This is a genomic window from Enterovibrio norvegicus FF-33, assembly GCF_000286835.2.
GTDB classification, from domain to species: Bacteria; Pseudomonadota; Gammaproteobacteria; order Enterobacterales; family Vibrionaceae; genus Enterovibrio; species Enterovibrio norvegicus_A.
In genome coordinates, this window is record NZ_AJYD02000038.1 from 972,259 (window position 1) to 1,029,929 (window position 57,671).

The 57,671-nt window shown below is 48.7% G+C and carries 56 protein-coding genes and 1 other RNA gene (1 of these 57 running past the window's edge); 18 read left to right on the plus strand and 39 right to left on the minus strand.

The annotated features are described in order from the left end of the window. A partial coding sequence (locus A1OO_RS23685) for a hypothetical protein (protein WP_206744159.1) occupies window positions 1-194 on the plus strand: 194 nt, incomplete at its 5' end. 17 nt (window positions 195-211) lie between these two features. Here A1OO_RS23685 and csrA read toward each other — a convergent pair. The 5 genes from csrA to pncC all read right to left on the minus strand — a co-directional run bounded on the left by csrA (window position 212) and on the right by pncC (window position 5,732). Next, window positions 212-409 (minus strand): carbon storage regulator CsrA, encoded by a 198-nt coding sequence (gene csrA, locus A1OO_RS12565; RefSeq protein ID WP_016960259.1) that lies wholly within the window; start codon window positions 407-409, stop codon window positions 212-214. Window positions 410-889: 480 nt separating this feature from the next. Continuing rightward, window positions 890-3,472, minus strand: coding sequence for an alanine--tRNA ligase (gene alaS / locus A1OO_RS12570; RefSeq protein ID WP_016960260.1), 2,583 nt, complete (start codon window positions 3,470-3,472; stop codon window positions 890-892). Between the two features lie 155 nt (window positions 3,473-3,627). Next, window positions 3,628-4,083, minus strand: a complete 456-nt coding sequence (locus A1OO_RS12575) for a regulatory protein RecX (protein ID WP_026023842.1) — start codon at window positions 4,081-4,083, stop codon at window positions 3,628-3,630. Then, the gene (recA, locus tag A1OO_RS12580; RefSeq protein WP_016960262.1) at window positions 4,077-5,120 is read right to left on the minus strand and encodes a recombinase RecA; all 1,044 of its coding nucleotides are present in this window, start codon (window positions 5,118-5,120) and stop codon (window positions 4,077-4,079) included. Before recA ends, A1OO_RS12575 begins: the two co-directional genes overlap by 7 nt. Before the next feature lie 123 nt (window positions 5,121-5,243). After that, window positions 5,244-5,732, minus strand: a complete 489-nt coding sequence (gene pncC, locus A1OO_RS12585) for a nicotinamide-nucleotide amidase (RefSeq protein ID WP_016960263.1) — start codon at window positions 5,730-5,732, stop codon at window positions 5,244-5,246. A 159-nt stretch (window positions 5,733-5,891) separates the two neighbouring features. On the opposite strand from pncC, the gene mutS reads away from it, so the two are divergent. After that, the gene (gene mutS / locus A1OO_RS12590) at window positions 5,892-8,426 is read left to right on the plus strand and encodes a DNA mismatch repair protein MutS (protein ID WP_431354958.1); all 2,535 of its coding nucleotides are present in this window, start codon (window positions 5,892-5,894) and stop codon (window positions 8,424-8,426) included. A gap of 94 nt (window positions 8,427-8,520) precedes the next feature. Here mutS and rpoS read toward each other — a convergent pair whose 3' ends face one another. The 10 genes from rpoS to A1OO_RS12640 all read right to left on the minus strand — a co-directional run bounded on the left by rpoS (window position 8,521) and on the right by A1OO_RS12640 (window position 15,839). Next, entirely contained in the window at window positions 8,521-9,513 is a 993-nt protein-coding gene (gene rpoS, locus A1OO_RS12595) for an RNA polymerase sigma factor RpoS (RefSeq protein WP_016960265.1), read from the minus strand. 55 nt (window positions 9,514-9,568) lie between these two features. Continuing rightward, window positions 9,569-10,528, minus strand: coding sequence for a peptidoglycan DD-metalloendopeptidase family protein (locus tag A1OO_RS12600; RefSeq protein WP_016960266.1), 960 nt, complete (start codon window positions 10,526-10,528; stop codon window positions 9,569-9,571). A gap of 10 nt (window positions 10,529-10,538) precedes the next feature. Next, complete coding sequence (locus tag A1OO_RS12605) at window positions 10,539-11,159, minus strand: protein-L-isoaspartate(D-aspartate) O-methyltransferase (protein ID WP_035008538.1); 621 nt, start codon at window positions 11,157-11,159, stop codon at window positions 10,539-10,541. 11 nt (window positions 11,160-11,170) lie between these two features. Continuing rightward, window positions 11,171-11,920 carry a 5'/3'-nucleotidase SurE gene (surE, locus tag A1OO_RS12610; protein ID WP_016960268.1) on the minus strand — a complete coding sequence of 250 codons (750 nt, stop codon included), beginning with the start codon at window positions 11,918-11,920 and terminating at the stop codon, window positions 11,171-11,173. Continuing rightward, window positions 11,901-12,959 carry a tRNA pseudouridine(13) synthase TruD gene (gene truD, locus A1OO_RS12615; protein WP_017003235.1) on the minus strand — a complete coding sequence of 353 codons (1,059 nt, stop codon included), beginning with the start codon at window positions 12,957-12,959 and terminating at the stop codon, window positions 11,901-11,903. Before truD ends, surE begins: the two co-directional genes overlap by 20 nt. Next, the gene (gene ispF, locus A1OO_RS12620) at window positions 12,952-13,434 is read right to left on the minus strand and encodes a 2-C-methyl-D-erythritol 2,4-cyclodiphosphate synthase (RefSeq protein ID WP_026023845.1); all 483 of its coding nucleotides are present in this window, start codon (window positions 13,432-13,434) and stop codon (window positions 12,952-12,954) included. Before ispF ends, truD begins: the two co-directional genes overlap by 8 nt. 30 nt (window positions 13,435-13,464) lie before the next feature. After that, window positions 13,465-14,190, minus strand: coding sequence for a 2-C-methyl-D-erythritol 4-phosphate cytidylyltransferase (gene ispD / locus A1OO_RS12625; RefSeq protein ID WP_017003237.1), 726 nt, complete (start codon window positions 14,188-14,190; stop codon window positions 13,465-13,467). A gap of 29 nt (window positions 14,191-14,219) precedes the next feature. Next, window positions 14,220-14,492: a cell division protein FtsB gene (ftsB, locus tag A1OO_RS12630; RefSeq protein ID WP_016960273.1), complete on the minus strand. Its 273-nt coding sequence runs from the start codon at window positions 14,490-14,492 to the stop codon at window positions 14,220-14,222. A 196-nt stretch (window positions 14,493-14,688) separates the two neighbouring features. Further along, entirely contained in the window at window positions 14,689-15,192 is a 504-nt protein-coding gene (locus tag A1OO_RS12635; RefSeq protein WP_017003238.1) for a YbaK/EbsC family protein, read from the minus strand. Further along, entirely contained in the window at window positions 15,192-15,839 is a 648-nt protein-coding gene (locus A1OO_RS12640) for a LysE/ArgO family amino acid transporter (RefSeq protein WP_017003239.1), read from the minus strand. Before A1OO_RS12640 ends, A1OO_RS12635 begins: the two co-directional genes overlap by 1 nt. Before the next feature lie 109 nt (window positions 15,840-15,948). On the opposite strand from A1OO_RS12640, the gene A1OO_RS12645 reads away from it, so the two are divergent. Next, window positions 15,949-16,851, plus strand: a complete 903-nt coding sequence (locus A1OO_RS12645) for a LysR family transcriptional regulator ArgP (RefSeq protein WP_017003240.1) — start codon at window positions 15,949-15,951, stop codon at window positions 16,849-16,851. An 88-nt stretch (window positions 16,852-16,939) separates the two neighbouring features. After that, a complete protein-coding gene (locus tag A1OO_RS12650; RefSeq protein ID WP_017003241.1) occupies window positions 16,940-17,638 on the plus strand; it encodes an oxidative stress defense protein in 699 nt (232 codons plus the stop codon). A gap of 107 nt (window positions 17,639-17,745) precedes the next feature. On the opposite strand, the gene serA is transcribed toward A1OO_RS12650, so the two are convergent. The 5 genes from serA to zapA all read right to left on the minus strand — a co-directional run bounded on the left by serA (window position 17,746) and on the right by zapA (window position 21,197). Further along, window positions 17,746-18,975 carry a phosphoglycerate dehydrogenase gene (gene serA, locus A1OO_RS12655; RefSeq protein ID WP_016960278.1) on the minus strand — a complete coding sequence of 410 codons (1,230 nt, stop codon included), beginning with the start codon at window positions 18,973-18,975 and terminating at the stop codon, window positions 17,746-17,748. 304 nt (window positions 18,976-19,279) lie between these two features. Continuing rightward, window positions 19,280-19,933: a ribose-5-phosphate isomerase RpiA gene (rpiA, locus tag A1OO_RS12660; protein WP_016960279.1), complete on the minus strand. Its 654-nt coding sequence runs from the start codon at window positions 19,931-19,933 to the stop codon at window positions 19,280-19,282. Between the two features lie 117 nt (window positions 19,934-20,050). Next, window positions 20,051-20,653 (minus strand): 5-formyltetrahydrofolate cyclo-ligase, encoded by a 603-nt coding sequence (locus A1OO_RS12665; protein ID WP_017003242.1) that lies wholly within the window; start codon window positions 20,651-20,653, stop codon window positions 20,051-20,053. Between the two features lie 38 nt (window positions 20,654-20,691). Continuing rightward, window positions 20,692-20,875, minus strand: a non-coding RNA gene (gene ssrS / locus A1OO_RS12670) — 6S RNA. Window positions 20,876-20,888: 13 nt separating this feature from the next. Then, window positions 20,889-21,197, minus strand: a complete 309-nt coding sequence (zapA, locus tag A1OO_RS12675; RefSeq protein ID WP_016960281.1) for a cell division protein ZapA — start codon at window positions 21,195-21,197, stop codon at window positions 20,889-20,891. A 281-nt stretch (window positions 21,198-21,478) separates the two neighbouring features. On the opposite strand from zapA, the gene A1OO_RS12680 reads away from it, so the two are divergent. The 3 genes from A1OO_RS12680 (at window position 21,479) to A1OO_RS12690 (ending at window position 24,558) form a co-directional block, all read left to right on the plus strand. After that, entirely contained in the window at window positions 21,479-22,054 is a 576-nt protein-coding gene (locus tag A1OO_RS12680; protein WP_017007447.1) for a YecA family protein, read from the plus strand. A 72-nt stretch (window positions 22,055-22,126) separates the two neighbouring features. Beyond that, on the plus strand, window positions 22,127-23,332 hold the full coding sequence (ubiH, locus tag A1OO_RS12685; RefSeq protein WP_017003243.1) for a 2-octaprenyl-6-methoxyphenyl hydroxylase: 1,206 nt from the start codon (window positions 22,127-22,129) through the stop codon (window positions 23,330-23,332). Further along, a complete protein-coding gene (locus tag A1OO_RS12690; protein ID WP_017003244.1) occupies window positions 23,332-24,558 on the plus strand; it encodes an FAD-dependent 2-octaprenylphenol hydroxylase in 1,227 nt (408 codons plus the stop codon). Before ubiH ends, A1OO_RS12690 begins: the two co-directional genes overlap by 1 nt. 100 nt (window positions 24,559-24,658) lie before the next feature. On the opposite strand, the gene eno is transcribed toward A1OO_RS12690, so the two are convergent. From eno to rlmD, 5 genes are all read right to left on the minus strand, one after another. Then, window positions 24,659-25,960 (minus strand): phosphopyruvate hydratase, encoded by a 1,302-nt coding sequence (eno, locus tag A1OO_RS12695; RefSeq protein ID WP_017003245.1) that lies wholly within the window; start codon window positions 25,958-25,960, stop codon window positions 24,659-24,661. Window positions 25,961-26,040: 80 nt separating this feature from the next. Beyond that, window positions 26,041-27,675, minus strand: a complete 1,635-nt coding sequence (locus A1OO_RS12700) for a CTP synthase (protein WP_016960286.1) — start codon at window positions 27,673-27,675, stop codon at window positions 26,041-26,043. Between the two features lie 139 nt (window positions 27,676-27,814). Then, window positions 27,815-28,633, minus strand: coding sequence for a nucleoside triphosphate pyrophosphohydrolase (mazG, locus tag A1OO_RS12705; RefSeq protein WP_016960287.1), 819 nt, complete (start codon window positions 28,631-28,633; stop codon window positions 27,815-27,817). A 133-nt stretch (window positions 28,634-28,766) separates the two neighbouring features. Beyond that, entirely contained in the window at window positions 28,767-30,977 is a 2,211-nt protein-coding gene (gene relA, locus A1OO_RS12710) for a GTP diphosphokinase (RefSeq protein ID WP_017003246.1), read from the minus strand. Between the two features lie 61 nt (window positions 30,978-31,038). After that, entirely contained in the window at window positions 31,039-32,355 is a 1,317-nt protein-coding gene (gene rlmD, locus A1OO_RS12715; RefSeq protein WP_017003247.1) for a 23S rRNA (uracil(1939)-C(5))-methyltransferase RlmD, read from the minus strand. A 300-nt stretch (window positions 32,356-32,655) separates the two neighbouring features. Here rlmD and barA point away from each other — a divergent pair, with 300 nt between their 5' ends. The 8 genes from barA to A1OO_RS12755 all read left to right on the plus strand — a co-directional run bounded on the left by barA (window position 32,656) and on the right by A1OO_RS12755 (window position 42,432). Then, window positions 32,656-35,388 (plus strand): two-component sensor histidine kinase BarA, encoded by a 2,733-nt coding sequence (barA, locus tag A1OO_RS12720; RefSeq protein ID WP_016960290.1) that lies wholly within the window; start codon window positions 32,656-32,658, stop codon window positions 35,386-35,388. A 398-nt stretch (window positions 35,389-35,786) separates the two neighbouring features. Next, window positions 35,787-36,041 carry an acyl carrier protein gene (locus A1OO_RS12725; RefSeq protein WP_016960291.1) on the plus strand — a complete coding sequence of 85 codons (255 nt, stop codon included), beginning with the start codon at window positions 35,787-35,789 and terminating at the stop codon, window positions 36,039-36,041. A gap of 162 nt (window positions 36,042-36,203) precedes the next feature. Next, entirely contained in the window at window positions 36,204-37,922 is a 1,719-nt protein-coding gene (locus A1OO_RS12730; protein WP_017003248.1) for an AMP-binding protein, read from the plus strand. A gap of 87 nt (window positions 37,923-38,009) precedes the next feature. Beyond that, window positions 38,010-39,554, plus strand: a complete 1,545-nt coding sequence (locus A1OO_RS12735) for an HAL/PAL/TAL family ammonia-lyase (protein WP_017003249.1) — start codon at window positions 38,010-38,012, stop codon at window positions 39,552-39,554. Next, window positions 39,554-40,009 carry an acyl-CoA thioesterase gene (locus A1OO_RS12740; RefSeq protein WP_017003250.1) on the plus strand — a complete coding sequence of 152 codons (456 nt, stop codon included), beginning with the start codon at window positions 39,554-39,556 and terminating at the stop codon, window positions 40,007-40,009. Before A1OO_RS12735 ends, A1OO_RS12740 begins: the two co-directional genes overlap by 1 nt. Continuing rightward, window positions 40,002-40,478 (plus strand): hotdog family protein, encoded by a 477-nt coding sequence (locus tag A1OO_RS12745; protein ID WP_017003251.1) that lies wholly within the window; start codon window positions 40,002-40,004, stop codon window positions 40,476-40,478. Before A1OO_RS12740 ends, A1OO_RS12745 begins: the two co-directional genes overlap by 8 nt. Next, window positions 40,475-41,200 carry a 3-ketoacyl-ACP reductase FabG2 gene (locus tag A1OO_RS12750; RefSeq protein WP_016960296.1) on the plus strand — a complete coding sequence of 242 codons (726 nt, stop codon included), beginning with the start codon at window positions 40,475-40,477 and terminating at the stop codon, window positions 41,198-41,200. The genes A1OO_RS12745 and A1OO_RS12750 overlap by 4 nt, the downstream gene beginning before the upstream one ends. Next, entirely contained in the window at window positions 41,197-42,432 is a 1,236-nt protein-coding gene (locus A1OO_RS12755) for a beta-ketoacyl-ACP synthase (protein ID WP_017003252.1), read from the plus strand. The genes A1OO_RS12750 and A1OO_RS12755 overlap by 4 nt, the downstream gene beginning before the upstream one ends. A gap of 75 nt (window positions 42,433-42,507) precedes the next feature. On the opposite strand, the gene acpS is transcribed toward A1OO_RS12755, so the two are convergent. The 11 genes from acpS to rpoE form a co-directional block, all read right to left on the minus strand. After that, entirely contained in the window at window positions 42,508-42,888 is a 381-nt protein-coding gene (gene acpS, locus A1OO_RS12760) for a holo-ACP synthase (RefSeq protein ID WP_016960298.1), read from the minus strand. Beyond that, a complete protein-coding gene (gene pdxJ, locus A1OO_RS12765) occupies window positions 42,888-43,619 on the minus strand; it encodes a pyridoxine 5'-phosphate synthase (protein ID WP_016960299.1) in 732 nt (243 codons plus the stop codon). The genes acpS and pdxJ overlap by 1 nt, the downstream gene beginning before the upstream one ends. After that, entirely contained in the window at window positions 43,616-44,329 is a 714-nt protein-coding gene (recO, locus tag A1OO_RS12770) for a DNA repair protein RecO (protein WP_016960300.1), read from the minus strand. Before recO ends, pdxJ begins: the two co-directional genes overlap by 4 nt. 27 nt (window positions 44,330-44,356) lie before the next feature. Beyond that, complete coding sequence (era, locus tag A1OO_RS12775; protein ID WP_016960301.1) at window positions 44,357-45,271, minus strand: GTPase Era; 915 nt, start codon at window positions 45,269-45,271, stop codon at window positions 44,357-44,359. Beyond that, window positions 45,268-45,942, minus strand: coding sequence for a ribonuclease III (gene rnc, locus A1OO_RS12780; RefSeq protein WP_016960302.1), 675 nt, complete (start codon window positions 45,940-45,942; stop codon window positions 45,268-45,270). The genes era and rnc overlap by 4 nt, the downstream gene beginning before the upstream one ends. 11 nt (window positions 45,943-45,953) lie before the next feature. After that, window positions 45,954-46,853 (minus strand): signal peptidase I, encoded by a 900-nt coding sequence (lepB, locus tag A1OO_RS12785; RefSeq protein ID WP_017003253.1) that lies wholly within the window; start codon window positions 46,851-46,853, stop codon window positions 45,954-45,956. Between the two features lie 23 nt (window positions 46,854-46,876). Beyond that, window positions 46,877-48,673 carry a translation elongation factor 4 gene (gene lepA, locus A1OO_RS12790; protein WP_016960304.1) on the minus strand — a complete coding sequence of 599 codons (1,797 nt, stop codon included), beginning with the start codon at window positions 48,671-48,673 and terminating at the stop codon, window positions 46,877-46,879. Between the two features lie 76 nt (window positions 48,674-48,749). After that, entirely contained in the window at window positions 48,750-49,244 is a 495-nt protein-coding gene (locus tag A1OO_RS12795; protein ID WP_016960305.1) for a SoxR reducing system RseC family protein, read from the minus strand. After that, entirely contained in the window at window positions 49,241-50,233 is a 993-nt protein-coding gene (gene rseB / locus A1OO_RS12800; RefSeq protein ID WP_017003254.1) for a sigma-E factor regulatory protein RseB, read from the minus strand. The genes A1OO_RS12795 and rseB overlap by 4 nt, the downstream gene beginning before the upstream one ends. A gap of 4 nt (window positions 50,234-50,237) precedes the next feature. Beyond that, a complete protein-coding gene (locus A1OO_RS12805) occupies window positions 50,238-50,888 on the minus strand; it encodes an RseA family anti-sigma factor (protein WP_017003255.1) in 651 nt (216 codons plus the stop codon). A 30-nt stretch (window positions 50,889-50,918) separates the two neighbouring features. After that, entirely contained in the window at window positions 50,919-51,497 is a 579-nt protein-coding gene (gene rpoE, locus A1OO_RS12810) for an RNA polymerase sigma factor RpoE (protein ID WP_016960308.1), read from the minus strand. A gap of 470 nt (window positions 51,498-51,967) precedes the next feature. Here rpoE and nadB point away from each other — a divergent pair, with 470 nt between their 5' ends. After that, the gene (nadB, locus tag A1OO_RS12815; protein WP_016960309.1) at window positions 51,968-53,584 is read left to right on the plus strand and encodes an L-aspartate oxidase; all 1,617 of its coding nucleotides are present in this window, start codon (window positions 51,968-51,970) and stop codon (window positions 53,582-53,584) included. Window positions 53,585-53,690: 106 nt separating this feature from the next. On the opposite strand, the gene A1OO_RS12820 is transcribed toward nadB, so the two are convergent. The 3 genes from A1OO_RS12820 to A1OO_RS12830 all read right to left on the minus strand — a co-directional run bounded on the left by A1OO_RS12820 (window position 53,691) and on the right by A1OO_RS12830 (window position 56,274). Continuing rightward, window positions 53,691-55,499, minus strand: coding sequence for a methyl-accepting chemotaxis protein (locus A1OO_RS12820; protein WP_017003256.1), 1,809 nt, complete (start codon window positions 55,497-55,499; stop codon window positions 53,691-53,693). Window positions 55,500-55,634: 135 nt separating this feature from the next. Next, window positions 55,635-56,042 (minus strand): protein YgfX, encoded by a 408-nt coding sequence (locus A1OO_RS12825; RefSeq protein WP_347230841.1) that lies wholly within the window; start codon window positions 56,040-56,042, stop codon window positions 55,635-55,637. Next, the gene (locus A1OO_RS12830; protein ID WP_016960312.1) at window positions 56,014-56,274 is read right to left on the minus strand and encodes a succinate dehydrogenase assembly factor 2; all 261 of its coding nucleotides are present in this window, start codon (window positions 56,272-56,274) and stop codon (window positions 56,014-56,016) included. Before A1OO_RS12830 ends, A1OO_RS12825 begins: the two co-directional genes overlap by 29 nt. 189 nt (window positions 56,275-56,463) lie before the next feature. Between A1OO_RS12830 and ygfZ the strand changes: the two genes are divergently transcribed. Both ygfZ and A1OO_RS12840 read left to right on the plus strand, forming a co-directional pair. After that, window positions 56,464-57,444: a tRNA-modifying protein YgfZ gene (gene ygfZ, locus A1OO_RS12835; RefSeq protein WP_017003258.1), complete on the plus strand. Its 981-nt coding sequence runs from the start codon at window positions 56,464-56,466 to the stop codon at window positions 57,442-57,444. Further along, a protein-coding gene (locus tag A1OO_RS12840) for an aminoacyl-tRNA deacylase (RefSeq protein ID WP_017003259.1) crosses the window boundary here: on the plus strand, window positions 57,434-57,671 show its 5' portion. Its footprint extends 254 nt past the window's final position; only the first 238 of its 492 coding nucleotides appear in the window; its start codon is at window positions 57,434-57,436; its stop codon lies beyond the right edge, outside the window. Before ygfZ ends, A1OO_RS12840 begins: the two co-directional genes overlap by 11 nt.

Below are 57,671 nucleotides of genomic sequence, written 5' to 3' on the forward strand. Positions count from 1 at the left end.
GTCTTGCGGAGGCACATATTACTTTGAGACGAAAATATGTCAAACACTTTATCTGGAAAAAGCTGCAAACACGGTGCGTTTGCACACTTCTCCGCCAGTCGCGCTGTTCGGTGAACACAAAAGCATCCATTTGCGTTTTAAATGAACAACCTGCCTTTAGCAAAAAGGCCGATGAAATAATCGGCCTTTTGTAAATACGACTGCGTTAAGCTTAGAAATTACCAGTGGTCGGCGTTGGATTGCCTTTTTCAGCCTGAATACGCATGTAGATCTCTTCACGGTGAACAGATACTTCTTTAGGCGCGTTCACACCGATACGTACTTGGTTACCTTTAACACCCAGTACAGTTACTGTAACTTCATCACCAATCATCAGCGTTTCACCAACGCGACGAGTCAAAATCAGCATTCTTCTACTCCTTGAGTAATTACAACTTTCTTCTTAGTTGAGTGTTTGGTCTTCTTACTGCACGAAGCAAACTCACGCGGCAGCTCAAGCTCCGAGATGGACAATCAACATCTTCCTTCCTTGCGAGCATCCTTTACAGGCAACCGAAACAGCTATACAGCGCCTTTACGGTTTTTCAATATGGCTTATTTCTCTGACCAACTCCAGTTTGCCAATGAGAATTTAGCGATCGAATCCAGACATTGTGACTCCTGTGCACAGAAGTTCACCTTGTAAGATACTGCACAGCAAAGAAAGTTCGCCCTCTCGGAACAAAATTCCGATGTATAAGACTTTACTTAAAAGCCTCACCTACTTTAAGGCGATGCACTATACAGAGTTCAAATAAAAGTGCAAAGAATAAACTGTACAAATAATAGGGACAAAAAAGGCTTCCAAGGGAAGCCTTTCTTTACACAGATTTTACAGTGCTTATATGCCTTACAGACGCTCTGTCAGCCACGGCGTAACCGTGTCTAGCGCATCAGGCAACGCCGCAACATCCGTACCGCCGGCTTGTGCCATATCTGGGCGACCACCGCCTTTGCCACCGACTTGCTGAGCAACCATATTGACCAACTCACCCGCTTTGACTTTGCCTACCAAGTCTTTGGTAACACCGGCAATCAGACCGACTTTGTCATCAGCGACATTGCCAAGGAACACAACACCACTGCCCATTTGGTTTTTCAGATCATCAACCATGGTGCGTAGTGCTTTGTTATCCGCGCCATCCAACTTACAGATCAACACTTTGATACCATTGATATCTTTTACATTGTTGATCAAGCTTGCGCTTTCTTGCGCGGCCAGTTTTTCTTTCAGTTGTTGGATCTCTTTTTCCAGTGCTTTCGCACGGGTTTGAGAGTCGCTCACTTTCTGAGTGAACTCCTGCTGCTGGCGATAAAAGGCGTCTTCTGCTCCTTTACCCGTTACCGCTTCAATACGGCGCACGCCTGCTGCAATGCCACCTTCAGAGGTAATTTTCAGCATACCGATATCACCGGTACGATTGGCGTGTGTGCCACCGCAAAGTTCGATAGAAAAATCGCCCATGCTCAGGACACGAACCTGCTCATCATATTTCTCGCCGAACAGTGCCATTGCGCCTTTTGCTTTCGCAGACTCAATATCCATCAACTCAGTGCTAACGTCATGGTTACGACGGATTTGCTCGTTAACCAGCGCTTCTACCGTTCGTAGTTCTTCTGGCTTCACTGCTTCTAGGTGAGAGAAATCAAAACGCAGACCTTCAGCGCGAACCAGAGAGCCTTTCTGCTGCACATGGTCACCAAGTACGATACGTAGTGCTTCGTGAAGGAGGTGCGTTGCTGAGTGATTGAGTGCAATCGCCTGACGGCGTTCTGCGTTTACTTTTGCTTCAACGCTATCACCAACCGTCAGCACGCCATCAACAAGCTTACCGCGATGGCCAATTGCTGCGCCGAACTTCTGCGTATCAAGCACTTCAAACTTGCCAGCATCTGTCATCAGGAAGCCTGCATCACCACTTTGACCGCCCGATTCTGCATAGAATGGTGTTTGGTCAAGAACGATCACAGCTTCATCGGCATTTGCCAGCGTGTCCGTTGCCAAGCCATCAACAAAGATGTCAGTGATCAAGCCACGGCCTTCTGTTTCACCATAACCGGTGAACGCAGAATCGCTTTCAATTTTAATAACCGCGTTATAGTCGGTTCCAAACTGGCCAGCTTCACGTGCACGTTGACGTTGCGCTTCCATCGCAGCTTCAAAGCCTTCTTCATCGATGGTTAGACCGCGCTCACGCGCAACATCGTTGGTTAAGTCAGCAGGGAAGCCATAGGTATCGTAAAGCTTGAATACCGTTTCGCCATCAAGAACATCGCCTTTCAAGCCTTCTAGTGCATCGTCCAAAATCGCCATACCGCGATCCAGTGTGCGACCGAAGTTTTCTTCTTCAATCTTCAGGACTTTCTCAACCAAAGCTTGTTGCTTCTTCAACTCTTCGCCTGCGGTGCCCATGATCTCAGCCAAAGGACCCACTAGCTTGAAGAAGAATGCGTCTTTCGCGCCTAGCTTGTTACCGTGACGAACAGCGCGACGGATGATTCGACGCAACACATAGCCGCGGCCTTCGTTTGATGGCATCACACCATCAACAATCAAAAACGCACATGAACGAATGTGGTCCGCCACAACGCGTAGAGACTGGTTAGACAAATCTTCATAACCAATCACATCTGCCGCTGATTTGATCAACGTTTGGAAGATGTCGATTTCATAGTTTGAGTGAACGCCCTGCATGATCGCAGCGATACGCTCAATACCCATACCTGTATCTACAGATGGTTTTGGCAGTGGCTCCATCGTGCCATCAGCATGACGGTTAAACTGCATGAATACGTTGTTCCAAATCTCGATAAAACGGTCACCATCTTCTTCCGGTGAGCCCGGAGGACCGCCCCAGATATGATCGCCGTGATCGTAGAAAATTTCAGTACATGGGCCGCAAGGACCGGTATCGCCCATTTGCCAGAAGTTATCTGACTCAAACGCTTTACCGCCTTCCTTGTCACCAATACGTACGATGCGATCCGCTGGGATACCGATATTCTCGTTCCAGAGTGCGAATGCTTCGTCATCTGTTTCGTATATCGTTACCATCAAGCGATCTTTAGGTAGCTTCAGAACATCAGTCAGAAACTCCCAGGCGTAACCAATCGCGTCTTCTTTGAAATAGTCACCAAAGCTGAAGTTACCCAGCATTTCAAAAAACGTGTGGTGACGGGCAGTGAAGCCGACATTTTCCAGGTCATTATGCTTACCACCTGCACGTACACAGCGTTGTGATGACGTGGCACGCGTATAGGCGCGCTTTTCTGCGCCAAGGAAGCAATCTTTAAACTGGTTCATACCTGCGTTTGTAAACAACAGCGTTGGGTCGTTTGCAGGTACAAGCGATGAGCTAGGCACGATGGTGTGCCCTTTGCTTTCAAAGAATTGGAGAAACGCTGTGCGAACCTCGTCGGTGCTCATGTACATTGGCTAATCCTGAAATTGGAGTTGTGGTAGTAACTAAATCGCCGTTAACAGCGAAATTACCAGAGTCAATTGCTGCTTATTGTAAACAACCTAACCTGTGGCGAAAAGAGGCAGAAACAAGATAGCTCGCAGTGCGAGTGAAGAATGAGGGGGTTTTAACTTTCTTTTGAGAATGCGTAGTTGATTTGATCGAAGCTAAAACCGCGACTTTGTAGATATCGGGTCCACTTTGCACGCTGTTTAAAATCAACATCGGGGAAAAAACCGTCTAGGTCAGCAAAGCGACGAATCGCGAGTTCTTTCGCTAACTCATACCAGTCATGTTGTTGATTTTCTTGCGCTGCTTCTAGCATAGGCGTGGTGATACCTTTACGTTTGGCATCAAAGCAAATGCGTTGCCAGCCATGTCCTTTTGCCACACCATGGCGTAGCGTCGCTTCGGCAAAACGCTTGTCATCTAGCCAACCATGGTAATGGCAATGCTCGATGGCAATATCTATGTCTTCTGGTGGGCACTGTTTCTTCGCCAATTTTTGGCGAAGCTCCAGTTCAGAATGATCACGGCGGGCAAGCATGCCCACCGCTAATTCTCTGGCGCTTAGACTCAGAATGCTTCGCCTTCTGGTTGCTTAGCATCTTCTTTTGCGCTTTCTTCTTTACCATTGCTCAGCAACATTGCACGCAGCTTTTTATCTAGCTCTTCAGCAAGGTGTGAGTTCTCTTTTAGGTATTTACAAGAATTCGACTTACCTTGACCAATCTTGTCGCCGTTGTAGCTATACCATGCACCTGCTTTCTCAACCAGCTTGTGCTTAACGCCCAAGTCGATCAGTTCGCCATAAAGGTTGATACCTTCGCCGTACATAATTTGGAATTCAGCTTGTTTAAACGGTGCTGCAATCTTGTTCTTCACGACTTTTACGCGGGTGTCATTACCAACAATCTCGTCGCCTTCTTTGATAGAGCCAATACGGCGGATATCAAGACGAACAGATGCATAAAATTTCAGTGCGTTACCACCTGTCGTGGTTTCTGGGTTGCCAAACATCACACCAATCTTCATACGAATCTGGTTGATGAAAATCATCAAGGTGTTGCTGTTTTTGATGTTAGCAGTCAGCTTACGCATGGCTTGAGAAAGCATACGCGCTTGCAGACCCATGTGAGAGTCACCCATTTCGCCTTCGATTTCAGCTTTAGGCGTCAATGCAGCAACGGAGTCAATGATGATAACGTCAACAGCGCCTGAGCGAGTCAATGCATCAGCAATTTCCAGCGCCTGCTCACCGGTATCTGGTTGTGAAACCAAAAGGTTATCGATATCTACACCTAACTTGCCCGCATAGACAGGGTCAAGCGCATGCTCTGCATCGATAAATGCACAAGTCTTACCAATTTTCTGCGCTTCCGCCACGACTTGCAGCGTCAACGTTGTTTTACCTGAAGACTCAGGACCGTAGATTTCAACAATACGACCGAACGGCAAGCCACCCGCTCCCAGCGCGATATCCAGTGACAATGAACCGGTTGATACGGTATCAATATCCATGGTGCGATCGTCGCCTAGGCGCATGATCGATCCTTTACCAAATTGTTTCTCGATCTGGCCTAGGGCCGCGGCTAATGCCTTCTGTTTGTTGTCGTCCATTTGATTCTCCAACGGAAGCAATATTCGTTCAGATAACTGTTCGCTAATGAGGCTAAGTATACTGTCCATTTATACAGTGTCTAGCCCTGTGTAAACTTTTTCTTTGCTTTCGTGTCGCGTCTCTTATTTTTCTGCTTCTAGGTAACTGAGCAAACGGCACAAACTGTGGGCGATAGTGTTTCTACGAATGTCATAGCGTGTTCCGTCAAACAAACAAGTCTCCGTTACCACCCCTTTCTTGGTTGCCCAACCAAAACACACCATGCCAACAGGCTTCTCGTCACTGCCACCTGTTGGCCCGGCTATCCCCGTAACCGCGAGTGCGAAATCAGCACTTGCGGCCTTTAGCGCTCCTTCTGCCATTTGAGCGGCAACCTCTTCACTCACTGCACCATGGGCGACCAGCGTCTCTTGCGACACGCCTACCATGTCATGTTTCGCGTCATTGCTATAAGTGACAAACGCGCGCTCAAACCACGCAGAACTACCCGCAATCTCTGTCAGCATGTAAGCAATACCACCGCCTGTGCATGACTCTGCAGTGGTCACCGTCTGTTGGTTATCATTAAGCCGTTCACCAATTTGTGTCGCCAATTTCACTAACTGTTCCATGCTTCCCTCTGACGGTCATATTTTTCATCATCTTCCAGTCATCGCGATATCGATACTTTACCCTTTCACCGCGATTCACGTATCCTTGTTCCCTTCTCTTACCTTTGTAATTTTGCAGGCCAGAACGTGACAGTACAAGCACTCGCTACTCACACGCCAATGATGCAGCAATACCTTAGAATTAAGGCGCAGCATCCTGAAGAACTTCTTTTCTATCGTATGGGTGATTTCTACGAATTGTTCTTTGACGATGCCAAGCGAGCTTCTCAATTGCTCGATATATCACTGACCAAGCGTGGTGCCTCTGCTGGCGAACCTATTCCTATGGCTGGTGTTCCTTATCATTCTGTCGAAGGCTACCTCGCACGTCTGGTTCAGCTCGGAGAATCTGCAGCGATTTGTGAGCAAATCGGTGACCCAGCCACCAGCAAAGGGCCAGTTGATCGCCAAGTAGTGCGAATTATCACACCAGGCACCGTTTCTGATGAAGCCTTACTCAGCGAACGTGTTGATAATTTAGTTGCGTCTATCTTTGCCCACGGTGAGCGTTTTGGTTATGCCACGCTCGATATTACGTCAGGGCGTTTTCTATTAAGTGAGCCTGCGACAGAAGAAGAAATGCAGGCTGAACTTCAGCGTACCCGCCCCGCCGAATTACTCTATCCTGAAGATTTTTCGTTCCCCGCGCTGACCGCCATGTGCAAAGGCAGTCGTCGACGCCCAATTTGGGAGTTTGATGTCGAAACAGCTAAGCAGCAGCTTAATCAACAGTTTGGCACGCGAGATTTAATTGGCTTTGGCGTTGAAGACTGCTCACTGGGTCTCGCTGCTGCCGGTTGCTTAATGCAATACGTGAAAGACACGCAGCGCACCGCATTGCCGCATATTCGTGCTTTGGTCAAAGAGAACAAAGACCATACCGTTATTTTAGATGCTGCAACGCGCCGTAATCTCGAACTGACACAAAATTTATCAGGCGGCTTTGAAAATACCGTCGCATCCATACTAGACAAAACCACCACCCCGATGGGAAGTCGCTTGCTCAAACGCTGGCTGCACCAACCCATGCGTGACTTTGTCACCGTCAATGCTCGCCTTGATGCCATCACTGTTTTAAAAGATACCGGGATTTATTCTGATTTGGCAACGACGCTGCATCCTGTTGGAGATATGGAACGTATCCTGGCGCGCTTGGCGCTTCGGTCTGCTCGTCCACGTGATATGGCAAGACTACGCGGCGCATTGCAGCAATTGCCTGAAATTGAAACCTTGCTCACTGAAGTAGATGACTGTGCGATTGCACCGCTCAAAGCAGCAAGCGAGCCAATGCCCGATCTGGTTCAGTTATTGGTAGAAGCCGTTGTGGAAGCACCACCTGTTGTGATCCGTGATGGTGGTGTTATTGCCCCAGGATACAACGCAGAGCTTGATGAATGGCGCGAACTGGCGGACGGCGCAACTCGCTTTTTGGAAGAACTTGAACGCCGTGAACGTGAACAGCACAACATTGATACCCTCAAAGTCGGCTTCAATCAGGTTCATGGTTTCTTTATTCAGGTCAGCCGAGGTCAAAGCCATTTAGTGCCTCCGCACTATGTGCGCCGCCAAACGCTGAAAAATGCGGAGCGCTACATTATCCCTGAGTTAAAAGCGCATGAAGACAAAGTCCTCAATTCCAAGTCTAAAGCGTTAGCACTAGAGAAAAAGTTGTGGGAAGAGTTGTTCGACAAGCTGTTGCCGCATCTCGAAACGCTACAGCGCGTGTCTGATGCACTATCTACACTCGACGTGATGGCGAACCTTGCAGAGCGCGCAGAAACGCTAAATTATTGTCGCCCGACACTTACCGAAAAGCGTGGTATCGACATTGTTGGTGGTCGCCACCCTGTGGTTGAGCAGGTTTTAGATGCGCCGTTTATTGCAAACCCAACATCATTACGTCCCGATCGCCGCATGTTGATCATTACTGGCCCTAACATGGGCGGTAAATCAACGTACATGCGCCAAACAGCACTGATCACTCTCTTGGCACATATCGGCTCTTACGTGCCTGCAGAGGGCGTGACTCTTGGTCCTGTGGATCGTATTTTCACGCGTATTGGCGCATCGGACGATCTGGCCTCTGGTCGCTCAACGTTCATGGTTGAGATGACCGAAACCGCAAACATCCTTCACAACGCCACCGAGAACAGCTTGGTATTGATGGATGAGATCGGTCGCGGCACCAGCACCTATGATGGCTTATCGCTCGCGTGGGCAAGTGCAGAATGGTTAGCTGAAAGGCTCAAAGCCATGACGTTATTCGCCACCCACTACTTCGAACTGACTGAGCTCTCAGGTCAAGTTGAAGGCTTGGTCAATGTTCACCTTGATGCGGTTGAACATGGTGATGAGATTGCCTTCATGCACGCCGTTCAAGAAGGCGCGGCAAGCAAGTCATATGGATTGGCGGTTGCTGGTCTTGCTGGCGTACCTAAAACCGTCATTCAGCGCGCGAAAAACAAACTTCGTCAATTAGAAGCAAGTGGGCATGAGGTAGTGACAGGTGAATCCGTTAAGCCAACATCTGCCGCTCAACTTTCGCTTCTTCCTGAGCTGAGCGAGACCGAAAAGGCGTTGGCGGATATCGAGCCCGATAACCTAACACCACGACAAGCACTCGACGCGCTTTATCGACTGAAAGCCCTTCTATAACCTGACGGGTAGGTATGGCGCCACCAGACACAAAAAAGCCCCAAACGGGGCTTTTAACTAAACACTTAGAAACGAGAAATAAGAAGAGAAGTGTTTAGTGCTCAGTATTGAACAAGGATTCAATGTTCAAACCTTGGTGAGTCAACATATCGCGCAGGCGACGTAAACCTTCCACTTGGATTTGACGCACACGTTCACGTGTCAATCCGATCTCACGACCAACATCTTCCAATGTTGATGCTTCATGACCCAGCAATCCAAAGCGGCGTGCTAACACTTCGCGTTGTTTCGGGTTCAATTCTTGCAGCCAATGAACGATAGACTTTTTCATGTCATCGTCTTGCGTGGTGGTTTCAGGACCGCCTTCTTTCTCATCAGGGATGATATCTAAAAGCGCTTTTTCTGAATCACCGCCGATAGGGTTATCGACTGAGCTGATACGCTCGTTAAGGCGCAACATACGGTTAACGTCTTCAACAGGCTTATCAAGTTGCAGTGCAATGTCTTCTGCTGTGGGCTCATGATCAAGTTTTTGTGCCAACTCACGTGCAGTACGTAGGTAGACATTTAGCTCTTTCACGACATGAATAGGCAGGCGAATAGTACGAGTCTGGTTCATTATCGCGCGTTCTATCGTCTGACGGATCCACCACGTTGCGTAAGTAGAGAAACGAAAACCACGTTCTGGATCGAACTTCTCAACCGCACGAATCAGTCCCAAGTTACCTTCTTCCACCAGATCCAGCAGAGCCAAACCGCGGTTAGAGTAACGACGAGAGATCTTAACCACCAAACGGAGGTTACTTTCGATCATACGTTTTCGAGCGGCTTCATCACCACGAAGTGCACGACGTGCGTACAGCACTTCCTCGTCTGCCGTTAGCAGAGGAGAGTAACCAATTTCGCTTAGATAAAGTTGAGTAGCATCCAATGCTTTAGAGGATGCAGAGAAGGATACCGACTCTTCAACGCTTTCAGCTTTTTCAGACTTTTCAGCTTCAGCGTCAGCATCAAGCTCTATTTGCTCGATTTCAGCTTCTTCAACGACCAAGTCATCGACTTTCTTTGCAGTATTATTCTGACCCATAGCGCCTCCCAATTTTGGCGTAGCAGCAAGACAGTACAGCAAAATCTGTCTCGGTTTACCGCTTCGGCAGATACCTTAACGGATTCACCGATTTTCCTTTGTAACGAATCTCGAAATGCAACCGGACACTGTTTGTACCAGAGCTGCCCATTGACGCTATTTTTTGCCCCTTCTTGACGCTCTGGCGTTCTGACACAAATATGCGGTCGTTGTGTGCATAAGCGCTTAAATAATCATCGTTATGTTTTATGATGATCAAATTCCCATAACCGCGTAGCGCATTGCCCGCATAAACCACCTTGCCGTCAGCAGAAGCACTGATGCTCTGCCCACGTTTACCTGCTATATCGACGCCTTTATTTCCAAGCTCTGAGCTGGAAAATCCCGAAACTACCCGTCCGCTCACTGGCCATTGCCAACTTATTGCTTTCGGTGCTCCTGACGACTTATTTGCAGATTTATCAACAGATGGTTTGTTTTTTGTTACAGGTCGACTGTACTCCTTCACTTTTTGCTGTTCAACATTTTTCTTATTTTGTGAACTAGACTCAGACTTTTTTTGCGAAGCGTATTTTTGTTTATCTTTGTCCGATTTAGCAGATGATCCTGTAGGTACAACTGGCGCCTTAGAAGCAACAACTGGCGCTGTCGCGACTACTGCTGGGGCGACAACTATCGGTGCAATAGGAATGTCGCTTTTCTTGCCATACGTAGGCGGGACGTACTTCTCCTGCCAGAGATTTAGTTTCTGACCAGGGAAAATAGTATAGGGGGACGTGAGCTTATTGGCGCTGATAATTTCTTTAACATCTCGGTCCGTGACATAAGCAATGTAGTACAAGGTATCGCCCTTCTGCACCTTGTAATAGCTGCCGCGGTAGCTTCCCCGCTCTACATCGCCATAGTCAGGACCCACACTCGAAACAGGTGCGGGGCTTGATATTGAGCACGCGGACAAAAATCCCAACACAGAAAGAAAAACCAGTATTTTCAACTGAATTGAAACCCCTTCCACAAATACTTACCTAAGCCAAATCACCAGCAACTAATGGGACAAAACGTACCGCTTCAATTGCTGTTGTTTCAAATTCATCACCAATACGGGTGACTTTGTAAAGCGTCTGATCGGTCTCGCCGACAGGCACGATAAGGGTTCCACCCTCTGCGAGCTGCTCGCAAAGCGCCCTAGGCATACTGGCTGCAGCCGCGGTAACAAGGATGGCATCAAACGGACCTTTACTTGCCCAACCTTCCCATCCATCACCATGTTTTGTTGATATATTGTAGAGCTCAAGCTGTTTAAAACGGCGCTTCGCGACCATTTGAAGCTGCTTAATTCGCTCCACGGAATAAACATGCTCAACCAGTTGCGCTAGCACACATGTCTGAAAGCCCGACCCCGTTCCTACTTCTAATACACGACTGTCATAATCCAGCGTTAAGAGCTCTGTCATCTTTGCCACAATATATGGCTGTGAAATCGTTTGACCAAAGCCTATCGGCAACGCGTTGTTGTCATAGGCTTGATGAGCCATTGCTTCAGAAACAAAGAGATGACGAGGCAAACGCTCAATAGCATTGAGCACACGTTGGTCTGCAATCCCTTGTTGTCGAAGTAGTTGAATAAGTGAATGCGAGTAATTCACCAATGTCACCTTTATTGTTCCGTTGCGTATGTTGCCCACTGAGACAGCGTATCCAGCGTATCATGCGCTGTTAGATCGACCTGTAAAGGCGTCAAAGAGACACATTTGTTTTCAATGGCATGGAAATCTGTACCCGGACCTGCATCTTGTTTAGCGCCAGGAGGACCAATCCAAAATATAGGTTGCCCACGCGGATCGGTTTCTTCGATCATGTCTTCTGCACGATGTCGCGCACCAAGACGCGTCACCTGCCAGCCATTCAATTCGTCTAGCGGGCAATCAGGCACGTTAATATTTAAAATGCGGTTACGCGGCAATGGGTTGTGTTGATCCAACAGCACTGCTTTTTTTACCACTTGTGCGGCTGTATGAAAATGTGTGGAACCACAAAGGGAGACCGCTATCGCAGGCACGCCAAGGAAAAAGCCTTCTGTTGCCGCAGCAACAGTGCCCGAATAAAGTACGTCATCGCCCAAATTTGCACCGTGATTGATGCCCGCGACGACAAAATCGACTTTTTCTTTGATCAGCGCATTTAATGCCATGTGCACGCTATCTGTCGGCGTGCCTTGCACTGCATAACGACGCTCAGCGATTTCCCGAATGCGCAGCGGGCTTTCCAATGTCAGCGAGTTCGATGCACCTGAACGATTACGATCCGGTGCGACAACGGTGACCGTCGCTATTTCAGATAAGGTTTCCGCCAGCACATTAATGCCTTCAGCAAACACACCATCGTCATTACTGATCAATATGTGCATCAGACTCTCCATCCGTTGTGTCTTGAATAAGCTCTCGCATCACAGCCGTGGCAAAGCTTCCTGCAGGTAGCGAGAAAGACACTGTCAGTGTTCCTTCATCGTGAGTCCATGCCATATCTTGCGGGAAGAGCATCAATGCTCGGCGATCGTGTCGCATACGGTTGCTGCGAATAACAGCTAACAAGTCCGGCTCTTGGTTGATAATGGCCTGCTCAAATTTACGTGCGTCAGCTTCAGTCGGCAGCGCATTATCGCCAGTCATCGGGCCCGAGATTTGCCAAATGCCTTTTTCGAGAAGCTCATTAGCTTTATTGATTTCCAGCGCCATTTTCAAGTGATCGGTGTCATCGATCAGCATGTCGCCACGCATTGGTGTATGCGCCATGTCCTGCTTAATTCGTGCTGACAACACCAAGTTAAACAAGTACGAGCGAGCTGCTGACAAATAGAAACTGCGTTGGCTTTTATCACGCACGCGGATTTTGTCTTGGCCCCATTCACGCGCCGCGACGACATTGTTCCCATTACGGCCAAAACGTTGGCTGCCAAAGTAGTTTGGTACACCTTTGTCGCGGATGCTGACAAGACGCGCTTCGATCGCATCATCACCATCAAAATCTGTGATCACTAACGAGAAGCGATTGCCAATCAAATCACCGGGACGCAGTTTTTTGTCGTGGCGAGTGGTCTCTAGAATTGCATCGATCCCTTCATGGGTTTCGAGAAATTCAGTCAAATCGGGGTCAGGTTGACCTGGAAGATGCACACTAAACCATTGTTCAGTGACGGCATGACGGTCTTTTAATCCCGCCCAGCTCACATCACGAGATTTCACCCCACACGCTTTTGCCAATTCATTGACAACATACTTGGTGTTTTCGCCAATTTTACGGATACGAACAAGGAAATGCTCGCCATGTCCTGCGGGGGTAAAATCAAGCGTTTCGCTGACGAAAAAGTGCTCAGGTTTTGCTTTCAAGCGACCTGTCGCGGTTGGTTTACCGTTCAGGTAGGCCAACGATGTCATTACATCAGTCATGAGATTCCTTACGGATAATAACGACAGCTTCACAGGCGATGCCTTCTTTGCGCCCTGTAAAACCTAGTCGTTCAGTGGTGGTCGCTTTCACATTAACGTTACTGATATCCGTTTCGAGATCGTCGGCAATCGCTGCACACATGGCATCAATGTGCGGTGCCATTTTAGGTGCTTGCGCCATGATGGTCACATCAAGATTACCGATAACATATCCTTTTGCCTTCACTTTTGCGTAAACGTCGCGCAGCAGAAAACGGCTATCCGCGCCTTCCCACTCCGCATCTGTGTCCGGAAAGTGACGACCAATGTCGCCTGATGCAATCGCACCAAGCAAGGCGTCACAAAGGGCATGAAGTGCCACATCGCCGTCGGAGTGCGCAATCAAGCCTTGCTCATAAGGGATCTTAACGCCACCAATGACAATTGGGCCTTCTCCGCCAAATTTGTGTACGTCAAAACCGTGTCCAATACGCATCATTGTTTGTCCTCTTGAGGTCTATCCCAGCTAGGATCGTTGCGTTAAGAAAAATGCGGCGAGTGCCAAATCTTCTGGCTGGGTGACTTTAATATTGTCTGCGTGGCCGACGACTAACTTAGGTGTGCCACCCGCAAACTCGATGGCTGATGCTTCATCGGTCACGGCCAATGATTGCTCAAGCGCACGCTGTAATGCCGTTAGTAATAGATCTCGTCGAAACATTTGTGGTGTAAGTGCATGCCAAAGCTGCTCACGGCACACTGTATGATCAACGCAACCCTCGGTATTTGCTCGTTTCATCGTGTCTCGCACTGGCGAGGCGAGCAATGCGCCATCTGCATGAGATGTTGCCGCTTCAATAAGCGCATCAATGTCTTCATGACGAACGCATGGCCTTGCTGCATCGTGCACCATCACCCATTCGGCATGAGTGGCGTTAAGCCCTGCTAAGACCGAATCTGCACGCTCTGCACCACCAATTGTCACCACTACCCGATCATCATCAGCCAGCGACGTTGAATGAAAACATTCATCTTCCGCACCAATTGCTATCACCACTTTTGACACCTTGGGGTGATCAAGTAAGTAATGCACTGTGTGTTCTAATAAGGTTTTATTGCCAATGGTGAGATATTGTTTGGGACAGGCTGCGCCCATGCGCTTACCCACGCCTGCTGCTGGCACAATGGCAACAACATCAGAAACGACGGAGCGAGGCGAGCATTGATTTTCATTACTTGCCGGGGTTGTCATGATTCTCTTCGTTTTATAAGGGGAGTACGTTAGTCACTCACAATGCGGAAGAACGTTTCTCCCGGTTTTATCATGCCGAGTTCATTACGGGCACGCTCTTCAATCGCTTCTTGCCCGCGTTTGAGGTCTGCAATTTCTGCGAACATCTGTTGGTTGCGTTGGTTTAGCTTGTCGTTAGCTTGAGCTGTCAACTCAGTCACTGCGCTAACGTCGAGATATTCTTCCATCCCGTTTTTGCCCCACCAAAGGTGATATTGAAGCCATCCGAACAATACGATCAGCATGACTGTCAGCATTCGCATCGCGTTTTCCTCACCATGACGCAACCCAGATATGGCGCCGCTTACCTGCGCCGCCCAGAAATATTATGTATAGAGGATAGCAATATTCCCACATTCGTCATTGCCACACCAGCAATGGCAACGACAAACGTGTGAATATCAACATATTGGACAGTATCGAGCGATTTATTAACGGCTTACCTCAGTAACGAGGCCATCACGCATCCGCTGGCTGTCCAAGAAGGTGAATAGGATTAGGTAATGCAGAGAGGAGAACGGGGAGATCTTTCGCGGCAAACGCAAACGTAAATTCTGGGGGACCTGGCGTATACATTAAAGTATCAAAACCAAACAGCGTATCATCAACCAACAATGGGATATGCTCGGGTAATCCAAAGGGACACACTGCACCTGGGACACACCCCAAAGTGGCGATCATTTCTTCATTCGATGCAATCGAGGGGCGTTTCCCCATCAAGGCCTTCACGCTTTTGCTGTCGAGGCGTGCGTCTTTATGGGTGAGCAATAAGGCATGTCCGCCCGACTTAAACGACAGAAACAAGCTTTTTGTGGGCGTCGCCGTCCAACCTAGTCGTTCTCCTACACGTTCGTCCGTATCGAAATCTAAAATAGGTTCATGCTCCCATTGCTGATAAACAACATCACATGCGGTCATCAGTGCGATGTTCTTCTTCATTATCTCGTCGAGTGTTTGCGACATTATCCCTCCCAATTCATCATCCATTTTTGCATGAGCAGATACGCCACATAGATCATCATCGCAGCAACAAGCACGTCTATCACCTGACGCACACGCGGTTTCGATAATACGGGTGATAATTTGGCAGCGCCAAGCGCAATTCCATAAAACCAAACGAGCGAAGCAAGCACGGTGCCAATCGCAAATGCATTGCGTTGCGAGGGTTCAAACTGGCCGCCAATTGAGCCAAGTACCACCACGGTGTCGAGATACACATGTGGATTGAGTAGTGTCACGGCTAACGCGCCTAAGATAACAGAGAGTAGGGTTTTATTGGCTGTTGCTGATGTTGATGTTGATGCACTAGAAGCATCGTCATTTTGAGCCCGCCATGCTTGTCTCAGCGATTGAAACGCGTAAGTGAGAAGAAACGCAACGCCGCCTAAGGTCACGACATTCAGCAAAATCTCATTGTTCGCTAACATCGCGCCGCCACCAAACACACCAAGAAGGATCAATAGCGCATCGCAAATAAAACAGATGGTTGCCACAGCCACATGGTGGTGTTTGCGGATCCCTTGGTTCAGTACAAATGCATTCTGCGCCCCAATTGGCACAATCATGCTCAATCCTAACCCGAACCCTTGAAGCACTATGCCACTGCTCATTTTGATACATCCTATGTTTTATTTATCGCTAGTACGAGAGAGGTAAAATTAGAGGGATGACAAAAGTAAGTAAATCTAATAATTTTAATGATAAATAAGACTAACTAATATGGTTATCATGAAAGGATTGGATTATCGCTGGGTAGAAGCCTTGGATGCCGTTATTGCCCATGGTGGTTTTGATAAAGCGGCGGAAGCGTTGTTTGTGACGCAATCCGCCGTCTCACAGCGCATTAAGCAATTAGAAAAGTTTGTCGCACAGCCAGTTTTAGTGCGGGAATCTCCGCCTCAACCCACCGCTATTGGGAAAAAACTGCTGGGGCTCTATCGCCGACTTCAACTGCTGGAAAAAGAATTACTCCCTGAACTCACGCCCGACGGCTCATCCGTTGCTATCACGGTCCCTATCGCTACCAATGCTGACAGCCTTGCCACATGGTTGCTACCCGCATTGGCACCGCTGATGAAAGCGCAGTCTTTAGAAATCAATTTGATTGTGGATGACGAAAGCCGAACGCTGAATCGCCTTCGCGCAGGTGAAGCCGTGATTGCCATCAGCACGGAGCCCTCACCACTTCAAGGCTGTGTTGCGCCAAAACTGGGAACCATGGAGTACGTCTGTGTTTGTACACCCGCGTTCAAGGCACAGTATTTCCCTCATGGACTCAATGCCCAAGCAGTGAGTAAAGCACCTGCTGTGGTATTTGATCGCTTCGACGATATGCACACGCAGTTTGTTTCTGAACGATTCAATCTGCCGACTGTAGGCTGGCGTAGCCACATGGTTCGTTCATCCGACGCTTTCGTCAATATGGCAAAACTCGGCGTGGCGTATTGCTTGATCCCTAAACTTCAAATTGAACAGGAATTGGCAAACGGCGAGCTTATCGACTTATGCCCCGGAGATGGGGTGACACGCCACCTCTATTGGCATCACTTTGCCACCGAAAGCGGCATACTGGCGAAAATGACAAAAGCATGCTTAAGTTACGCTCGAGCCGTTTTTCCTTAACCCACGCTACATTCTTTCTTCCGTTAGGGATAATCCAGAGACTCTTGCGGTCAAATCGTGTTGAAATAGACAAAATGGAAGCATTCGTATGAAAAAGCATCTAATAGCCACAGTGTTCGGGGCAACTATCGCCCTTTCTCCTTTCACCTCTGCCGCATCACCTGACTTTCCGCATTTAGAAACCGTGGGTATTGGCGAAGTGGTTGCTATGCCAGACATGGCAAATATTGATGTGGCTGTATCCCTTAATCGCACATCAGCACAAGCCGCAAAAAAAGCGTCTGACGATGCGATTGCCGCCTTGCTTGAACGCCTTAAAAAAATGGGCATAGACAAGAAAGATATCGAAAGTGCCAACCTCTCGCTGCAACCTCAATACAGCTACCCCAAAAACAGCGAGCCTAAACTCACAGGTTATCGTGCAAGTCGCTCCGTGACAGTAACAGTTCGAGACCTCGCTAACCTAAATCGCTTATTGGACGGGGCATTGGCTGATGGCCTGAATCGCGTCAATGGCATCTCTTTTTCTTCGAGCAAGGAATCGGAGTTGAAAGAAAAAGCTCGCATGGCTGCCATTGCTGATGCGCAAGCGAAAGCAAAGTCACTCGCAAATGGATTTGGTGAAACCTTGGCAGGCGTATGGGAAATTCGCTACGTCGATCAAACGCCAATTCGCCCTGTTATGATGCGAATGGCTGAAGCCACTGCTGATGTCAACGCCACTTATCAAGATGCAGAAATCACCATCACAGATCGCGTGAATGTGGTGTACGCGCTCGGCGAATAACGCCCATCTAAGCCATCTAAGGGTTTAAAAAGACAAAAAATAAGGCCGCAATGACTGCGGCCTTATTTCATGGGAGAAAGACGGTTTGAGGGGGGCAAACGCGTCAATCAGTGAAGGATACGTGCACGCAAGGTGCCATCGATCGCTTTCAGTTTCTTTAATGCCTTTTCAGAATGCTCAGTTTCGACGTCGATCACAACATAGCCAAACTCAGCATTAGTTTGCAGATACTGAGCAGCAATGTTGATGCCTTCTTCTGCAAAGATGGTATTTATCTTGGTCAAAATACCCGGTTTGTTCTGGTGAATGTGCAGCAGGCGTGATGTACCGCTGTGCTCAGGCAGTGATACTTCTGGGAAGTTAACACAAGACAGCGTTGAACCATTGTCTGAGTACTTCACCATTTTACCCGCGACTTCGATGCCGATATTTTCCTGCGCTTCTTGTGTAGAACCACCGATGTGCGGCGTCAAAATAACATTGTCGAATGCCTGCAACGGCGACGTAAACGGGTCGCTGTTGGTTTTTGGCTCCGTTGGGAATACGTCAATCGCTGCACCGCCGATGTGACCGCTTTCCAGTGCGCCGCAAAGTGCGTCGATATCAACCACCGTACCGCGAGCGGCATTAATGAACACAGCGCCTGGCTTCATGCGCGCGAACTCTTCGCTACCCATAAGATCTTGAGTGGATACTGTTTCAGGCACATGCAAAGTGATCACGTCGCTTTTGTTAAGCAGTTCTGACATGGAGCCGACTTGTTGAGCATTTCCCAATGAAAGTTTGCTCTCAATATCGTAGAAGAAAACACGCATACCGAGGTTTTCCGCCAAAATACCCAACTGAGTACCAATATGACCGTAACCGATGATGCCAAGATTTTTGCCGCGCGCCTCGAACGATTGATCCGCCGATTTCATCCACTCACCACGGTGTGCCTTAGCGTTCTTCGCTGGAATGCCGCGAAGCAACAATAGGATTTCACCAAGTACTAACTCAGCAACACTGCGGGTGTTAGAGAATGGGGCGTTAAATACAGGGATACCACGCTTTGCAGCCGCGTTGAGATTGACTTGGTTTGTACCAATGCAGAAACAGCCGACAGCGACCAGTTTCTTTGCCTTTTCAAACACTTTCTCAGTGAGCTGAGTACGAGAACGGATACCGACGAAGTGAGCATCAGCAATGGCGGCTTCAAGTTCCTCACCTGCCAATGACCCTTTATGATATTCAATATTGCTATAGCCAGCGCCTTGCAACACTTCTATTGCTGTGGGATGAACGCCTTCAAGAAGAAGGATTTTTATTTTGTCTTTTTCAAGCGACACTTTAGCCATGCGGTTCTCATCCTTAAAAACAAACCAGAATTACAAAAATTGGTTACGCCATCCAAGTGGCTGGGGGCTGCGATCAAAACTCTGGCCGGTTGAATGATTTTCAACCAAAAAAACGTATCAACCCCTCATAATTAGTGACTAAGGTAACAAAAAGTTATCCGAAAGGGTAAGAATATTACGTTATAAAAGCGAAAAAAAACGGCGTCTCAGAGACGCCGCTAACTTATTGAGTTTCTTGCACGCAAACGTTTGGCTTTCACATCAAAAAAAGTGAAATGCTAAGGGTTTGCTCGCCAAAGAAAATTTAGCTTTTTACGACACCGTTCGGTGTGCCTTCCAGCACGACGTCAGCGCCACGGTTTGCAAACAAACCAACGGTCACAACACCTGCAATCGCATTGATTTTATCTTCGAGTTCTTTGGCATTGGTGATTTGAAGGTTGTGCACATCCAGAATCATGTTGCCGTTATCCGTGGTGCAACCTTCACGGTAGCAAGGGTCACCGCCAAGTTTAACCAGCTCACGCGCCACATAAGAACGCGCCATTGGGATCACTTCAACAGGCAATGGGAATTGACCCAGTACATCAACCTTTTTGGTGTCATCAATAATGCAGATGAATTTATCAGAAAGAGCTGCGACGATCTTCTCGCGAGTTAATGCTGCACCACCGCCTTTGATCATGTCATTGCCAGGGTTGATTTCGTCCGCACCATCCACGTAGATATCCAAACTCGCCACTTCGTTGGCATCAAACACTTGGATTCCGATCTTCTCAAGACGCTCAGTCGATGCGACAGAGCTCGACACTGCACCTTTTATTTGCTCTTTCATGGTTTCAAGGGCATCGATGAAGTGATTAACGGTTGAGCCAGTGCCAACACCGACAATGCTGCCTTTGGTGACATATTCCAACGCAGCCCAGCCAGCCGCTTTCTTCATTTCATCCTGAGTCATGAGGATCTCCTGCTAAATAAGGGGGAAAAACGCGAGGCCGATTATACAGATCTGTCTCGTTAAGGTGGGGATTTTTGCGTACCCAGATCTCGTTCTTATCGATCAATGGTGATCGTGTCAGATCGACCATTGCCAGTGCCTAGATGGCGTCAAGATCTCAGGCAGTGGTACGTCCCACACCTCAATAGGTAAGGCATCCACTTGCTGACAATCATGCGCAACCCCTAAAGGTCGTGCGCCTTGTCGGGTCTCATACCACGGAGCCAGTGTGCGATCATAATAGCCGCCGCCCATGCCTAAGCGCTGTCCGCTTTGATCGAACGCGACCAGTGGCGTGCAAATCAGATCCAGTTTTTCAGCGGGCAACACATCACGCACATCGAGCTTGGGCTCAAGAATGCCGTAACGATTGGCAACAAGTGTCGATTGCGGATGATAGCGAAGAAAGAGCAAGTGCCCTTTGCTGAATGGGTGGATCACGGGAAGATAAACCGACTTGCCTTGCGCCCAGCAATACTCGATGAGTGGGGCGGTATCAAGCTCGCCATCAACAGCGAGATACAAAGCGATATGGGTGGCGCTTTTTACTGCGTCGGATTGCTGAAAGCGCAACAGAAGCGCAGCCGAAGCATCGGTTTGCGCTTGTGCCGTCAGTGCACGGCGTTGGCTTCGGATATGTTTGCGCAGCGAATTTCGCTGTTCGGAAGCTGTCGCTTGCATCGGCTGTCCTTGCCGTATCGCGGTGTGTATTTTGTGGGGAAGGCCCCAGAGTGCCGTTGGGAATCTTACGCCCTTGAACCCTGCGGTTCAAGGCGGATGGGCAGAACAGACCGTAGGCTTCTCGGTACGAGCCGAGCTTGCACAAAAGCCTGTAACAACTCACCCTTAGATTTGCTTATCGGCTCAGGGACTCAGATCCACTGACGAACACTCCAGGGTCAAACAGGTAAAGCCCTTAGGCTTTTGATGCGCTGTGTTTTAACAACGCCTCTTCAATCGTTTTTTGCAACAGCGTGATGCGCTGTTCCATTTCATTCTTTTCGTCGACGCCTTGCTGTCGCTCTGCTAACAGTTCGTAACAGACGTTAAGCGCCGCGATGGTGAGCAACTGCTCTGTATTCGTTACTTTAGTGCGCCCGGACAATTCATGCAACCGCTGATCAAAGTCGTTCGCCGCTTCAATCAATGCTTCTTCCTGACCCGCCGGACAGTTAACGCGCATTGTCTTGCCTAGGATTCGAATTTCAACAGCCTGCGTAGTCATAATCTTTTAGAGCTCCCTTCAAAGCGCGATGTCGCACCCTGACGTAACGGGCACAAACTATAGAAAATGGAAGATTAAACTGCAAGTTTATCCTAATGTCTTGCGTCTCTCGACGTACTGTTTAGACGAAAAGTCGTCAATGTGATGAAAATCAGAGCTATTTTTAATTTCTCACCCACGATTCCGTGGTCATGCATGGACTTTTTTGGTTGAGATGTTCAGTGCCATTGCGCTAAGTGGTAGCATACGGCTTGAAATTAATGGCATCCAAGGTGGCCCTCGTGACTCAAGTAACTTTACCCGAATACAGCAACATTGCTACCACACTTAAATCTGACAGTTTAGCCGTTACTCCGGCTGAAATGCAGGGTCTACTATGTGGCATGTTATGCGGCGGACTCGATCCAGAGCTGGGCAATTGGATGCCAATGCTTTATGACTACACCAACGAAGGTGAAGGCTGGCCTCATGAATCAAAAACATTGGCAGCGACTTCACTAGGTATCGCACACAAACAGCTTTCCGCGGGTCAAATGGACTTCGAACCACTGTTACCCGACGAGAACACTGTGCTACTCGACCGTGGTGATGCGCTGTCTGAGTGGGTTAATGCTTTCATCGCAGGTGTCGGCCTGGCGGGTGTCACGGCGGGAAAATTGTCAGAAGATGCCAAAGAAGTACTCGCCGACCTGGCTGAAATTGCACAACTGGGTATCGACGAAGACGATGACATGGAAGAACAAGCGGTATTGCTTGAGCAAGTGATTGAGCACGTCCGTGTCTGCGCCATGACACTGCATGCCGACCTTGGCATCAAGTCACAAGATGATGAAGACAAAACGCCAACACTGCACTGAGACTAGATACTCGCACTCAGCGCTCAACACGTCACGCATTAGCCCCCAATAATGGCTGGAGATTGGCAACGAATGGATGCAACAGCGCCGTCAACACACTCATATGATGTTGTTATCGCAGGTGGTGCGATGGCCGGTGCGACACTCGCTCTGGCCATTGAGCGCTTAACGCAAGCAAAGCTTTCTGTGGCAGTGGTCGAAGCGGCCATCCCCGATAATACTCACCCGGGGTATGACGCCCGAAGCATTGCCCTTTCCTACGGCAGTTGCCAATTGCTCGACCAAATCGGCGTATGGCATGGCGTGGCGCCATTTGCTACCGCCATCAATACCATTCACGTCTCCGACCGAGGCCATTTTGGATTCACTGAAATGCACGCCGACAAGGAAGGACTGCCGTTTTTAGGAAACGTTATTGAACTTGCTGATGCGGGACGCGTATTCCATAAATCGCTGAGTCAGGCGAAAAATATCTCACTGTTTTGCCCTGCGTTTGTCACTGACATTACCCGTGCGACCGACAAAGTCACTCTTACGCTCAACGACGGGCAAACGCTCACCACTAAGTTGATGGTCGCCGCCGACGGCGCACTCTCTTCATGCTGCGACATGGTTGGAATTTCCCGCCACGAGCATGATTTTGAACAAGTGGCACTGATTGCCAATATCACGACATCTTTACCGCATCAGGGCAAAGCGTTCGAGCGTTTCACTGAATCAGGTCCCGTGGCTTTATTGCCGATGTCTGAAGGGCGAAGCTCTTTAGTTTGGTGCGTCAAACCACAGGATGTCCCTGCACTTATCGAGCTGTCTGATCACGCGTTTGCAGACAAGCTCCAAGCCATCTTTGGTTGGCGTCTTGGTAAGCTATTGCATGTTGGACAGCGAAACAGCTATCCGCTGATTTTGCGCCAAGCCACGCAACTGATCAGCCACCGTTTCGCGGCTGTCGGCAATGCCGCGCAAACCTTGCACCCTATTGCGGGACAAGGCTTTAACCTTGGGCTTCGTGATGTCATCACCTTGGCAGAAGAAATTGCTCGCGCACACAACGAACAACAAGATTGCGGCGACATGGCATTGCTGCAGCGCTATCTACAACGTCGAGAACCCGATAGGGATGCGACTGTTGCCATGACCTCTGGCCTTGTGCACGGCTTTTCCAACACGTCTGCGCCGCTTATCCTTGGGCGCAATTTAGGGCTGGCGGCCATGTCCGTCTTTAGCGGATTAAAAGCGCCATTGCTGCAACGAGCGATGGGACTGGTAGAACGATAATGAAAATGACAAATGTAGATATCGCCATCATTGGCGGCGGCATGGTGGGGTTAACTTTAGCGGCAGCTTTGGCTGATAGCGACCTTCGAATTGCTATCATTGAAGGCAAAGAACCTGAGCCTGAATTAAATGCCCTGCCCGACCTTCGCGTTTCAGCTCTGAGCCGCGCGAGTGAAAATATCCTAAAAAATATTGGCGCTTGGGAAGGCATTCTTGCTCGTCGCAGTAGCCCTTATCAAAAAATGTCAGTGTGGGAACAAGACAGCTTTGGCGCCATCGATTTTGATGCCATGGACATGGGTCAGCCGAACCTAGGCTATATCGTCGAAAACCGCGTTATCCAACTGTCATTGTTTGAACGCATCAAGCAGCAACACAATGTGACTCTATTCTGCCCAGATAAATGCGCCTCCATGATGTTCGGTGAAACCGAAGCATGGCTAACCTTGGATTCCGGCAACGCCATTACCGCTAAATTGGTGGTGGGTGCAGACGGTGCGAATTCTTGGGTGAGAAATCAGCTCTCTATCCCACTCACACATTGGGACTATGGCCACAGCGCTCTGGTTGCCAACATACGCACCACAGAGCCTCACGATGGTGTGGCACGTCAGATCTTCACACCAGACGGCCCTCTGGCCTTTCTACCTCTTTCTGACCCACATCTTTGTTCCATTGTTTGGTCGCAATCACCAGAGCAAGCCGACCAACGATGCACCATGTCGGATGAAGACTTTAACAAATCACTCACTGCCGCCTTCGATACGCGACTTGGTCTTTGTTCAGTCGAAGGTGATCGCGCCGCATTCCCCTTGAAAATGCGTTATGCGCGCGACTTTGTCGTTGAACGCGTTGCCTTGGTGGGCGATGCAGCCCACACCATTCACCCGTTAGCGGGCCAAGGTGTCAATCTTGGTCTGTTAGATGCCACCACGCTGGCGCAAGAACTGGTGCGTTTGCACGATGAAGGCAAAGACATTGGCGAGAAAGCCAACCTGCGCGCCTTTGAACGCTGGCGTAAAGCGGAAGCTGCACAAATGATCACAGCGATGCAGGGCTTTCGCGATATTTTCTCAGGTGACAACCCAGCGAAGAAGCTGTTTCGTGGCATTGGTTTAATGGCTGCCGCAACCCTACCGGGGATCAAAACGCAGTTTATTAAGCGAGCTTTGGGGTTAAATGGGGATTTGCCCGAGTTAGCGAAGAAATTAGGACCGAGGTCCTAGGACGTTGTTTCCCTTATCCTACAAACAAAAAAACGGCTCCCAAGGGAGCCGTTTTCATCTCTAAATCAGCGTATCGCCGACTGAATGAAGTGCTAAGCGATTACGCTTGGCCTTTAACTTCTTTCAGACCGTTGAAAGGTGCGCGTTCGCCCAGAGCTTCTTCGATACGGATAAGTTGGTTGTACTTAGCAACACGGTCAGAACGGCTCATAGAACCCGTCTTGATTTGGCCAGCAGCAGTACCAACAGCAAGGTCAGCGATAGTTGCATCTTCAGTTTCACCTGAACGGTGAGAGATAACTGCAGTGAAACCAGCGTCTTTAGCCATCTTGATAGCAGCCAAAGTTTCGGTTAGTGAACCGATTTGGTTGAACTTGATCAAGATAGAGTTAGTGATGCCTTCTTCGATACCACGAGCCAGAATCTTAGTGTTAGTCACGAACAGATCGTCACCCACTAGTTGGATTTTGTCGCCCAGCAGTTCAGTTTGGTGCTTGAAGCCAGCCCAATCAGATTCGTCCAGACCGTCTTCGATAGAAACGATTGGGAATTGATCAACGAGACCAGCAAGGTAGTGGTTGAACTCTTCAGCAGTGAAGGTTTTGCCTTCGCCTTTCATGTTGTAGATGCCAGCTTCTTTGTCGAAGAACTCAGATGCTGCACAGTCCATAGCAAGAGTGATGTCTTTGCCTAGCTCGTAGCCAGCAGCTGCAACAGCTTCTGCGATAACTTCTAGCGCTTCAGCGTTAGACTTAAGGTTAGGAGCGAAACCGCCTTCGTCACCAACTGCAGTGTTGTAGCCTTTAGACTTCAATACTTTCGCTAGGTTGTGGAATACTTCCGCACCCATGCGAACAGCTTCTTTCAAAGTTGCAGCGCCAACTGGCTGAATCATGAACTCTTGGATATCAACGTTGTTGTCAGCATGCTCGCCACCGTTGATGATGTTCATCATTGGTAGAGGCATAGAGAACTGACCAGCAGTGCCGTTTAGTTCAGCAATGTGCTCGTACAGTGGCATGCCTTTAGCAGCAGCTGCTGCTTTTGCGTTCGCTAGAGATACCGCTAGGATTGCGTTAGCACCGAACTTAGATTTGTTCTCAGTACCGTCCAGGTCGATCATGATCTGGTCGATTTCTGCTTGGTTTGTCGCGTCTTTACCTTCTAGAGCGTTAGCGATTTCGCCGTTTACTGCGCCGATTGCTTTCAGTACGCCTTTACCTAGGAAACGAGCTTTGTCGCCGTCACGCAATTCAAGAGCTTCGCGAGAACCGGTAGATGCGCCAGATGGTGCAGCTGCCATACCTACGAAACCACCTTCTAGGTGAACTTCTGCTTCTACAGTTGGGTTACCGCGTGAATCGATAATTTCACGACCTAGAACTTTAACGATCTTAGACATTGTGTTTCCTCTCGTATGTCATATAGCTTAAAAATGCGAAAAGCGGCTGCACTACCTTCGCAACCGCCCTTTGTTCTCAGTTACAGCTCACCACGCTGATTTTTACCTGACGCAGCCACAAAACCTTCAAACAGAGGATGGCCATCGCGTGGGGTCGAGGTAAATTCAGGGTGGAACTGGCACGCCACAAACCATGGGTGCTCAGGATTTTCAATAATTTCAACCAGCTTCTTGTCCGCTGACAGACCCGATACCACAAGGCCGGCTTCTTCAAGTTGCGGACGTAGCACATTGTTGACTTCATAGCGGTGACGGTGACGCTCATGGATTGAAGCGTTGCCGTAAAGCTCACGCGCTTTGGTGCCGTCTTTCAGGTGACACAGCTGTGCGCCAAGACGCATGGTGCCGCCCAAATCGGATTTTTCAGTACGCTCTTCTACCTTACCTTCGCCGTCAACCCACTCGGTGATCAGGCCAACAACCGGGTACTTGGTCGCTTTGTTGAACTCAGTCGAGTTCGCGCCTTCCATGCCAACAACGTTGCGCGCATATTCGATCAGCGCCACTTGCATGCCAAGACAGATACCCAAGTAAGGGACTTTGTTTTCACGCGCGAATTTCGCTGCCAGAATTTTGCCTTCTACGCCGCGATCGCCGAAGCCACCCGGAACGAGAATAGCGTCCAAACCGTGAAGGACTTCTTCACCTTTGGTTTCTACATCTTGTGAGTCAACGTATTTGATCTTCACGGTCAGGCGATTTTTCAAGCCTGCGTGCTTCAACGCTTCGTTAACTGACTTGTAGGCATCGGGCAGTTCAATGTATTTGCCAACCATACCGATAGTGACTTCACCGGTTGGGTTCGCTTCTTCATAAATAACTTGTTCCCACTCTGTCAGATCAGCTTCTGGCGCTTCGATACCGAAACGCTTACAAACCAAATCATCCAAGCCTTGCGAACGGATCAGTGAAGGGATCTTGTAGATGGAATCTACATCCTTCATTGAGATAACGGCTTTTTCTTGCACGTTACAGAACAAGGCAATCTTAGAACGCTCATTCGCAGGAATAACGCGATCGCTACGGCACACCAGAATGTCTGGCTGAATACCGATAGATAGCAGTTCTTTCACAGAGTGTTGAGTAGGCTTGGTTTTCACTTCACCTGCCGCAGCAAGGTAAGGAACCAGAGTCAGGTGCATGAACATGGTGCGTTCACGACCTAGCTCAACCGCCAACTGACGGATAGCTTCAAGGAATGGCAATGACTCGATATCGCCCACCGTGCCGCCGATCTCAACGATAGTCACATCGTGACCTTCGCCGCCCGCAAGCACACGCTCTTTGATAGAGTTGGTGATATGAGGAATAACCTGGATGGTTGCACCCAAGTAGTCGCCTCGGCGCTCTTTACGCAATACGTCTGAATATACACGACCAGACGTAAAGTTATTGCGCTTAGTCATCTTGGTGCGGATGAAACGCTCGTAGTGACCCAAATCTAGGTCGGTTTCTGCACCGTCTTCCGTAACGAATACTTCACCGTGCTGGGTTGGGCTCATCGTGCCCGGATCCAAGTTGATATAAGGGTCAAGCTTCATCATGGTCACATTAAGACCACGTGCTTCTAAAATCGCTGCCAATGACGCTGCAGCAATACCCTTACCGAGGGAGGAAACCACCCCGCCAGTTACAAAAATGTAATTCGTTGTCATGCTAAACCTGAGAGTTGGATTTAGGGGAAATATTGGAAATCTGGACGGGACGACATGTTACCAGAGCCCGAAACTTCCCACAACGTGAAAACTATCACACGGCGTACCCTTTTTTTTTGTTGTAAATCAATTCAGCGATTCACACTGGTTTGTTGCCTTCGTCACATTTCACTTGCTGCCAGAGTTTTTCGAGTTCATCTTGCTGAGTTTCCTGCAAGTTTTTACCATTTTCGCGTAATTTCATTTCAATTTGACGAAAACGATTTTCAAATTTTAAATTGGCCTGTCGTAACGCCTTTTCTGGGTTGGTTCCCACATGCCGCGACAAATTCACCACGGAAAACAGTAAGTCGCCCATTTCTTCATCAACACGAGCCTGGTTCACGTTCACCATCAACGCTTCTTCCATGACTTCTTCAAGTTCTTCTTGCACCTTGTCGGCAACAGGCCCAATCGCATCCCAATCAAAACCAACACTGGCACAGCGTTTTTGTAGCTTAGCGGCTCGCCCCAATGCGGGCAGTGCCGTTGGTACATCATCGAGAATACTCAATTCGGCGTCTGGTTCGGCTTTAGCAGCTCGCTCTTGCGCTTTGATGCCTTCCCAATCTGCTGCTTGCAACGGATTGCCATCAGCGTCTTTCTCACCAAACACATGGGGATGACGGCGCACCAACTTGTCACAAATCGCACCAACCACGTCGTCGAATTCAAAGTCACCCTGCTCTTTGCCGAGTTGACTATAGAACACAATTTGGAACAAAAGATCACCCAACTCGTCACGCACATCGCCCCAATTTTGGCGCTCGATGGCATCGACTGTCTCGAAAGTTTCTTCGATGGTGTAAGGAATTATGGAGTTGAACGTCTGCTTTTTATCCCAAGGACACCCATTTTTCGGGTCTCGTAGGGTCGCCATAATTTCGAGCAATTCTTGCATTCGCGACATTTTATTCATGCCTATTTATCCATTGTCAGTTTGTTTTAACGCCGTCTTGAAATAAAAAAGGAAAGCCTCTGCTTCCCTTTCTGGGCTGATACCCGAGCAAGCTTCCCATCCTTGCACAACGAGAGTTTACGCAGGTATAAGACTAACGAAGCCGCTTCGCTTCATGCACGTCCTTCACCTGCTCAAGGCGGGTGATCACTCGACTCAGCACATCAAGATCACTTAGCTCAAGATCAAAATCCATGATGGATATGTTCTGCTTGTAATCAACTCGACTTTGCATGCCCGACACCCTGACTTTTTCATTGGTCAGCATGCTAGAAAGATCTTTAATCAAGCCGTTACGTTCTGACGCCAAAACACGCACCGTAATTTGGTAACTGCCGACAAATCCGCCCCCCCATACCGTATCAATAATACGCTCGGGTGCATGATGACGAAGATCTGCCAACTGTTCACAATCAGAACGGTGAACCGAAATACCGCGTCCCTGTGTGACGTAGCCTTCAATAGCATCACCAGGAATGGGCTGACAGCAACGTGCAAGGTGCGTCATCAGGTTATCAACCCCTTCTACCACCACCGCGTCTCTGCGCGGTTTTTTAGGGACAGGAGAGCTCTCCACCTGCTCCAGCTTCGCTCGTAACTGTTTGTCTTCTTCTTCCTTTGTCGGTTTATTGACAATGGAATTGATGAAATTCACCACCTGATTGATGCGTAAATCGCCACTACCGACACCGGCGTAAACTTCATCAAGGCTATTCATGTTGAAGCGCTTCATGGCTAAGGTGGCATCTTTACTGGCGGCACCAATTTTGGTCAGTTCGGCATCGAGGATCTCTTTGCCCGCAATCATGTTCTTTTCACGCGATTGCTTGCGGAACCATGCATTAATTTTGGCACGAGCACGACCTGAATTGACGAAGCCCAAACTTGGGTTTAGCCAGTCACGTGACGGGTTCGGCTCTTTTTGCGTGATGATTTCGACTTGATCGCCCATTTGCAGGTGGTAAGTGAACGGCACGATGCGGCCTTCCACTTTGGTACCAATACAACGGTGCCCCACTTCCGAGTGAATGTGGTAGGCGAAATCTAACGGTGTTGCACCAATGGGCAAGTCGACCACATCACCGCGCGGAGTAAAGGCGTAGACACGATCATCAAACACTTGGCTTCGCAACTCATCGAGCATTTCGCCCGAATCAGACATCTCTTCTTGCCACGCCAGCAGTTTACGTAGCCATGTGATTTTCTCGTCGTAACCACTGCGTCCCGTCGTTGCACCTTCCTTGTATTTCCAGTGCGCGGCGACGCCTAGCTCGGCATCATCATGCATTTGCTTGGTGCGAATTTGGATCTCGACCGTTTTCCCTTCCGGCCCCAACACCACGGTGTGGATAGACTGATAACCGTTAGGTTTAGGATTAGCGACGTAGTCGTCGAATTCTTTGGGAAGGTGGCGATATTTGGTGTGCACTGCCCCTAGTGCGGCATAGCAATCTTGAAGCTGGTCAGCAATGATACGCACAGCGCGAACATCAAACAGCTCATCAAAGGCAAGGCTCTTTTTCTGCATCTTACGCCAGATGCTGTAGATGTGCTTAGGGCGGCCGTAAACCTGCGCATTGATGTTGGAAACGCTCATTGACTGCTGTAAGTCCGTGACGAACGTATCGATGTATTCTTCGCGGTCAATACGTCGTTCAGCTAGCTGTTTAGCAATTTGCTTGTAGGTATCTGAATGCTGATAACGGAAGGTGTAATCTTCGATTTCCCACTTCAGCTGACCAATCCCTAATCGATTGGCCAATGGCGCATAAATATTGGCGCACTCTTTAGCGACGGCCTTTCGTACATTGTCCGGCTCATTTTTCACTTCACGCAGATAACTGATCCGCTCTGCCAGTTTGATCACCACACAACGAAAGTCATCCACCATCGACAGCAACATGCGGCGTACGTTATCCACTTGCGCTGACGTCGCTTCTTCGTCGTTGGCATTCAGATGACGAATAGACGCCATTTCCTGCACGCCATCCACCAGCTTGGCGATGGTGCTGCCATAGCGTTCTTTGAGCACGTCGTGAGCCAGCAAGCCATCTTCCACCACAGGGAAGAGTAACGCCGCGATCAAGGTTTCCTTGTCCATACTTAAGGTGACAAGGATTTCAATCATCTCTCGACCAAACCATAACGGCTGCGCCATGGCTTGCTCGTCGCCCAGCGTTTGGCAGTCATAATAAGCATCAATCAACGCCTGCGAAACATCCGCGTCTTGGGCGAGACCATCTACCCAGCGTTCAAGTAAAAAATCTTTGTTGTCATTTAGGTGCGCGCCACGAATTGCGACCATTTCACTATCCTGTTTTTCTAATCCTTACCGGCAACCATCATGGTTGCCGGTTTCGAGCGACTTAGGCTTTGATAAACAATGCCATCGACTCTAAGTGCCCGGTATGGGGGAACATGTCCAACATGCCCAACCTGGCTAACTTGTATCCTTTATCGAGCAGTACTTGGCTGTCTCTTGCCAGTGTTGCAGGGTTACAAGAGACATACACGATACGCTCGGCACGTGATTGTGCCACATAAGGCATAACCCCTAAAGCGCCAGCACGTGCAGGATCGAGCAAAATTTTGCTATAGCGCTGCTTGCCCCACTCGGTCTTACCTGCATCCAGTTCAAGGTTTGCGTGGTAGAACGCCACATTGTCTAAACCATTGTGCGTTGCGTTGTCGCTGGCACGCTGCACCATGTCCTCAACGCCTTCAACGCCCACAACCGACTCTGCTTTGCCTGCAATCGGTAAACTGAAGTTACCTAGACCACAGAACAAATCGAGCACCTTGTCGTCGTTATTAAGATCTAGCCAATCAAGTGCCTGGGCAATCATTTTTTGGTTAATGTCGGCGTTGACCTGAATAAAGTCCTGCGGTTCAAAAGAAAGCGACAGCGTACCCAACGAATAATGTGGCGCGTCACCACACATACGCTCGGCGTTGCCTTCACCTTGTTGGAGATACAAAATCAACGCCTTGTCATCGGCAAACTGTTTAAGACTCGCCATGTCTTCGTCATGCAGTGTCTTAATCGCCCGCACCAGCAGCACCCGCCCTGCATCTGACTCCACCAGCTCAACGTGCCCGATAACACGACGACCACGCAACGCATCCAGTAGCGAATAGACCTCGGGAAGCAGAGCATCAAGTTGTTTGTCTAAAACCGGACAATGGGTCACCGTCACGATTTCTTTTGAGCTTCGCTGACGAAAGCCCATTTCCAGCTCGCCCGTTTTACTGATTTTCACGCTCAATCGCGCACGGCGCCGATATCCCTGCCCTTCTGAACGCACAGGCGCATCTTGAGTTAAATCCGCAGAGGCAAATTTTTTCATCAGCTGAGAAAGTGAATTTTGCTTGGCTTTAATCTGTGCATCATGTCCAAGGTGTTGCAAGTTACACCCTCCGCACACACCGTAGTGGGCACAAAATGGCTCTATTCGTTCAGCACTTGGTGTTACCACCTTGATCAATTTGGCACGGGCAAACTGGCGCTTATCTTCTGTCAACTGCGCCACGACTTCTTCGCCCGCTAATGCCCCAGCAATAAACACCGGTCTTTTTCCGTCAAAAGCCACACCATCACCTTGATGGTCAAGACGCTCAACCGTGAAGGCCTTGTGTTTGGTATCGAGATTTTTCTTCTTCTGTGGCTGAAAAAAACGCGCCATGTTGGTTTTCCAATGTCGGCCATCACCCCCCTTTCCTGCGGTGGGCATGGCAGTGAATCGTATATTGGCGGACAGCGGGTTGTGATAACCTGCTGAATTCTCGCCGACAGCTTTGGTGTACAGCCGTACCTAGGATTAGAATGTAGTCATAGGTACTGGATATGTAGGTACTAAACAAACGGCTATTGAATAAATAGCTCGGTAAAAAACAGCGATACGATGAACAATGACGTCATGACATATATGTCATGACCAGGTACGTCATGAAAATGACGGCAATTCTCCCACAGAACAAACAGCATGACCAAATACGGACTTCGCGCCAGAGTAATTACCCTTACCATCGCACCGACTCTGATCATCGGCATCTTGCTCAGTGCTTACTTTATCAAAAACCGCTATCAAGAGCTGGAACAGCAACTGAGCGTGGCCGGTCAGGCGATCATTGAACCATTGGCTATCGCCAGTGAAATCGGTCTTTCTAATGAAAGCCGTGAGAACGTGCGCCGACTCATCGGCCACACTCATCGCCAACACAGCCAGTACATTCGGAGCATTGCGGTGTTCTCTGATCAGAATGATCTCTTCGTGACGTCAAACTATCATCGCAATCTCGATTTAATGGCTATCCCCGACGGCGACTCACTACCCGATCGACTTGAAATCAGTCGGTTACAAGATACCTTGCTATTGCGTGCGCCCATCCGCGCCATTGGCGGCTTCAATAACAACCTGACGCAAGATCAAACCATCGGTTACATCACGATGGAAATGGACTTATCCACGGTCAAGCTAAAGCAGTATCAAGAAATCATTTCCGCAGCGGTTGTGCTGATCCTTGGCGTCATTTTGTCAGGCTTTTTTGCTTATCGCTTGCTGCTTGATGTCGAAACACCGATCACCCAAATGATTAATATGATCGACCGAATCCGTCGAGGGCATCTCGATGTTCGGATTGAAGGCAAATTATTGGGCGAACTCGACACACTAAAAAATGGCATTAACGCCATGGCGATCTCGCTGTCTGAATACCATTTAGAAATGCAGCAAAGCATCGATCAGGCAACCTCAGATTTACGAGAAACCCTTGAACAGCTTGAGATTCAAAACGTTGAGCTAGATATTGCCAAGAAAAATGCCCAAGAAGCGGCGCGCGTAAAATCAGAATTTTTGGCTAATATGTCTCATGAACTGCGTACCCCGCTTAACGGTGTCATTGGCTTTACGCGTCAAATGCTGAAAACCCAATTGAGCAGCAGCCAGCAAGATTATCTGCAGACTATCGAAAAGTCCGCCAACAACTTGCTCACCATCATTAATGACATTCTCGATTTCTCCAAACTCGAAGCGGGCAAGTTGCTGCTGGAAAACATCCCGTTTGATTTTGAAGACTCGCTAGAAGAAGTCATGCGCCTGCTCGCGCCGATGGCGCACGAAAAAGGGCTAGAGCTAGATCTGCGCATTGACCCTCGCATTCCGGCTGGCGTGATTGGTGATCCGCTCCGTATTCAGCAAGTACTCACTAACCTTATCGGTAACGCTACCAAGTTTACCGAACGCGGTCATATCCGCATCAGCGTAGAGCTAAAACAACAACGCGATGAACAATTAGAGCTTCAGTTTGTTATCCGCGATTCTGGTATCGGTATTTCTGAGCGCCAACAAGCCCAGTTGTTCCAAGCGTTCCGACAAGCAGATGCCAGCATCAGTCGCCGTTATGGCGGCACAGGCCTTGGTTTGGTGATCACACAAAATCTGGTGAATCAGATGGGTGGTGACATTGGCTTTAGTAGTCGCTTACACCAAGGCTCAACATTCTGGTTTACTTTGTCACTGTTAAAAACTGATTTGCCGTTAGTGCAACCTGTAGACAGCGAAGCACTAGCAGGGCAATCACTGCTATTGGTGGAATCAGATATTGAAAGCCGCCAGTTGATGAGTGAGCGTTTATCACAATTTGGCCTCAGCATCCGAAGCGTTGACACCTTGCCTGAGCAATCTGAACCCGTTTCGTGCGTGCTAATTTGTGTCGATGCCAGTGATGTTCCTTCTCCTGACACCTTGATCGCCCAAGCAACTCATGCTGAATCTTTCAGTGACAAAGTCATTTTCTGCCTGCCTACCACCGAATTAGCGCTGTCAGAGCACCTGTTAAGTTCAGGCGTGAACTCATGCCTTGCGAAGCCATTATCTGTACGAAAATTGGTAGAACTTCTTCAAGGTGAGCAGCAAGCGCCAGACGTTTTGCCGCCTGCAGTGGAAACCCATACCAATAAACTTCCGATGACGGTCATGGCGGTCGATGACAACCCTGCCAACTTAAAGTTGATCACGGCGTTGTTGAAAGAAAGGGTGACCCATGTGGTGACGGCACACGATGGAAAACATGCAGTAGATCGTGCACGTTCACAACGTTTTGATCTCATTTTGATGGACATACAAATGCCCGAAATGGATGGCGTAACCGCATGTAAAGAAATACGAAAGTCGCCATTGAATCACCAAACACCGGTTATCGCTGTGACCGCTCATGCCATGACGGGAGAGCGCGAACGCCTGCTTGACGAAGGGATGGATGATTACCTGACCAAGCCCATTGAAGAGCATATCCTCGAACAGGTCCTTCACCACTGGACCCATCCGCACACAGGGGACATTCAGCCATCAAGTCCACTCATCAAAACGAATAATGTGGGTTCGTCACTGAGCATTGATTGGTCATTGGCCATGAAACAGGCATCAGGCAAAGAAGCGCTCGCCAAAGAGATGCTCCAAATGCTCGTGCGTTCATTTGATGAAGTAGAAGAAAAGGTCAATAACGCGCTTGATGGCGACAATATCGAACTCTGGCCGATTATTCATAAATTGCACGGCAGTTGCGCTTACAGCGGAGTACCCAAGCTAAAAGGACTTTGTTATGAGCTAGAGACACAGTTTAAACAAGGTGATGACAATGATGATGTTGAGCCGGAGTTGTGTGAATTGCTGGATGAAATGAATAATATTCGCGAGCAATCGCCGCATTATCTTTAGATAAAGCAGGCAATACCGAGGATGAAACTGACAGAAAAACGGGCAATCCCAGCCCTTGGGAGTGCCCGTTTTTTCATGCAACCAACAGCCACTGATAAGCCCTCTCCGCAAATCGAAACATTATTAACCCCAATCAGGACGCAGAATCAACACGTACTCAAACAACCAAAAGCATGCATTTCAAGACAAATCAAGTCGATAATGGCAACACTCAAATTCTACGAGTAATTTCAAACATCGACGTCTAAAAATGTAAACACTCAAGAAATGTCACGATTCATACCCCCAATTCACCTCACGCGCTTCGCTCCCTATTTACGTATCTGCTATACGTGCCATTGAAATCATACGATAGATGCTCAGTGCATGCTGTCAGAACACCATTAGAAGGTAATGAAATGGCTGATGTAGATAACCCGAATTTTAAACAGGTTCACCACGCGTTAATTGAATTGTTTGAGCTGGTACCTGAAGACGTTGTGCCAGACGCCAATCTGTATGAGGACTTAGTGCTTGATAGCATTGATGCGGTAGACCTTGTCGTTCACTTGCAAAAAGAAATAGGTAAGAAGATCCCGCCCGAAGTGTTCAAAAGTGTCCGTACTGTGCAGGATGTTGTTGATGCCATAGAGCAACTGCTTCAACCAGCCTGATCCTGCCTCACTACAATGCTATTACGTTGTGAAAACGTGATGATTTTATTGAGACGTAATCGATTCGTTGAACCACATGACTCTACAAGGTGTTAGTACAGCGCTTACACCTTGTAGAGTTATGCAAACGAATGATAAGTCATTCTATAAAGACCGATACTCATGGATTTCAAGCCGCTCTCTCTTTTGCTTTCTCGCCCAACAGATGATGACTTATTTCTCGTTGCCGATGGTGAAATCGGTTTCAAAACACAACGAGACTTTCAGCATGATGTCGCGACGCTTTACCATGTTTTGAATACACACCCCGCAGCACGATGGGCTGTTTGTTTCGACGACAGTTACTACATGGCCGTTGCTGTTCTGGCTTTGTCTTATGCGGGAAAAACTGTCGTCATACCGGGTAATATCCAGATTGGCGCATTGAACGAGTTAGCCCATGAATTTGACGCTATGTTGTCCGACCGTCATGCCAGTGTCTTACCCAATAACGATGCCATTACATTGCCGATCGACCACAAAAGTCACCATGCCATCGCGCTGGATGCCTTGTCTCTCGACAGTATCAAAATAGTTTTGTACACCTCAGGCTCAAGCGGAAAACCCAAAGCGATAGAAAAATCGCTTCAACAGTTACAAGCGGAAATAGATATCCTTGAACAAACTTGGGGCAGCGAACTTGCAACGTCATCCATTGTCAGCACCGTTTCTCATCAACATATTTACGGTCTGCTGTTCCGTGTACTGTGGCCCTTATGCGCAAGACGAACATTTTCTCGCACCAACGCCGTCTATCCACAACAACACAGCACCGAACAAGCATTGTCTCAAACATTAATCAGCAGTCCTGCGCAGCTTAAACGCCTCAAACAAGATCACCCGCGATTGTGTTTTTGTGCCGTATTTTCTTCCGGTGGCCCTTTACCGTTTAACGCTGCTGAAAAAACCGAACAATACCTGGGTAAACGCCCGTTCGAAGTCTTTGGCAGCACTGAAACCGGCGGGATCGCTCACAGACAGCAACACACAGACACCGCGACTTGGACGTTGTTTGACGGTATCTCGGCAACGTTAACCGAGCAAGGCTGCCTGCGATTGCGCTCCCCCTTTATTCATCCCAAAGTGGATTATGACACCAGCGATCTTTGTGACTTTCACAACGATGGTACTTTTACCTTGCAGGGGCGTGCAGATAGGATCGTCAAGATCGAAGAAAAGCGCGTTTCTCTGGCGGAAGTGGAAAACCGCTTGATGGACCACACATGGATTGAAGATACCGTCTGTATTGCCAAAGAAAGCGCAGACAGACAATACATTGCAGCGGCACTGGTACTAAGCCAAGAAGGCAAATGCGCCTTTCAGAATCAAGGGGATGCGATATGCCGTCAAACGTTACGGCAACACCTCGCACAATGGCTAGATGCCATTTCTATACCACGAGAATATACGATTGCTTCTCATATCCCCCAAAACAGCCAAGGGAAACGCGAAGCGAACGCCGTGGATGAATTATTTACCCCTTCATCAAAGAAAAAAACGACCGATCGCCCACCTAGCGTGGTGAAAACTGCCATCTCGAACCTTCATGCCGAGCTCTCACTTTGTGTCGACAGCGATCTTCGCGAGTTTGAAGGTCATTTCCCAGGTTTCGCAATCTACCCAGGGGTGTCACAAATCAATGCAGTAGTACATTTTGCCCTCGATATTTTCGGTATCACTGCTCCTTTTCGATCGCTTGATAAATTGAAATTTGAAGCACCGATCTGGCCTGACATGCAAGTGCAACTTTCCATGAATTGGAAGCCAGAAAAAAACGCCCTGATCTTTCGGCTGGAATCTACAGCAGGTCTCCATACCCGAGGTGTCATTCACTTCGACTAAACACAACAATAAATCCATTCACCGATGAAAAGAGCCATGGAAAAGGCACCTGTACCGGTGATTTATTTCAGTTAGCAAGGAAAGACAATGACCCAGAATATCGACGACACCATCGTATTTGGTGAGCAACCATTAACCATCGAATCTGTTGTTGCCATAGCCAATGGAAGTCAGGCAGCTCTGAATCCAAGTGATGAATTCAGCGGCCGTATCGATCGCAGTGTGGCATTCCTAGAACGGCTATTGCGGGAAGATGGGGCTATCTATGGCGTCACTACTGGCTATGGCGATTCGTGCACGGTCGCTATCCCACCTTCGCTGGTAGATGAGCTCCCCCTTAACCTGACACGCTTTCACGGCTGTGGTCTGGGTGATGACCTATCTCACCAGCAAGCAAGAGCGGTGTTAGCCACAAGACTAAATTCACTCACCCAAGGTATGTCTGGTGTGAGTATGCCTTTGCTCAAACAAATCGTTACCTTAATTAACAAAGACATTTCACCGCGTATCCCACAAGAGGGCTCGGTTGGCGCTAGCGGTGACCTGACCCCGCTGTCTTACCTTGCTGCAACCTTGATCGGTGAACGAGACGTTATCTATAACGGCGAAGTCCGCCCAACCGTTGATGTATTTCGCGAACTAGGCATTAGCCCCATCAAGCTCAAACCCAAAGAAGGTTTAGCTCTGATGAATGGTACGTCAGTGATGACGGCTCTTGCCTGTTTAGCGTTCAAGCGAGCGGAATACTTAACACAGCTTTCTACCCGAATCACAGCCATGGTGTCGCTGGCGATGCACGGCAATGATTTCCACTTTGATGAGGCCTTGTTCGCCGTCAAACCCCATCCAGGCCAACAACAAATCGCCGCCTGGCTTCGCGATGACCTGCAAGTTAATCGCCCGCCGCGTAACAGTGACAGATTACAAGACCGTTATTCGCTTCGCTGTGCGCCACATGTTATTGGCGTATTGCAAGATTCACTGCCGTGGCTGCGTCAAATGATCGAAAACGAACTCAACAGTGCCAATGACAACCCTATTATTGACGGTGAAAATGAACGTGTTTTGCATGGTGGACACTTCTATGGTGGCCACATTGCGATGGCTATGGACAGCCTAAAAATCGCGGTCGCGAATATTGCCGATCTTTTGGATCGCCAAATGGCACAACTGATGGATTACAAGTTCAATAACGGATTGCCATTCAACCTAACAGGTGCAGAAGGCAGCCGTAAATCAATCAATCACGGTTTTAAAGCAGTGCAAATTGGCATCTCAGCGTGGACCGCTGAAGCCCTCAAACACACCATGCCAGCCAGCGTATTTTCCCGTTCAACTGAATGCCACAATCAGGACAAAGTCAGCATGGGTACCATCGCTGCGCGTGATTGCTTACGCGTGTTAGAGCTGACAGAGCAGGTCACCTCCGCGAGCCTATTGGCCTCATTCCAAGCGCTGCAACTTCGCTGTCGCAGCAACGAATTGTCCATGCGCGATCTGAGCCCTTCGCTAAGAGAAATGATCTCTCAAATGGGTGCAGAGTTTGATTTTGTCAGCGAAGATCGTCCGTTAGAGCAAGATTTGCGTCGCTTCATCGCCTTTATTCAAGAAAGACGTTGGGATCTTTATTAATGAGCACCGTGCACTTGCGAGCTGAAGCGACCATAGTGACCTCGTTCCAAGATGCCGATCCGATGGGTGTGATCTATCACGGCAATTACTTTCGCTTCTTTGAAGAGGCTCGCCGACTTTTGATGGAAAAAATCGATTACGGTTATCGCGACATGGAAGCATCTGGCTTTCTGTGGCCTGTGATTGATGCCAATGTTCGCTATATAAAAGCCATTGAATACAACCAGACAATACGCGTTATTGCCACTTTGGCTGAATGGGAGAACCGATTAAAAGTCGATTACCTCATTACCGACCCTCAGTCCGGAAAGCGTCTTTGCAAAGGGCACACAGTGCAAGTCCCAGTGAGACTCGATAACAAAGAACTGCAATTTGAGGCGCCAAAGGTACTCGAAGACAAGTTGCTTGCTTATTCCGCTCTTTCTGCCGAATTGGGGGCGCTTTTTCATGATTAGCCAAAGCACGGCATTTCCACCGATTAAGCAATTGGTGCCTCACCGTGCACCCATGCTTTACCTCAATAAAATGGTGGATGCAGGTAAGAGTTTTGCCCACTGCCAAGCACGTCCTAACACAGACCACCATTTTTTTGACACCAAACAACAAGGTTTACCTTCTTGGGTTGGCATTGAATTAATGGCACAAACCATCGCCGCTTGGTCTGGCTTTCATTACTACCAAAAAGGGCAATCGCCCGTCATTGGTTTTTTAGTAGGAAGTCGACGCTACCAAACCGTAACCGCTTTTTTTGCCCGAAACCAAGTGCTAGACATTCACGTTGACGAAGTCATGAGCCACGAAGGGGTGTCGGTATTCAGTTGCAAGATTGAAAGCAATGGCGCATTACTCGCCTCATCTCAACTCAGTACTTTTGAACCATCAAATGCCGAGTTAACACAAATCAAACAAGGAGGTGCTTCGTGAGCCGCAGCGTACTGGTCACAGGGGCAAGTAAAGGAATTGGCCGAGCCATTGCTCTTTCTCTAGCCTCATCAGGTTTTGAGATCATCGTCCACTATGGCAAAGATGAAGCGGGTGCCGCAGAGACACTCAATCAACTGACTCACCTTGGTGGCAGCGGAAGAACCATCCGATTTGATCTTCGTTATCGCGATGAATGTCGCGCGGTATTAGAGTCTGACATTGAAATGTTTGGCGCCTATTACGGTGTTGTTAACAATGCGGGTGTAACGGCAGATACCGCCTTTCCAGCGATGACTGAAGAAGAATGGGATGGCGTCGTTCACACCAATCTGGACAGCTTTTACAACGTTTTACACCCCTGCATTATGCCAATGATCAGGCTGCGTCAAGGTGGCCGAATTGTCACAATGTCATCGGTATCAGGATTAATGGGAAACCCTGGACAAACCAATTACAGCGCGGCAAAAGCTGGGATTATGGGAGCAACTAAAGCTCTTGCCATGGAACTGGGCAAGCGCAACATCACGGTAAACTGTGTCGCACCTGGCCTAATTGAAACGGGCATGATTGAACAACATGTCATCGATAAAGCGCTGCCTGATATTGCGCTTAATCGTATGGGCGCTCCAGAGGAGGTGGCCAGTTTGGTCAATTTCCTGATGTCTGACGCGGCAAGTTATATCACTCGACAGGTCATTTCAGTCAATGGAGGATTACGATGAACCGACGCGTAGTAGTAACAGGAATGGCAGGTGTCACTGCATTCGGCAACCATTGGGACGAGGTATCATCTCGTTTAAAGTCACACAAAAATGCAGTTAAATACAATACAGACCTAGAGCAATATCAGGGCTTAAACACTCGCCTAACCGCTCCACTTGATGCGTTTTCTTTGCCGCCCAATTACACTCGTAAACAAGTTCGCAGCATGGGACTGGTGGCGAAATATTCTACCGTTGCCTCTGATCTCGCCCTGCAACAATCCGGTCTACTCGGGATGGATATCCTGACAAATGGTGAAACAGGCGTTGCATTTGGATCGTCAACAGGCAGCACTCCACCTTCCCGTGCTTTTTCTATCATGATGGAGCAAAAAACCACGGAAGCCATCAATGCCAATACCTATGTGCAAATGATGCCCGCTACCACGGCCGTGAATGTGGGTTTGTTTTTTGGACTACGCGGCCGAGTGATTCCAACAAGCAGTGCATGTACATCCGGTAGCCAAGCAATTGGGTATTCCTTCGAAGCGATCAAACACGGATATCAAACGGCAATGGTCGCCGGCGGCGCCGATGAGCTTTGCCCAACGCAGCCAGCGGTATTTGATACTCTTTATGCGACGAGTCAAAAGAACGAGGCGCCGAATTCAACGCCTCGTCCATTTGATATAGACCGAGATGGTATTGTCATTGGTGAAGGTGCAGGCAGTTTGGTGCTTGAAGAGTACGAACATGCGAAAGCCCGTGGTGCAACGATCTATGCTGAAATCGTCGGCTTTGCGAGTAACTGCGATGCCGCACACATCACCGACCCAAAAATGGAAACCATGCAGATATGCATGGAGAAAGCGTTAAAAAATGCAGGGATTTCTGCAAACAAAGTCGGTTACGTTTCGGCACATGGCACAGCAACAAGTAAAGGTGATATTGCTGAATCTCAAGCCACCGCCAATGTGTTTGGCCCACGCATGCCTATCAGCTCCCTGAAAAGCTATTTTGGACATACTTTGGGTGCTTGTGGGGCGATTGAAGCATGGTTGTCCATTGAAATGATGAATGAGGGCTGGTTTAGCCCAACGCTGAATCTAGACAATATTGACCCAGCCTGTGGGGAATTAGACTATATTCGTGGCGAAGAACGTCATATTGATTGCGAGTACATCATGAGCAATAACTTTGCCTTCGGTGGCGTGAACACGTCCATTATCTTCAAGCGATACACACCTGAATAATTGCCGTTTGATGCAATAAAAAACGCCCGCGATATTTACCAATATCACGGGCGTTTTTGTTCTTCAGCGAGCATTTTATTTATCGAGTAATACCGTCGCCACTGCATACCGCTTCTCATCGGCAATAGTCAGCAAGACGTGAGTGACACCGCGCTCATCCGCCAACTGTTTGGCTACGCCAGAAAAGCTCACTATCGGCTTACCTAACTCATCATTACTCACCGTAAAATCATGAAAAGTCACACCGCACGCAATCCCTGTTCCCAGCGCTTTGGCTGCCGCTTCTTTGACGGCGAAACGCTTTGCCAAATAGCGAGCTGGAAACTTACTGCTGCTGTATTTTTCCATTTCACTGTCTGTGAGGACGCGTCTTGCAAACGCATCTTCCGTTCGCGCAATCACTTTCTCAAGTCGCGCGATTTCTACAATGTCAGTCCCTAAACCGACAACCGCCATTAGCGACGAGCATCCTGCATAATGGCTTTCATGTCTGCGACCGCTTTTGGCAAACCGTCAAACACAGCGCGACCAATAATTGCATGGCCAATGTTCAGCTCGTAGATCTCTGGGATCTTAGCGATAGGCGTCACGTTGTGATAAGTCAGGCCATGGCCTGCATTCACTTTAATACCTTGGTCTGCCGCGTAGCTCGCACCCGCAGCGATTTTTTTCAGCTCAGCCTGCATCTCTTCTTCAGATTCTGCATCTGCGTAGCTGCCAGTGTGCAGCTCAATAAACGGCGCACCACATGCTTTTGCTGCATCAATTTGTGCGCGGTCAGCATCGATAAATAGTGAGACTTTAATGCCTGCCTCGGTCAACGTTTGTGTCGCCGCTTTCACTTTTTCAAGCTGCCCAACAACATCCAAACCACCTTCGGTAGTCAGTTCTTCACGCTTCTCTGGCACCAGACACACATACGCAGGTTTCACATCCAATGCGATTGCAACCATTTCGTCCGTCACGGCCATTTCAAGATTCATGCGCGTTTGTAGCGTGTCTCGTAGGATATAAACATCGCGATCTTTGATGTGGCGACGATCTTCGCGTAAATGCACAGTGATACCATCCGCGCCCGCACGTTCAGCAATCTCGGCCGCATGCACAGGATCAGGGTATTTGGTGCCACGTGCATTACGAACGGTGGCGACGTGGTCAATGTTGACGCCCAGATAAATGGTATTCATTGCGTTAATTTCCTTGTTCTTAACGAAAATAGCTCTCTGCTTTTTAGAGGCTTGGAGCCAAGATAAGGCTTGAGTGCCAGCCGTGTAAAGCGCTTCGCCGCTTTTAGCTGATCTGCCGTGGAGAATTGTCGGGTTGCCAATGCGTTCAAATCGCTGCCAGTGAACGTCAGATTATTGCTTTTCATCAATGACGCAACAAAGCCAAGTTGCTCTCGAAAAATATACGTCATGTTCTCATCGACAGGCTCACCGCTACCAGCACAGTTGAGAAAATCAACGCCATACCCCAATGAATCGAGTAAGGCTAATTCGAAGCGGCGCAAAGCAGGTTCTGGGTTGGCGTGCTGCGCCAACTCTGTCAACGCGGTCACGTAATCGAAAAACAGCTGATGGTAACCCGTTTCAGGTTCGACAACGCGGCTCAATATTTCATTGAGGTAAAAACCGGAGAACAAAGCATTACCAGCAAGGGGAATAGCGAGGCCCATCGCTTCCGCATGGCGAAGCGTACGCATTTCACCGCGACCGGACCATTTCATCAATAAGGGGGTAAAAGGTTGGAGTGCGCCCTTAAGGGGAGAGCGCTTACCACGGGCGCCTTTTGCCATTATGCTGACACGCCCGTGGGTTTCGCTAAATACATCTAGGATCAGGCTGGTCTCACTATAAGGTCGTGAGTGCAGAACAAAGCAGCGCTGCAAGCCTTCCATATCGCTCCTGATGTATTTTAGTGGTGATTAAAGATCGTCGATGTAGCCAAGACTGCGCAAGGCGCGCTCGTCATCTGCCCAGTTCGATTTCACTTTCACCCAAAGCTCAAGGTAAACCTTACGCTCAAACAGTCCTTCCATATCCAGACGGGCTTCGCGGCCGATGGTTTTGATTTTATCGCCACCTTTGCCGATCACCATTTTCTTCTGGCTATTTCGCTCAACCAAGATAAGCCCGTTGATTTCAAAACCATCTGTCGCAGGATTGTAATCAAAACGCTCGATTTCCACAGTGACCGAGTATGGCAATTCATCACCCGTAAAACGCATCAGCTTTTCACGGATAATTTCAGATGCCATAAATCGCTGTGAACGGTCGGTCACGTACTCTTCAGGGAAGTACCACTCGCCTTCTGGCAAGTGCTTACGAACCAGTTTTTCTACCGCATCAATATTGGTACCGCTCTTGGCAGACACGGGGATCATATCCACGAAATCCATCTTTTCGCTTAGTGCCTGAAGGTGCGGGAACAACTCGCCTTTTTCTTTAACGTTGTCGACTTTGTTGATAAGCAGAACGGTCGGTAATTCCGATTTCTTCAGCTTATTCAATACCATCTCATCATCGGCAGTCCACTGGGTACCATCAACAAGGAAAAGTACCAGTTCAACATCGGTCAGAGAACTCGCCGCAGCGCGGTTCATCAGGCGGTTAATGGTACGCTTCTCTTCAATGTGAAGTCCTGGCGTATCCACGTACACAGCTTGATAACCATCACGCGTATCGACACCCATAATGCGGTGACGTGTGGTTTGTGGTTTGCGCGAGGTAATAGACAGCTTCTGGCCAACCAAACGGTTGAGAAGCGTGGATTTGCCCACATTAGGGCGACCTACAATGGCAATAAAGCCACAGTGGTGGATTTGCAGTGTGTCAGTCATGAGTCCAGCTTTTGCAATGCGAGTTCGGCAGCCGCTTGCTCAGCCTTGCGACGACTGCTGCCTTTACCTACTACAGGTCGTTCCAGACCTGCTACTTCACACTCAACCGTAAATTGCTGGTTGTGTGCTTCACCGTGCACCTTAGTTACATTATAGGCAGGCAGCGGCTTTCGACGTCCTTGCAGGAATTCCTGCAAACGTGTCTTTGGATCTTTCTGGTTCACACCCGGCATAATGGTATCAAGGCGTTGCTTGTACCAAGCCAGTATCGTCCCACGTACCGTTTCCAGATCGCTGTCGAGATAGATAGCACCAATGATCGCTTCTACAGCATCCGCCAAAATAGAGTCACGGCGGAAACCACCACTTTTCAACTCACCTGGACCTAACTGCAGCACATCACCTAGTTCAAACTCGCGGCCCAATTCGGCCAGCGTGTTACCACGAACTAAGGTTGCACGCATGCGGCTCATGTCGCCTTCATCAACGTTCGGGAAACGATGGTAGAGATCGTCAGCAACAACGAAACTCAAAATAGAATCGCCCAGAAACTCCAAACGCTCATTGTGTTTTCCACTGGCGCTTCGGTGTGTCAGGGCGAGACTAAGAAACGCCGCATCGTTAAATTCATAACTGATACGACGTTGTAATCTATTTGTAGGTGTTGTCATGTCTTTCCAAGTTAATCAATGCCACCGATACGATCAAATCGCACGCCGACAGGTACCCAAGACGGCAGGAAACTGTCGCCTTGTTCGTCAAATTCGAAACTGATCCAGATAGCAACGGCTTTACCTACCAGATTGGCTTCAGGCACAAAACCCCAGAAGCGGCTGTCTTTACTGTTGTCACGGTTATCGCCCATGACAAAGTACTGACCGTCTGGCACGATCCATTCACCTAAGCCTGGTGTCGGATAGTACTGACCGGTTTGGTTTGGCATGTAAGGGTTCACCAATATTTGGTGAGGCTCTTCACCCAAGCGTTCTTGCGCTTGGATAAGGTTCACGCCACGTTGAGTGAATTCACTTTTGTGAACATCATCAATCGGCACCAGTTCACAAACAGACTCGCCTTGCTTTTGAATACACAGACGCTTCTCTTCGCTGTAACGAACCGTATCGCCCGGCATGCCCACCACGCGCTTGATATAATCAATGCTCGGCTGTGGTGGGTATTTGAACACCACCACATCGCCGCGCTCTGGTTTACCCGTTTCCACCAATTGATGGCGGAAAACAGGATCTTTCAAGCCGTATGCGTATTTCTCAACCAGAATAAAATCGCCCACCAACAAAGTTGGCATCATTGAGCCTGACGGGATTTGAAATGGCTCGTAAATAAACGAGCGCAAAACCAACACCAGACCAATGACAGGGAACACAGACGCGAAGGTTTCCACCCAGCTTGGCTGAGGGGCAATCTGGGCCACCTGCTCCGCACTTATCTCGCTGCTATCTAGATTGAGCGTCTCTGCCGCTTTTTGCTGACGCCTAGGCGCCCATCTGAATGTATCCAATGCCCAGACAATCCCTGTAAACAGGGTAATAAGCACCAGAATCAGCGAGAAAGTATTAGCCATTATGTTCCCTTAAAATCCTTTTATTACTTGTCTTTGCCTACGTGCAGAATGGCAAGGAAGGCTTCTTGAGGCAGTTCAACGTTACCGATCTGCTTCATGCGCTTCTTGCCGTCTTTCTGTTTCTGCAGCAGTTTCTTCTTACGGCTGATATCGCCACCGTAACACTTAGCGGTTACGTTTTTACGCAGCTGTTTCACCGTCGAACGCGCAATGATGTGAGTGCCAATCGCCGCTTGAATTGCAATATCAAATTGCTGACGCGGGATGAACTCTTTCATCTTCTCAACCAAATCACGACCACGTGTTTGAGCATGATCTTTATGCGTGATGATGGCCAATGCATCCACGTTATCGCCGTTAAGCAATACGTCTACACGCACCATGTTTGACTCTTGGTAACACTGGAAGTTGTAATCCAGTGATGCATAACCGCGTGAGGTTGATTTCAAACGGTCAAAGAAGTCGAGAACCACTTCCGCCATGGGAATGTCATACGTCAGCGCCACTTGGTTACCGTGGTAAACCATGTCTACCTGCGTACCGCGCTTCTCAATACACAGGGTAATCACGTTACCGAGGTATTCTGATGGCACCAAAATGTGACAACGGGCAACTGGCTCACCCATGATCTCTACGTCATTCGTCGCCGGCAGCTTCGCTGGGCTATCGACATAGATAACATCACCGTTGGTCTTCTTCACTTCATACACTACGGTTGGTGCCGTGGTGATCAAATCAAGATTGTATTCACGCTCAAGACGCTCTTGAATGATTTCCATGTGCAGCATGCCAAGGAAACCACAACGGAAACCAAAGCCCAGAGCCGCCGAGTTCTCTGGCTCATAGAATAGCGATGCATCATTCAGGCTCAGCTTGCCGAGCGCGTCACGGAAGTTCTCATAATCGTCAGACGAAACAGGGAACAGACCCGCATAAACCTGAGGCTTCACTTTCTTAAAGCCAGGCAATGCTTTTTCTGCGCCATTTTTCGCTTGCGTCAGGGTGTCACCCACAGGTGCGCCCAAAATGTCTTTAATACCACAAACAACCCAGCCTACCTCACCAGTACGCAGACCTTGGGTATCCGTTTGTTTTGGTGTGAAGATACCGATGCGATCAACACCCCAGATTTGGCCGGTGCTCATGACTTTGATCTTGTCGTTTTTCTTCAGTTCGCCATTTTTAATGCGAACCAGAGAAACCACGCCCAAGTAGTTATCAAACCATGAGTCAATGATCAGCGCCTGCAGCGGCCCTTCTGGGTCACCTTCTGGCGCAGGGACACTTCTCACGATCTCTTCGAGTACCAAATCTACACCCAAGCCTGTTTTCGCAGAACAGCGAACGGCTTCAGTGGCATCGATACCAACGATATCTTCAATTTCTTCAGCAACACGATCAGGATCGGCGGCTGGTAAATCGATTTTGTTCAAGATAGGAACGACTTCTAGGTCCATCTCGATAGCTGTATAACAGTTAGCGAGTGTCTGAGCTTCTACGCCCTGACCCGCGTCAACCACCAGCAAAGCACCCTCACAGGCTGCCAAAGAACGTGATACTTCATAAGAGAAGTCAACGTGCCCTGGGGTGTCGATGAAGTTCAGCTGATAGGTTTCCCCGTCATTTGCTGTGTAATTCAGCGTCACACTTTGTGCTTTGATGGTGATACCACGTTCGCGTTCTAGATCCATAGAATCTAGAACCTGCGCTGCCATTTCACGTGTAGTAAGACCACCGCAAACCTGAATTAAACGGTCTGATAGGGTCGACTTACCGTGGTCAATGTGGGCAATAATCGAAAAATTACGAATGTGCTTCATAGATGGTGTGACTAACTCGTTAGTGAAAATTGGAGGATCTCTCGATCAAGTGGCGGGATTCTACCGAAATTAACGGCTAGTCGCTATCATCAGTTGCGGCATTTATCACCGCCGCACTGCCAACTGCGCCACCGAGCACGCGTAAAAGCGTCGGTGTGGTGCGTGTATCCTGCTCGAGCTTGTGCGAAAAATGGCGTGCTACAGCAACACCCGCAATACCTGCCAGAGCTGATAGCAAGATAACAATACCTTCGCCAACGGACAGTAGAGTAGACAAAAACTGGCCCAATACCGCACCTGCAATGGCAAACATTAAAGGCAGAATATAGACCAGCATTGCTGACCGGAGGACTGTTTGTTCCTCTAGACCAATTTCTATCAGGCTACCGACTGTCACTGATTTGGCGGAAGGCACCCGAATATCGAGCACCTTTCCCGGCAATGCGTTGCTGACAATGCCCGTGCCGCAGCTGCTTTTTGACGCGCAACTGCCACAGCTGGTTTTCTGCTGACAACGGACGGTCAAATAACCGTCACCATTGCCAGTCACTTCAGCCAACGCCTTGATCATGGGGTTTGATTCTCACTCACTGCAGAATCAACCGATGCTTCGTCAGCTGGAGATAACTTAACTGACTCTGCGATTTTTTTTGCTGTCGCAGGCGGAATGTCACCTACAACCGTAATTTCCGCATTGCCCACCACATGGCTATGCAGTGTACGGCTACCCTTGCGAACCAATTGCTCTCTCACTGACATCTTGTCCGCTTCCGCCAAGTACACAGAAAAACTAAACAAGCCATCGCTGAACATCTGGCTTTCTACCGGACGCTCCGTGATCATCAAACGGTGACGGTTCTGATAAATTGGCGTAAAGCCTTCAGGCAAGCCAGTCACTTGCCATTTCAATACCGAATCAGAAGACTTAGGTACCTGCACCACGGGTGGCAATTCAAGTGCTGCCAACGTCCTCATGCCTTCGCCGATTTGCGGAGAAATGACCAATGATAGCGCGCGATATTGTTCAATGGGATCACCATCGCGGTCGAGCAAATCAGCACGCACTAGTAGCTTACTGCTTTGGTCTATCCACAACACATACGAGTAGCGTTCACCGTCTTTAGGAGATACACGTACCACGTCACAAGGAACGCCTGCTTCTCGCGCTCTGCCCAATGGCACAAAATCGTACATGGTTGAAAGATGTTCGATGTCCGCCTGCATAATGGCAGGAAGCGGCGCAACCATTTGGCTACTTTCAATGGTAAAAGGGTCGATGCCCGGTTCGAAGTAGCTGATCTCATTGCCACGGCGAATGACTTCACGCGGAGGACCGCTCAAATAAGCAATGTGACCAAATGACTCGCCTTCAACCAATGCATGACGGAAACGAAGTGGTTCGATGCTATTTTTACGCACCAATATGTAGGATAACTCGTAGTTCTGTTGCTCGGTGGCCTGGCCCATCTGATGTAGCAATGCCCCGGCGGGATTTTCTTCCGTCGAGGCATTGGCGACCAGACTGACCAGTGCAACAGCACCGATCAGGAAAGCTTTCATCAATCTATTTGCTCATGTCAGGTGTTAGCATCACGCCTTGGTCAATGATTTCATCAGCATTAAGGCGCAGCTGCAACTCATAGTCTTGGAACATCGCATTGACGCGACGACGTTGCTCCATCACCAAAGCTTCCGAAGGGTTGCTCTGCATCGAATCTCGGCTAAGGCTCACAGGCTCTGCCGATCCGCCAAGCGGAATGGTTTGCAGTACAGGCGGTTGAGAGTTGGCCAGCGTCGTATTGGCATCAAAGCCACCATTGTATTGCTGAACACCCACGATCACAGCGAGTGAGACGGCCGCTGCCATGCCCACTTGCGTGAGCTGCTGCAACCAAGACGGCATCGATTTTCTCGCCGTCTGAGGTGTCGGCTGAGACTCGTGCAAAGGCACGACATTCTGTGCCACTACCGTATCTACAGTTTGCGCATCCGATGTTTGTAAGCCATAGCTTGGCTCACTGTCTAACGCGGCGGCCACACTGGCGGCGATATCCCAATTCGGATTTTTCGGCGCATCTCCACGCATGACATCGCGAGTAACGGCAAAGCTTTTCCATGCTTCTTGCGCAGACGGATCATTTTCTAGCGCTTCAATCAGCGCCTGATCTATCTCGTTACCATCAAACAATGCGGAAAGGTTTTCTTTTTCAGCCATTTATTTCACCGTTTTCAACAGTTAAAACTGTTACTGGTTCATGAGTGGACGAACACGTTTGTCTACCGCTTCCCTGGCACGGAAAATACGCGAGCGTACCGTTCCTACCGGGCAGTCCATTACTTCTGCAATCTCTTCATAACTCAAGCCGTCGATTTCGCGCAGTGTAATGGCCGTTTTCAGATCTTCAGGCAGGGCTTCAATCGTACTAAACACCACCTGCTTCAACTGTTCTGACAACATAAGGTTCTCAGGGTTCGATATTTCTTTCAGTGCTCCACCATTTTCATAATTTTCAGCTTCTTCAGCATCAATATCACTGGCTGGTGGACGGCGTCCTTGGGCGACCAAATAGTTCTTCGCGGTATTGACTGCAATGCGATACAACCACGTATAAAAGGCGCTTTCACCTCGGAAGCCAGGCAAAGCTCGATAAGCTTTGATAAAGGCTTCTTGAGTGACATCGGGGACATCACCGCTATTGTTCACATAGCGAGAGATAAGGTTGCTTACCTTATGCTGATATTTGATGACCAACAGATTAAACGCCTGTTTATCGCCGTTCTGTACGCGCTCTATTAAGGCTTGATCAGTTAACTGCTCGCTCATTCGAGCGCCTTCTCCTTATTATTGATACCAATGCGCTTCTTTAACGCAATAACGCTATTCACACGATAAAGTGTCACAGTAAAACGTCAGAAGACCGTCAGCACTTGGTATTTCTTTTCGCTCGTTGTCACTTTGCTGCCACTAAATTTAAAAAAAACGACACGTCGTAAAGAGTGAGCAAAGTGTATGAGTGATACGGTAATATAAAGTTCCCTAAAAAGGCGGGATTCGTCTCATGATCCGATCCAGCTCGCAAAGTCTACCAGATAGCATGGTGACTCTGTAACCACTGCGTCTCGCCATATCCTTATCTCTGTGAATATAACGAGTATCTAACGCTCGGCCCACTTAGCATTCTACGGTCTGCAGGATTAGTGTAAACTGACCAAACCACCTGAATATCTCGTTGTTTCAAATGACAGCAGGCGGATTTGTGCAAGCTTCATTTGAGAGAAAGGAATACATAATCAATGAGCAAACACCCAGAACACATCTGTGACGTACTGGTTATTGGCAGTGGTGCCGCGGGTTTATCCCTAGCACTGCATCTTGCGCCGACACAAAAAGTGATGGTGTTAAGCAAAGGCCCAAGCAGTGAAGGGGCAACTTACTACGCACAAGGTGGCATTGCCGCTGTTTTTGACGAAAGCGATTCCATTGAATCTCACGTTGAGGATACACAAATCGCTGGCGATGGCCTGTGTGACGAAGACATCGTGCACTTTATCGCAGAAAACGCCAAAGAATGTGTGCAATGGCTGATTGATGGTGGCGTTCCTTTTGATCGCGAAGAAAACAGCGAGAGTGACGAACCTAAATTTCACCTCACTCGTGAGGGTGGCCACAGTCATCGACGCATTCTGCATGCTGCCGATGCAACAGGCATGGCCGTACAAACATCGTTGCAAGAAAATGTCATGCAGCACCCAAACATCAAGGTGCTTGAGCGCCACAATGCCCTTGATCTCATCACCCGTAAAAAAATCGGTATCTCAGGGGCGAATCGCGTGCTGGGTGCCTACGTGTGGAACCGAGATCGAGAAGCGGTTGAAACTGTCCGCGCTAAGTTTGTAGTACTTGCCACAGGCGGTGCCTCGAAGGTTTATCAATACACCTCGAACCCAGACGTCTCTTCAGGCGATGGTATTGCCATGGCATGGCGTGCTGGCTGTCGGGTCGCCAATCTTGAATTTAATCAGTTTCACCCGACCTGCTTGTTCCACCCTGAAGCCAGAAACTATCTGATCACCGAAGCACTTCGTGGTGAAGGCGCGTATTTGCGCAGACCCGATGGTTCTCGCTTTATGACTGACTTTGACGAGCGTGCCGAGCTTGCGCCAAGGGATGTCGTCGCACGCGCTATCGATTTTGAAATGAAGCGCTTGGGTGCTGACTGCATGTACATCGACATCAGTCACAAAGACCCTGACTTTGTCATGAAGCATTTCCCCACTATTTATGAAAAGTTGCTCACCTATGGCTTTGATTTAACCACAGACGCGATTCCTATTGTGCCAGCGGCTCACTACACCTGTGGCGGCGTGATGGTCGATAAAAACGGTCAGACCGATCTTCAAGGTCTTTATGCTATTGGTGAAGTCAGCTACACAGGGCTTCATGGCGCTAATCGCATGGCATCAAATTCATTACTGGAATGCGTGGTGTATGCATGGGCAGCAGCGATGCACATTGGCGAAAATGCCGCATCAGCCGAAGTGCCACCATCTGTACCACATTGGGATGACAGTCTCGTCACTTGCTCTGACGAAGAAGTCGTTATTCAGCACAACTGGCATGAACTGCGCCTGTTTATGTGGGACTACGTGGGCATTGTTCGCTCCACCAAGCGTCTTGAACGCGCGCTACGTCGTATTGAGTTATTGAAACAAGAAACGAACGAGTATTACAGTAACTTCCGCGTATCCAACAACTTGCTAGAACTGCGTAATTTACTGCAAGTTGCAGAGCTGATGGTGCGCTGCGCCATGGCGCGTAAAGAAAGTCGCGGGTTGCATTACACTCTTGATTATCCTGACAAAGTCGAAAACAGTGGCCCAACCATTTTGGTCCCCGACTTTCCGTGCTAACTGACTGACATGAAAAAGCCCTCTACGTGAGGGCTTTTTGTTGTCTTGAATTCAGTGAGTCGCCATCCATCAACGATTCACCGCTCTCACAGTGAGGGGCGAGACATCAGGAACGAAATGCGGCGATAGCAGATTCCAACTCTTTGCTCTGCTCTGCAACACGTGCCGCTGCGCGTGCATTTTCACTGGTCGCAGCGGTGTTAGAGGAAGTGATGTCCTGAATGGAGTGTACGTTCAGATTCACCTCTTTCGCTACCATGCTTTGTTCTTCAATCGCCGCTGCAATTTGCGTGCTCATGTCCATGATTTGCTGCATGTCGACGATGATGTTATCCAACTCTGTCGCCGCCTCTTCGACATAACTTACCGATTTCTCACTGTCGTTTTGGCAAGACGTAATTCGATCCACAACGTGGTTAGTCTGCTGCTGCAATGACGAAATCATGGTCGCAATTTCGTCGGTCGATTTATGGGTACGCGTTGCCAAAGATCGAACCTCGTCCGCCACTACGGCAAAACCTCGGCCCTGTTCGCCTGCACGTGCCGCTTCAATCGCTGCATTCAGTGCCAACAAGTTCGTCTGTTCCGAGATATCTTTGATGACATCAACCACACTACCAATCTGTTGAGACAGCGAGACCAAGCTATGAATGTCACTATTGGCGATACCTAGTCCTTCTGACAGCGTGACAATAGCGTTACGTGTTGCTTGAACGGTTTGATGGCCTTTCTGTGCGCGTAATAGGCTTTGATCGGCATTTGATGCCGCCGCTTCGGTGTTTGATGCAATCTCTCGAATGGTTGCTTCCATTTCGTTAACAGCAGTGGCGGCCATTTCCGCTTCTGAATGCTGCTTATCAAGGGAGATTTCTGCATGGGAGCTACGTTTTTGAACATCTGACGCTGTTGCATTCAATGTCGTGATCGACATTTTCACACCAGCAATTAAGGTCTGACAATGCTCAAGTACCGTATTGAAATCTGTTGCCACAACGGCGATTTCATCATCACCGTCGGCATTCGCACGCAATGTTAAATCGCGTTCCGCAGCGACCTGTTCCATGGTGCTGGTAAGCGTTCTAAGGCGACGCTGAATATCGCGATTTAGCCAAATACTGATTGAAATGAGCAGTAAAAAAACCAACACCAGTACCGAACCTGTTGATGCTGCCAATGATCGGGTTGACGTGTTCAGTTCATCGGTAAGCTGGCCACGCATCGCATCAAAATCAAGTTCGACCTGATGAGTTTGCCCACGGATATTACCCAGCAAACCCGATTGATGATCCAATCCAACCGTACCGTTTAACTGCATATAACGTTCAACCAATGCCTTTTGTTTAGTCAATAATGGACTCTTGACGCGTGACGACACATCAGTCCAAATCGCCTTAAATTCATCAAAACGCGCCATTGACGTATCTGCCACCAGCAGACGAACCAAAGTAACGAGATATTCCACTTCAGCATTGTTTTGTTGCTGTGAAAGCAACGCGGTATTAGCCGCGGTTAATTCGCCCCACGTGCCCAACTCTCGATTCAACCCGAGTGCTTTGTAGCCTTCAGTAAGGTCAATAAAGCCATCACGATAATTCTTCATCGCTTGTTTGACCGCGCCAATTTGAGGCAACGTCAGATCCAAGGCGTTTGCTTCTTGCTGCAACTGAATAAGCGATGCATCAAACTCCGAGACATTCGCTTCAAACCGATCAATGTATTTGCTGTCTAAACGAGACAGAAAATCCTTTTCATTTCTTCGCATGTTGAGCAATTGAACTTCCAGGTCGCCAACAAGTGTCAATTTGGTTTTCAAGTCAACCATACGCTCCGAAGCCTGCCAGCCGACAAGGGCAAACAAGACCAAAGACACCGCAGAAAATGCGGTCAGTGAATAAAGCTTGGTTCTAATTTTCATGTCACCCCTTCCCTATAGACTTCGTGGGTACAGCGTATCGAAAGCAAGACAAATGGCTGTATAGCTTGTTATCGGCGGGCTCAATGATTCGTTTAGGGATGGCGTACGTTAAATATTCAATAAACGTGAAGTTGATCAGCTTTTCAGCACAAGGCAGACCCGACTAATATGGCGAAAAGTGTCATGAGAGAACGCATCGGCAGCCAGTGGTAAACGAAGACGACACTGATGGCGTTTAAGATCTAAAACAATTAAATGTCTGCTAAACAAAAAGATACGTGAAACATCATAATCTTTGCCTTGATAGCGGCAAAGGCCACTACTGTGCAGTTGCATATTGCCAGTCATTGAACCGACATGCTTAAGGCGACGCATCAAGTCAGACAATAGAAACACAAGCAGGAGAGTTTTGGCTTCAAGAGGAAACGCAGAAGCAACGAAGAGTAACATCACCAGAGAGACATAGAGAGTAAACAGCCCCCAGCGCAACCATCGAGAGCGCTGGAGCCGTGTGTTAACGCAATTTGCTGCGGTTATGTGCAATGATTTTATCCGTCATTGTCGCATGTGCTGGCAACGCACTGCGGGTGTGCCCCATTAGCCAAGAAAACAAATCGGGGTCATCACATTCAAGCAGCGTCACGAAATCCTGTTTTTCTGCCTGTGTCAGGTCATCAAAACACTCTTCGAAAAACGGCATAATGATCACGTCCAGCTCTAACATGCCACGACGGCATGCCCATTTGATCCGCGGTTTATCTTCGGCGGTCAGCATGATTACCTCATTCAGTGTCAAACATAACAAGCCAAATAGTATCAGTGCCCTTACTTAGGCGCTATTACTGCCGATGTAAGGGTGTTGACCTTGTGATCTAGGTAACTCACCCTTACATAAAGAGTTAATGCTGACATTCCTTGCAGACCGCATTACCATAACGAATCCGTTTTTTTAGCGAGAGACACCATGACAACTTGGTACCAAACGCACACGTTTCCTAGACTCCCACTTTCTTCAGACAGTGCTCTTCCTGCACTGTCAGTGATCGCGCTTGACCATATTGCACTGATTACCGCAGTGGGTGCAGACACCATCAGCTATCTTCAAGGTCAACTGACCTGCGATCTGGTGTCATTAGAAAAGAACCGCTCAACCCTCGCCGCACAGTGTGACGCAAAAGGCAAAGTATGGTCAGTCATGCGCCTTTTCCATCACGGTGAAGGCATCGCATATACCCAACCGGCTTCAATTGCCGAAAAGCAGTTAGCTGAAATCAAAAAATACGCTGTGTTTTCTAAAATCACCTTCACCCTAAGCGAACAAGTTCTCATTGGTGTTGTTGGCGATAAAGCCGATAACGCGATGCAATCTCGCTTTTTGGGCGATGGCGACGTGCGACAAACTCAAACTGGCACTGCCGTTAAAATTGAAGCCAATCGCTGGCTATTAGCTGTCGATGCAGAAGAAGCCGACAACATCATTAATGAACTCGGTGAGCGCGCCGTATTAAGCGACAACAGCGTGTGGGATTTGTGTGAACTTCGCAGCGCAATCCCTGCTATCACCGATATCACCACCAACGAATTCATTCCTCAGGCGCTTAACCTGCAGGCATTGGATGGCATTAGCTTTAAAAAAGGCTGTTACACAGGGCAAGAAACCGTTGCTCGCGCCAAGTATCGCGGTATCAATAAACGTGCGGCGTATTTACTGCAAGGTGAAGCCAATGAAGCACCAAAATCTGGTGATGTGTTTGATCGCAGCGTGGGTGAAAACTGGCGTACCGGTGGCACTGTGCTTTCAGGTTACCGCTTTGATAATGGTCAGGCGCTAGCACTGGTCGTGCTGCCAAATAATTTGGAAGATGACAGCCAATTCCGCCTGCCAGACACTGACTCGCTATGGCACAAAACTGACATGCCTTACAGCCTAGAAGATGATGCCTGATCTTAATACACCTATCGTTGTGATGCTGCGTGACAATGACATTGCACATCGCATACTGCCGCATCAACGTGCAGCCACCACGATATTAGACGCCGCAGAGCAACGCGGCGTCGACCCTCGCCAATTAGTGAAATCGATGCTGTTGCGCGACATGGGCGGCCAGTACGCATTAGCCTGCTTACCGGGCACAGCGTCGGTGGATCCAAAAAAAGTACGCGCATTGCTAG

Excerpts from the sequence above, each read along its gene's own strand:
- rlmD (WP_017003247.1), bottom strand. The coding sequence starts at position 32,355 with ATGGCGCGTTTTTTTCAGCCACAGAAGAAGAAAAATCTCGATACCAAA.
- alaS (WP_016960260.1), bottom strand. The coding sequence starts at position 3,472 with ATGTACATGAGCACCGACGAGGTTCGCACAGCGTTTCTCCAATTCTTT.
- A1OO_RS12830 (WP_016960312.1), bottom strand. The coding sequence starts at position 56,274 with ATGCTGACCGCCGAAGATAAACCGCGGATCAAATGGGCATGCCGTCGT.
- rpoS (WP_016960265.1), bottom strand. The coding sequence starts at position 9,513 with ATGGGTCAGAATAATACTGCAAAGAAAGTCGATGACTTGGTCGTTGAA.
- eno (WP_017003245.1), bottom strand. The coding sequence starts at position 25,960 with ATGTCTAAGATCGTTAAAGTTCTAGGTCGTGAAATTATCGATTCACGC.
- pdxJ (WP_016960299.1), bottom strand. The coding sequence starts at position 43,619 with ATGAATACCATTTATCTGGGCGTCAACATTGACCACGTCGCCACCGTT.
- ispF (WP_026023845.1), bottom strand. The coding sequence starts at position 13,434 with ATGCGTATTGGACACGGTTTTGACGTACACAAATTTGGCGGAGAAGGC.
- serA (WP_016960278.1), bottom strand. The coding sequence starts at position 18,975 with ATGGCTAAAGTGTCGCTTGAAAAAGACAAAATAAAAATCCTTCTTCTT.
- A1OO_RS12645 (WP_017003240.1), top strand. The coding sequence starts at position 15,949 with ATGGTTATCATGAAAGGATTGGATTATCGCTGGGTAGAAGCCTTGGAT.
- A1OO_RS12730 (WP_017003248.1), top strand. The coding sequence starts at position 36,204 with ATGGATTTCAAGCCGCTCTCTCTTTTGCTTTCTCGCCCAACAGATGAT.
- mutS (WP_431354958.1), top strand. The coding sequence starts at position 5,892 with ATGATGCAGCAATACCTTAGAATTAAGGCGCAGCATCCTGAAGAACTT.
- A1OO_RS12805 (WP_017003255.1), bottom strand. The coding sequence starts at position 50,888 with ATGGCTGAAAAAGAAAACCTTTCCGCATTGTTTGATGGTAACGAGATA.
- ispD (WP_017003237.1), bottom strand. The coding sequence starts at position 14,190 with ATGACAACCCCGGCAAGTAATGAAAATCAATGCTCGCCTCGCTCCGTC.
- zapA (WP_016960281.1), bottom strand. The coding sequence starts at position 21,197 with ATGACTACGCAGGCTGTTGAAATTCGAATCCTAGGCAAGACAATGCGC.
- rpoE (WP_016960308.1), bottom strand. The coding sequence starts at position 51,497 with ATGAGCGAGCAGTTAACTGATCAAGCCTTAATAGAGCGCGTACAGAAC.
- recO (WP_016960300.1), bottom strand. The coding sequence starts at position 44,329 with ATGGAAGGCTTGCAGCGCTGCTTTGTTCTGCACTCACGACCTTATAGT.
- barA (WP_016960290.1), top strand. The coding sequence starts at position 32,656 with ATGACCAAATACGGACTTCGCGCCAGAGTAATTACCCTTACCATCGCA.
- rseB (WP_017003254.1), bottom strand. The coding sequence starts at position 50,233 with ATGAAAGCTTTCCTGATCGGTGCTGTTGCACTGGTCAGTCTGGTCGCC.
- A1OO_RS12665 (WP_017003242.1), bottom strand. The coding sequence starts at position 20,653 with ATGCAAGCGACAGCTTCCGAACAGCGAAATTCGCTGCGCAAACATATC.
- A1OO_RS12650 (WP_017003241.1), top strand. The coding sequence starts at position 16,940 with ATGAAAAAGCATCTAATAGCCACAGTGTTCGGGGCAACTATCGCCCTT.
- A1OO_RS12700 (WP_016960286.1), bottom strand. The coding sequence starts at position 27,675 with ATGACAACGAATTACATTTTTGTAACTGGCGGGGTGGTTTCCTCCCTC.
- pncC (WP_016960263.1), bottom strand. The coding sequence starts at position 5,732 with ATGGAACAGTTAGTGAAATTGGCGACACAAATTGGTGAACGGCTTAAT.
- surE (WP_016960268.1), bottom strand. The coding sequence starts at position 11,920 with ATGCACATATTGATCAGTAATGACGATGGTGTGTTTGCTGAAGGCATT.
- A1OO_RS12635 (WP_017003238.1), bottom strand. The coding sequence starts at position 15,192 with ATGTCGCAAACACTCGACGAGATAATGAAGAAGAACATCGCACTGATG.
- A1OO_RS12820 (WP_017003256.1), bottom strand. The coding sequence starts at position 55,499 with ATGAAAATTAGAACCAAGCTTTATTCACTGACCGCATTTTCTGCGGTG.
- csrA (WP_016960259.1), bottom strand. The coding sequence starts at position 409 with ATGCTGATTTTGACTCGTCGCGTTGGTGAAACGCTGATGATTGGTGAT.
- relA (WP_017003246.1), bottom strand. The coding sequence starts at position 30,977 with ATGGTCGCAATTCGTGGCGCGCACCTAAATGACAACAAAGATTTTTTA.
- rnc (WP_016960302.1), bottom strand. The coding sequence starts at position 45,942 with ATGACAACACCTACAAATAGATTACAACGTCGTATCAGTTATGAATTT.
- A1OO_RS12725 (WP_016960291.1), top strand. The coding sequence starts at position 35,787 with ATGGCTGATGTAGATAACCCGAATTTTAAACAGGTTCACCACGCGTTA.
- acpS (WP_016960298.1), bottom strand. The coding sequence starts at position 42,888 with ATGGCGGTTGTCGGTTTAGGGACTGACATTGTAGAAATCGCGCGACTT.
- ftsB (WP_016960273.1), bottom strand. The coding sequence starts at position 14,492 with ATGCGAATGCTGACAGTCATGCTGATCGTATTGTTCGGATGGCTTCAA.
- lepA (WP_016960304.1), bottom strand. The coding sequence starts at position 48,673 with ATGAAGCACATTCGTAATTTTTCGATTATTGCCCACATTGACCACGGT.
- ygfZ (WP_017003258.1), top strand. The coding sequence starts at position 56,464 with ATGACAACTTGGTACCAAACGCACACGTTTCCTAGACTCCCACTTTCT.
- A1OO_RS12735 (WP_017003249.1), top strand. The coding sequence starts at position 38,010 with ATGACCCAGAATATCGACGACACCATCGTATTTGGTGAGCAACCATTA.
- era (WP_016960301.1), bottom strand. The coding sequence starts at position 45,271 with ATGACTGACACACTGCAAATCCACCACTGTGGCTTTATTGCCATTGTA.
- A1OO_RS12740 (WP_017003250.1), top strand. The coding sequence starts at position 39,554 with ATGAGCACCGTGCACTTGCGAGCTGAAGCGACCATAGTGACCTCGTTC.
- A1OO_RS12690 (WP_017003244.1), top strand. The coding sequence starts at position 23,332 with ATGAAAATGACAAATGTAGATATCGCCATCATTGGCGGCGGCATGGTG.
- recA (WP_016960262.1), bottom strand. The coding sequence starts at position 5,120 with ATGGACGACAACAAACAGAAGGCATTAGCCGCGGCCCTAGGCCAGATC.
- rpiA (WP_016960279.1), bottom strand. The coding sequence starts at position 19,933 with ATGACTCAGGATGAAATGAAGAAAGCGGCTGGCTGGGCTGCGTTGGAA.
- mazG (WP_016960287.1), bottom strand. The coding sequence starts at position 28,633 with ATGAATAAAATGTCGCGAATGCAAGAATTGCTCGAAATTATGGCGACC.
- truD (WP_017003235.1), bottom strand. The coding sequence starts at position 12,959 with ATGACTGATGTAATGACATCGTTGGCCTACCTGAACGGTAAACCAACC.
- nadB (WP_016960309.1), top strand. The coding sequence starts at position 51,968 with ATGAGCAAACACCCAGAACACATCTGTGACGTACTGGTTATTGGCAGT.
- A1OO_RS12795 (WP_016960305.1), bottom strand. The coding sequence starts at position 49,244 with ATGATCAAGGCGTTGGCTGAAGTGACTGGCAATGGTGACGGTTATTTG.
- A1OO_RS12640 (WP_017003239.1), bottom strand. The coding sequence starts at position 15,839 with ATGAGCAGTGGCATAGTGCTTCAAGGGTTCGGGTTAGGATTGAGCATG.
- ubiH (WP_017003243.1), top strand. The coding sequence starts at position 22,127 with ATGGATGCAACAGCGCCGTCAACACACTCATATGATGTTGTTATCGCA.
- A1OO_RS12755 (WP_017003252.1), top strand. The coding sequence starts at position 41,197 with ATGAACCGACGCGTAGTAGTAACAGGAATGGCAGGTGTCACTGCATTC.
- lepB (WP_017003253.1), bottom strand. The coding sequence starts at position 46,853 with ATGGCTAATACTTTCTCGCTGATTCTGGTGCTTATTACCCTGTTTACA.
- A1OO_RS12745 (WP_017003251.1), top strand. The coding sequence starts at position 40,002 with ATGATTAGCCAAAGCACGGCATTTCCACCGATTAAGCAATTGGTGCCT.